38 protein-coding genes and 2 pseudogenes are annotated in these 51,707 nt (G+C 66.6%); 12 read left to right on the top strand and 28 right to left on the bottom strand.

The window, feature by feature from the left end; translation table 11 throughout:
• Positions 1-572: pseudogene (locus DXK21_RS11540) on the top strand (M56 family metallopeptidase); the annotation flags it as partial.
• A gap of 98 nt (positions 573-670) precedes the next feature.
• Here DXK21_RS11540 and DXK21_RS11535 read toward each other — a convergent pair.
• Positions 671-1,183: a DUF3617 domain-containing protein gene (locus tag DXK21_RS11535; RefSeq protein WP_245945197.1), complete on the bottom strand. Its 513-nt coding sequence runs from the start codon at positions 1,181-1,183 to the stop codon at positions 671-673.
• Between the two features lie 216 nt (positions 1,184-1,399).
• Between DXK21_RS11535 and rpmB the strand changes: the two genes are divergently transcribed.
• Positions 1,400-1,696, top strand: coding sequence for a 50S ribosomal protein L28 (gene rpmB / locus DXK21_RS11530; RefSeq protein ID WP_114817922.1), 297 nt, complete (start codon positions 1,400-1,402; stop codon positions 1,694-1,696).
• 255 nt (positions 1,697-1,951) lie between these two features.
• Positions 1,952-3,649 carry a M1 family metallopeptidase gene (locus tag DXK21_RS11525; protein ID WP_114817921.1) on the top strand — a complete coding sequence of 566 codons (1,698 nt, stop codon included), beginning with the start codon at positions 1,952-1,954 and terminating at the stop codon, positions 3,647-3,649.
• Positions 3,650-3,798: 149 nt separating this feature from the next.
• Here the strand turns inward: DXK21_RS11525 and DXK21_RS16535 are convergent, their stop codons facing one another.
• From DXK21_RS16535 to DXK21_RS11460, 14 genes are all read right to left on the bottom strand, one after another.
• A complete protein-coding gene (locus DXK21_RS16535) occupies positions 3,799-4,311 on the bottom strand; it encodes a hypothetical protein (protein WP_162790652.1) in 513 nt (170 codons plus the stop codon).
• Positions 4,312-4,404: 93 nt separating this feature from the next.
• Positions 4,405-7,668 carry a TonB-dependent receptor gene (locus tag DXK21_RS11520; protein ID WP_245945196.1) on the bottom strand — a complete coding sequence of 1,088 codons (3,264 nt, stop codon included), beginning with the start codon at positions 7,666-7,668 and terminating at the stop codon, positions 4,405-4,407.
• A gap of 101 nt (positions 7,669-7,769) precedes the next feature.
• Positions 7,770-8,702, bottom strand: coding sequence for a FecR family protein (locus tag DXK21_RS11515; RefSeq protein WP_162790651.1), 933 nt, complete (start codon positions 8,700-8,702; stop codon positions 7,770-7,772).
• Positions 8,703-8,771: 69 nt separating this feature from the next.
• Entirely contained in the window at positions 8,772-9,299 is a 528-nt protein-coding gene (locus tag DXK21_RS11510) for an RNA polymerase sigma factor (RefSeq protein ID WP_162790650.1), read from the bottom strand.
• 132 nt (positions 9,300-9,431) lie between these two features.
• Positions 9,432-13,073, bottom strand: coding sequence for an OmpA family protein (locus DXK21_RS11505; RefSeq protein ID WP_114817918.1), 3,642 nt, complete (start codon positions 13,071-13,073; stop codon positions 9,432-9,434).
• Positions 13,070-21,565 (bottom strand): SdrD B-like domain-containing protein, encoded by an 8,496-nt coding sequence (locus DXK21_RS11500; RefSeq protein WP_162790649.1) that lies wholly within the window; start codon positions 21,563-21,565, stop codon positions 13,070-13,072. Before DXK21_RS11500 ends, DXK21_RS11505 begins: the two co-directional genes overlap by 4 nt.
• Before the next feature lie 372 nt (positions 21,566-21,937).
• Positions 21,938-23,293, bottom strand: coding sequence for a purple acid phosphatase family protein (locus DXK21_RS11495; protein WP_245945195.1), 1,356 nt, complete (start codon positions 23,291-23,293; stop codon positions 21,938-21,940).
• A 14-nt stretch (positions 23,294-23,307) separates the two neighbouring features.
• Complete coding sequence (locus tag DXK21_RS11490; protein WP_245945194.1) at positions 23,308-26,460, bottom strand: TonB-dependent receptor; 3,153 nt, start codon at positions 26,458-26,460, stop codon at positions 23,308-23,310.
• Between the two features lie 95 nt (positions 26,461-26,555).
• Positions 26,556-27,521 (bottom strand): FecR family protein, encoded by a 966-nt coding sequence (locus DXK21_RS11485; protein WP_162790648.1) that lies wholly within the window; start codon positions 27,519-27,521, stop codon positions 26,556-26,558.
• The gene (locus DXK21_RS11480) at positions 27,505-28,020 is read right to left on the bottom strand and encodes an RNA polymerase sigma factor (RefSeq protein WP_162790647.1); all 516 of its coding nucleotides are present in this window, start codon (positions 28,018-28,020) and stop codon (positions 27,505-27,507) included. The genes DXK21_RS11485 and DXK21_RS11480 overlap by 17 nt, the downstream gene beginning before the upstream one ends.
• A gap of 126 nt (positions 28,021-28,146) precedes the next feature.
• A complete protein-coding gene (locus DXK21_RS11475; RefSeq protein ID WP_211306024.1) occupies positions 28,147-28,722 on the bottom strand; it encodes an HNH endonuclease in 576 nt (191 codons plus the stop codon).
• A 137-nt stretch (positions 28,723-28,859) separates the two neighbouring features.
• Complete coding sequence (locus tag DXK21_RS11470; RefSeq protein WP_114817912.1) at positions 28,860-29,258, bottom strand: ASCH domain-containing protein; 399 nt, start codon at positions 29,256-29,258, stop codon at positions 28,860-28,862.
• Between the two features lie 10 nt (positions 29,259-29,268).
• Positions 29,269-29,919, bottom strand: coding sequence for a trimeric intracellular cation channel family protein (locus tag DXK21_RS11465; protein WP_114817911.1), 651 nt, complete (start codon positions 29,917-29,919; stop codon positions 29,269-29,271).
• The gene (locus DXK21_RS11460; RefSeq protein ID WP_114817910.1) at positions 29,916-30,572 is read right to left on the bottom strand and encodes a DNA-3-methyladenine glycosylase family protein; all 657 of its coding nucleotides are present in this window, start codon (positions 30,570-30,572) and stop codon (positions 29,916-29,918) included. The genes DXK21_RS11465 and DXK21_RS11460 overlap by 4 nt, the downstream gene beginning before the upstream one ends.
• 88 nt (positions 30,573-30,660) lie before the next feature.
• Here DXK21_RS11460 and gluQRS point away from each other — a divergent pair, with 88 nt between their 5' ends.
• On the top strand, positions 30,661-31,509 hold the full coding sequence (gluQRS, locus tag DXK21_RS11455; RefSeq protein WP_114817909.1) for a tRNA glutamyl-Q(34) synthetase GluQRS: 849 nt from the start codon (positions 30,661-30,663) through the stop codon (positions 31,507-31,509).
• Positions 31,510-31,663: 154 nt separating this feature from the next.
• Here gluQRS and DXK21_RS11450 read toward each other — a convergent pair whose 3' ends face one another.
• From DXK21_RS11450 to DXK21_RS11440, 3 genes are all read right to left on the bottom strand, one after another.
• Positions 31,664-31,867, bottom strand: a complete 204-nt coding sequence (locus tag DXK21_RS11450) for a cold-shock protein (RefSeq protein WP_114817908.1) — start codon at positions 31,865-31,867, stop codon at positions 31,664-31,666.
• Positions 31,868-32,068: 201 nt separating this feature from the next.
• Positions 32,069-32,803, bottom strand: coding sequence for an extensin-like domain-containing protein (locus tag DXK21_RS11445; RefSeq protein ID WP_245945193.1), 735 nt, complete (start codon positions 32,801-32,803; stop codon positions 32,069-32,071).
• A 60-nt stretch (positions 32,804-32,863) separates the two neighbouring features.
• Complete coding sequence (locus DXK21_RS11440; protein ID WP_114817906.1) at positions 32,864-33,961, bottom strand: serine hydrolase domain-containing protein; 1,098 nt, start codon at positions 33,959-33,961, stop codon at positions 32,864-32,866.
• A 97-nt stretch (positions 33,962-34,058) separates the two neighbouring features.
• On the opposite strand from DXK21_RS11440, the gene ppk2 reads away from it, so the two are divergent.
• Positions 34,059-34,802: a polyphosphate kinase 2 gene (gene ppk2, locus DXK21_RS11435; protein WP_114817905.1), complete on the top strand. Its 744-nt coding sequence runs from the start codon at positions 34,059-34,061 to the stop codon at positions 34,800-34,802.
• A 14-nt stretch (positions 34,803-34,816) separates the two neighbouring features.
• Here the strand turns inward: ppk2 and DXK21_RS11430 are convergent, their stop codons facing one another.
• The 4 genes from DXK21_RS11430 to DXK21_RS11415 all read right to left on the bottom strand — a co-directional run bounded on the left by DXK21_RS11430 (position 34,817) and on the right by DXK21_RS11415 (position 37,819).
• Positions 34,817-35,461 (bottom strand): DUF2238 domain-containing protein, encoded by a 645-nt coding sequence (locus tag DXK21_RS11430; RefSeq protein ID WP_245945192.1) that lies wholly within the window; start codon positions 35,459-35,461, stop codon positions 34,817-34,819.
• A 64-nt stretch (positions 35,462-35,525) separates the two neighbouring features.
• On the bottom strand, positions 35,526-36,623 hold the full coding sequence (locus DXK21_RS11425; RefSeq protein WP_114817904.1) for a serine hydrolase domain-containing protein: 1,098 nt from the start codon (positions 36,621-36,623) through the stop codon (positions 35,526-35,528).
• A gap of 67 nt (positions 36,624-36,690) precedes the next feature.
• Positions 36,691-37,497, bottom strand: coding sequence for an AraC family transcriptional regulator (locus DXK21_RS11420; RefSeq protein ID WP_114817903.1), 807 nt, complete (start codon positions 37,495-37,497; stop codon positions 36,691-36,693).
• Between the two features lie 106 nt (positions 37,498-37,603).
• Positions 37,604-37,819: a DUF4287 domain-containing protein gene (locus DXK21_RS11415; protein WP_114817902.1), complete on the bottom strand. Its 216-nt coding sequence runs from the start codon at positions 37,817-37,819 to the stop codon at positions 37,604-37,606.
• Between the two features lie 125 nt (positions 37,820-37,944).
• On the opposite strand from DXK21_RS11415, the gene DXK21_RS11410 reads away from it, so the two are divergent.
• The gene (locus tag DXK21_RS11410) at positions 37,945-38,964 is read left to right on the top strand and encodes a UbiA family prenyltransferase (protein ID WP_114817901.1); all 1,020 of its coding nucleotides are present in this window, start codon (positions 37,945-37,947) and stop codon (positions 38,962-38,964) included.
• Positions 38,965-38,990: 26 nt separating this feature from the next.
• Positions 38,991-39,824, top strand: coding sequence for an RsiV family protein (locus DXK21_RS11405; RefSeq protein WP_114817900.1), 834 nt, complete (start codon positions 38,991-38,993; stop codon positions 39,822-39,824).
• Between the two features lie 179 nt (positions 39,825-40,003).
• Here DXK21_RS11405 and DXK21_RS11400 read toward each other — a convergent pair whose 3' ends face one another.
• The 3 genes from DXK21_RS11400 to DXK21_RS11390 form a co-directional block, all read right to left on the bottom strand.
• Positions 40,004-40,927, bottom strand: a complete 924-nt coding sequence (locus DXK21_RS11400; protein ID WP_114817899.1) for an alpha/beta fold hydrolase — start codon at positions 40,925-40,927, stop codon at positions 40,004-40,006.
• Positions 40,928-41,064: 137 nt separating this feature from the next.
• Positions 41,065-41,262: a helix-turn-helix transcriptional regulator gene (locus DXK21_RS11395; protein ID WP_114817898.1), complete on the bottom strand. Its 198-nt coding sequence runs from the start codon at positions 41,260-41,262 to the stop codon at positions 41,065-41,067.
• Positions 41,262-41,666, bottom strand: a complete 405-nt coding sequence (locus DXK21_RS11390) for a hypothetical protein (protein ID WP_114817897.1) — start codon at positions 41,664-41,666, stop codon at positions 41,262-41,264. Before DXK21_RS11390 ends, DXK21_RS11395 begins: the two co-directional genes overlap by 1 nt.
• A 238-nt stretch (positions 41,667-41,904) precedes the next feature.
• Between DXK21_RS11390 and DXK21_RS11385 the strand changes: the two are divergent.
• Positions 41,905-42,560: pseudogene (locus DXK21_RS11385) on the top strand (class I SAM-dependent methyltransferase).
• Positions 42,561-42,566: 6 nt separating this feature from the next.
• Here DXK21_RS11385 and DXK21_RS11380 read toward each other — a convergent pair.
• The 3 genes from DXK21_RS11380 to DXK21_RS11370 all read right to left on the bottom strand — a co-directional run bounded on the left by DXK21_RS11380 (position 42,567) and on the right by DXK21_RS11370 (position 46,390).
• The gene (locus DXK21_RS11380) at positions 42,567-43,139 is read right to left on the bottom strand and encodes an NADPH-dependent FMN reductase (protein WP_114817896.1); all 573 of its coding nucleotides are present in this window, start codon (positions 43,137-43,139) and stop codon (positions 42,567-42,569) included.
• A 77-nt stretch (positions 43,140-43,216) separates the two neighbouring features.
• A complete protein-coding gene (locus tag DXK21_RS11375) occupies positions 43,217-44,527 on the bottom strand; it encodes a nicotinate phosphoribosyltransferase (protein WP_114817895.1) in 1,311 nt (436 codons plus the stop codon).
• 6 nt (positions 44,528-44,533) lie between these two features.
• Complete coding sequence (locus tag DXK21_RS11370; protein WP_114817894.1) at positions 44,534-46,390, bottom strand: monovalent cation:proton antiporter-2 (CPA2) family protein; 1,857 nt, start codon at positions 46,388-46,390, stop codon at positions 44,534-44,536.
• A gap of 131 nt (positions 46,391-46,521) precedes the next feature.
• Between DXK21_RS11370 and DXK21_RS11365 the strand changes: the two genes are divergently transcribed.
• The 4 genes from DXK21_RS11365 (at position 46,522) to DXK21_RS11350 (ending at position 51,215) form a co-directional block, all read left to right on the top strand.
• On the top strand, positions 46,522-46,935 hold the full coding sequence (locus DXK21_RS11365) for a CBS domain-containing protein (protein WP_114817893.1): 414 nt from the start codon (positions 46,522-46,524) through the stop codon (positions 46,933-46,935).
• 261 nt (positions 46,936-47,196) lie between these two features.
• Positions 47,197-47,775: a hypothetical protein gene (locus DXK21_RS11360; RefSeq protein WP_114817892.1), complete on the top strand. Its 579-nt coding sequence runs from the start codon at positions 47,197-47,199 to the stop codon at positions 47,773-47,775.
• A gap of 114 nt (positions 47,776-47,889) precedes the next feature.
• Entirely contained in the window at positions 47,890-50,280 is a 2,391-nt protein-coding gene (locus tag DXK21_RS17060; protein WP_114817891.1) for a PAS domain-containing sensor histidine kinase, read from the top strand.
• Positions 50,281-50,486: 206 nt separating this feature from the next.
• Positions 50,487-51,215 (top strand): hypothetical protein, encoded by a 729-nt coding sequence (locus tag DXK21_RS11350; RefSeq protein ID WP_114817890.1) that lies wholly within the window; start codon positions 50,487-50,489, stop codon positions 51,213-51,215.
• Positions 51,216-51,707: the final 492 nt, after the last annotated feature.

Raw genomic sequence — 51,707 nt, 5'->3', positions numbered from 1 at the left:
CGCCCGCCCCGCCAGCACCTCCGGCCCCGGCCATCATGCAGGACGGTCGCTACGTCTACCTGGGATCGCTCAGCGTGGACGAGCAGCGCGAAATCAGGGCCGACGCCGACGCAGCCCGTCGTGACGCCGAACAGGCCCGCCGCGATGCTGAGCAGGCCCGCCAGGACGCCGCCGACGGCCGCCGCGAAGTGCTCGAGGCCGCCCGCGTCAGCCAAGCCGACATCCAGCGCGCCAGCCGCGACGCCGCCATCGCCGCGCGTGAAGCGGCGACCCATGCCAGGGCCGCAGCAGCGGCCGCTCAAGAAGAAATCCGCACCGCCATGATCCAGGCGCGCGCCGACATGCGACGCGGCGCAGACGACATGGATCGGGGCGCGAAGCAGATGCGCGCAGAAGCCCTGCGCCTTCGCGATCCGGCCTATCGCGAGCAGGTCATCGCCGACAACCGCAGCCGCGGCAACGACGTGACCCACGCCGAACTGATCGAGTTGTCGCGCAGCATGCCCGGCCAGGCCGACGACATGGTCCGCTCGGCCCAGCGCATGCGCGAACAGGCCGCCTCCCGCCTCTAGCGACAGGCCCCAGGCCAATCAAAAAACCGCCCGGCTCCTATGAACCGGGCGGTTTCCGCGTTTCGAGAACAGGGCCGACCCGCCCTGTCTGTACGGCCTCAGAAATACTCGGCGCCCGCCGGGCACTGGGCCGCCACGCGTCGCGCGGTGATGCTGGCGGGGATATAGGGGGTGCCGCGCAGCAGCTGGGCGCCGCCGTTGAAGCGGAAGCTTTCGGGCTGATAGGTCCCGTTCAGGCGCACGTTGACGCGACGGCCCTTCTTGTCCTGACAGGTCCCCTCGAAGCGGGCGTTGCCGTTGCCGACCTCACGCGTCGAATAGGTGCACTTCCAGCGGTTGGTCGACAGCCCGCCGAAGAAGCGGTTGATCTCGCTGGGACGGACGCACTTGGTTTCGGTGTCGCGGCTGCCCAGGGCGCTGGTGGTGTATTCCCAATAGCCGGGCAGGACAGGCGGCGCAGCCGCCGTCTGGGCCTGGGGCGCGGCGGCGGGCGCGGCCAGCATGACGGCGCCTGCGACGACGGGCGCGGCCACGGCCAGAACACGGCTCAGCACGGGGGCGAACGAAACAGGCAGCGTCTTCATGGGCGGCAGCTTCCAATGGGTCTTCATGCGATACTCTATATAGCAGGTCGTTGAACGCCGGCTGAACGAAGGCGATCCCTCGGCGGTCATGTGGTTCTATCCCCGGCATGACTCGACTCCAGCCTTGACGGCCCGCGAGTCATTCATCTATACGGCCACCTCTCTCGCAGGGGTCCGCCCGCTGCGAACACCTGTTTCATGCGTCCGCTCACGTATCGCGGATGTGACCTTGAGGATCTTAAGATGTCGCGTCGTTGCGAACTCACGGGTATCGGCCCGATGGTCGGCCACAATGTGAGCCACTCGAACATCAAGACCAAGCGCCGCTTCCTGCCGTCGCTGAAGACGGTCAAGCTGGCCTCGGACTCGCTGGGCCAGACCTTCTCCCTGCGTATCTCGAACGCCGCCCTGCGCACGCTCGACTACAAGGGCGGCCTGGACGTCTTCATCGTCAAGGCTCGCGACGAAAAGCTGTCGACCGCCGCCCTGCGCATCAAGCGTCAGGTCAAGGCCAAGCTGGCTGAGCAAGCCGCTGCCTAATCAGGCGTCGTCTGACCAGATTTGAAGAGGCCGGTGGAAACACCGGCCTTTTTCTTTGCCTGCTTCTTTCCGTCATCCCGGAAACGGCGAAGCCGTTATCCGGGACCCAGTCGTCGGACCAAGCCCTCACGCCGCCCATCCTGTCGTCACCGCCTGGGTCCCGGGTCCCGCACGCGGCCCCGGGATGACGGCCAAGGGTTGCGGCGCAGCTCTCCCTCGCTAGGCTCACGGCTCGTTCTTGCCGGAGCTATAGCCTTGCGCCTGACCGCCGCCCTCTGCCTGACCATAGCCCTGCTCAGCGCCCCTGCTCTGGCGCAAGAGGCGACGCCGGCGCCCGATTCGACGCCCTTTACCCTGTCCAGCGGCACGCCGCGCACGCCGGAACAGCTGGCCCTGCGCTTCGACAAGGCCGATCTCAGCTTCAAGCTCCTGCCCGAAACCCAGTCGATCGAGGGCGTCGCCATCCTCGACCTCACCGCCACCGCCCCCGCATCCGCCTTGGTCGTCGAGCTGGACGCCCTGTTCGCCATCGCCGCCATCAGCGTGGACGGTCAGGCCGTCACCGACTGGTCCAACCCCCAGGGCCGCCTGACCATCCCCCTGGCCCAGCCCCTGTCGCCCGGCCAGACCGCCTCCGTCCGCATCGCCTACTCCGGTCGTCCCCATCAGGCCAAGCGCGCGCCCTGGGACGGCGGCTTCCTCTGGACCACCACGCCCGACGGCCAGCCGTGGATCGCCAGCGCGGTTCAAGGCGAGGGCTGCGACCTGTTCTGGCCCTGCGTCGACCATCCCCAGGGCGAGCCGGACCGGGTCGATCTGCACATCACCATCCCGTCCGACCTATCCGCCCCCGCCAATGGCCGTTTCCTGGGCAAGACCGACAACGGCGACGGCACGACCACCTGGAACTGGACCGCGCGCCAGCCTGACACCTACGCCATCAGCCTGAACGTCGGCCCCTTTGTCGAGATGGCCGCCGACTACCCCAGCCGCTTCGGCAACACCGTGCCCCTGCGCTTCTGGCGCCTGGCCTCGACCGACCCGGCCAAGGCCGCCGCCCTGTTCGCCGAATTCCCCAAACAGCTCGACTTCTACGAGGCGACCATCGGCCCCTTCCCCTTCGGCGACGAGAAGATGGGCGTGGTCGAGACCCCGCACCTGGGCATGGAGCATCAGACGATCAACGCCTACGGCAACGGCTACAAGCTCGACGGCAAGGGCTATGACTGGCTGCTGCAGCACGAACTGGCGCACGAATGGTTCGGCAATCAACTGACCAACGCCGACTGGGACGACATGTGGCTGCACGAGGGCTTCGGCAGCTATATGCAGCCCCTCTACGCCCGCTGGCTGAACGGCGAGCGGGCCATGCAGTCCGAGCTGCAGACCATGCGCCTGACGCTCGCCAACCGCTTCCCCATGGTGTCGGGCCAGCCGCAGGACGCGGGCACGGTCTATAACGGCGAGACCGGGCCGGGGCTGGACCTCTATTACAAGGGCGGCCTGATCGCCCACACCCTGCGCCTCTACATCGGCGACGACGCCTTCTACGAATCCCTGCGCCGGGCGGTCTATGGCCGTCCCGACCCCAAGCCGGGCAACTTCGCGCCGCGCTACGCCACGACGCCGGAGTTCATCGCCATCGTCAACGCCGTGACCGGCCGCGACCTCAGCTGGTTCTTCGACGCCTACCTCTATCAGGCCGCCCTGCCCGATCTGGTCATGACCCGCGACGGCGACCGCGTGACCCTGGAGTGGAAGACCGGCGCCGCCCGCCCCTTCCCCCTGCCCGTCGAGGTCGAGGTGGACGGCCAGACCCGCACCCTGCCCATGACCGACGGCCGCGCGACCTTCATCGCGCCCGCCGGCGCCCACATCCTGCTGGACCCAGGCTCAAAGCTGCTACGGCGGCTGGAATACCTAGAGCGCTGGAAGGCGTCGCAGGCCGGGTGAACGGCTTCAAGAAAAATGGCCGGGCGACATGCGCCCGGCCAAGTCGGAACGTGGAAACGTTCGGGAAGTATACACAAGCGTAGTGGAGAACTACGCCTCACCAGAAATAAGAAACGGGTCCATATAGTAACAGTATGGACCCGCTCATATTAGGTCACATCCAGAGGCGCCGGATCCGTCACCGGGTCAACATAGAGAAGACCGTCAACCTCGCAGGTAGCAGGCGATCCGGGAATATAGGTGATCGCCGGCACGTCGATGGTCTGATTGACGATATCAAACTGAACGCCGCTCAGCACACCCGTGCAATTCCCGCCCACAGCAATGACATCAACATAAATATCAAGAACGGCAGAAACGCCAGGCGTGCTCGACACCACAGTCACCGGCCAGGAGAAATTCTGCGGATAAATAGCCGATCCGCAAAGGAAGAAGCCTGGAGCAAAGGTACCACCAGTAATAGTCCCGGACCCAGCGCCATCAATATCAAGCGTCAATTGCACATCGCAAGGAACTGCCGAAGGCAAAGTCTGACGAAGATTCAATGTACCAGAAAGAGACCACGTACTCGTAGCCGGAGTAAAAGATTGAGCGCTAGCCGCAGAAACGCCCGCGACGGAAATCAATGCAACGGAAGACAGAACGCTAAGTAGCTTTTTCATAACCTTCTCCATTGATCAGACTAAACACAATAGTTTAGCTACATTAAACCGATATCAAATTACGTATTAGTCAAATTTATTTTATGATTAATATCAGAATCTCTTCGTAAGAGAGACACCAAACAACCTTGGGTCAAGCGTGAATACGTTTGTTGTAAGCATAGTATCATCACTATTTGTGAACGCATCAACGATAGGCGAGTCATCAAATACGTTTTTGACGTATGCGCTTAATACAAAATTGCTCTCCATATTTTCTATAGATACAGACAGATTAACGTTATCCCAGGATTCAAGCTTGTCGTATTCCGTGTTGTATATACGGAAATAGCTTTCCGCCTGCCTGTAGTAATCCCCTCTCAGGGTCGCATCAAAACTACCAAGTTGCCATGTGTACTGGGCCCCAAGGCTAGCGGTCCACCGCGGCGCATTCGGCAACTCGTTCCCGCCTAAATCAACATCAAAGCCTCGCCCGCCATTCGGCGCATCCCTCAATGGATTATAGTCGATACCGAACATCTGCCAGTAACGTGGACCTTTACCGAAATTCGGATCGAACGAACCTAGTCTTTCTGTAGCTCCGCATAGCAGCTGCATAGCTTGGAACTTCACGCCCTCAGTTTGGAAGGCGTTCGTCATAATTTTTTCGACATGCTTTACAGGAGCAATGCAGTTCGAAGGAACCTGAAGCCACGGACGAACAAGCATCCAGTCCGCATTGCCTTGCGTCCTATTCATGACATCAATCGACTTTTCCCCGTCATCAATCCTTGTCTTTAAGTACCCGACATTTGCATCAACCCTGAAATTAGGAGTGACATTGTAGGTTAATTCAAACTCGACCCCCATGCTTTTCGCATCGAAGTTCTCATTCAGGGATATGCGATCAACAATTTGCGAAACTTGATAGTCGCTATAGTCATAGTAGAAAGCCGTTGCGTTGAGACGAATTTTTTCTTCAAATAGATTTGTTTTCAAACCAACCTCAAGCGCATCAACATACTCAGGCTCGAATGTCGAGGCGAGCGGTTGATACTGAACTACGCGAGGGTCCAGCCCTGGACGCGGAGGGTTCGACCCACCCCCCTTGTACCCCCGGGCATATGAGGCGTAGGCCATGACATCATCTGATGGCTTCCAGTCCAGGACCAGTCGCCCTGTAACCGCACCCCAGGACTGAACAACATCAGGAGACGCCGGCAATCCTCGAACCACGCTGCCGCCCGTCAGATATCCGTATCCATAAAGATCGCTAGAGCCGAGCAAGAGCTGGGTCGGATATGGGGTAGACGTCTTTTTGTCGTCGGTATACCGAAGCCCCAAGGTCAAACTCAGATCATCGGAAATATCTAAATAGCCCTCGCCAAAAACACCCCATGAACGTGTAGAAACGACATTTTTACTACGAAAATAATTGTGACCATCACCAGCAATAGATTCAATAGAGGAATAATCGACATAGACACATTCAGACTTACTTCCATCTAGACATTTTGTAGTTATTTTGGACCCATTAGAAGCAAAACTTCCGCTATAGTTATATTCGGCTATCAATGAGAATAGATTGTTAAATACATAGTAATCATCTTGGGTATCAAATTTCAGATAATTTGCACCTAGATTAAAATTAAACTTTCCGCCGAAATCGGACTGAATACGTATTTCTTGGTAAAATTGTTCATTTTTGGATTTACTTAAATCAGCAGATATCATTCCCTTGGATGGGCCAAGCTGCGGATCAGTATAGATACCGCTTGGAGAAGCTAATGAGTCGCCAATAGGCCTGCGCCGGCTATCGTACAAATTTCTACTGTCATTAAAAATATCATTTGACGGGTAACGCATATAGTCCTGCGTAGACCAAAAATAATCTTTTGCATAAGCCGTCTGAGACGTGATCTTAATTCTGTCCGTTAAATAAAATACAGCATTCATTTGATAGACATCATTACTTACAACGAACCTCGGATCATAGGCCGTCGCTATCTCTCTCAAATTCTTAGACTGAACCACTCCAGCATAAGGATTCGTACCAATATCAACCGCAAGAACAGTCGCCGTAGTCCTCGGGCCAGTAAGGATTTGACCATAAACGACCGCACCGGCGGCGACGACCTGGGCCATGCCCATCCCGTTCGGCGTGCCATAGGCGGCATCGGTAAAGAGCGAACGCGGCAGGCAGCCCTGGCTCAGCCGCCCCTGCAACTCCGGGTTCGTGATCTTATAGGACCCGATCTGCGTCGGGCCCGGATCGGTCGTGCAGAGCTGCTTTCCCGTGCGAGAACGGTTGTCGTCTTCACCGAAATGCTCCCAGATCAGATTGACATTGAACCGATCGCTGGGCTCCCAGGCCGCTGACAGACGCGTGGAATAGAGATCACGCCCATTCACCCGGGTATCCTTGAAGGTGTTGTGATCAAATCCTTCCCGCTTGGTCAGGCTCGCCGCCGCCCGCACCCAAAAGGTGTCAGCCAAAGGTATGTTGACCATCATCTGGCCGCGCATGGATCCAAAATTGCCCGCTTCGGCTTTCAACATCGCGTCGAAGTCCGGGCCGGGCAGGTTGGGGATCATGTTGACCACGCCCGCCGTGGCGTTTCGGCCATAGAGTGTCCCCTGAGGTCCGCGCAGCACTTCGACGCGGTTCACATCAAGGTATTCCTGCTCGAACAAACGGTTTCGGATCAACGGGGTGTTGTTGAAGCTGACCGCCACGGCCGGATCAGATGAGGCGGAAACCGCCTTGGTCCCGATCCCGCGGATCGAGAAGTTGTACATGCTGAAATTGGCCTTGGAGAAACTGACGTTCGGGATCGCCCGCAGCAGTTCCGAGCCGCCCTCGATCTTCATCGCGTCCAGGGTTTCCGCCGAGAAGGCCGAGACGGCGATGGGCACGTCCTGGATGGATTCCTCACGCTTCTGGGCGGTGACGATGATGTCTCCGACGGTCGTCGCTTCTTGCCCCCCGTCCTGGCCGGACGGTCGAAGGTCGTTTCCCCCGGCGTCCCCCTGTCCCACGCGCACCAGGCGAACGGCGTTGGGGCCGGCGAACTCGGCCTTCAGCCCGGTCCCGGCCAGCAGGCGATCCAGAGCCTCGCCCACAGGCAGTTCGCCAGACACGGCCGCGCCGCGCTGGCCCGCGGTCAGGGATTGGTCGGCGGCGATGGAAATTCCGGCCTGACGTCCGAATTCCAGCAAGCTCTGCGACAGCGAGGCCGAGCGAATATTGAACGACGCCACCGCAGATTGGGACGCCGCGCCCGCAGGCATGGCCGCCGCAATCATCAGGGCGGCGCACCCTGCCCCCGCAAGCATACGCAGACGTGGAAAACGAACATACGAAGACCGCAACATCATCAGCCCCTCCCTCCCAAGAGATTCTTGTTTTGGGGGTTAGACGCGGCGGGATGCGAACACCCTACCTGATCATGAAGAAATTCTTGGAACCGCTGTGATCGTTAGGGTTTCAGCGCGTCTTCTCGCCCCATATTGTGGACCTCGGCGCCCAACAGGGCGGCCAGCCGCTTCACCGTATCGGCCCGATCGTCGATCACCAGTCGAAGGGTCACATGACGGCGGCCCAGGGCCGGGTCGATCGTCAGCGGACGCTCATAGAAGCGATTCACATCCTGCACGACCTGGTTGATAGGCGCATCCTCATAGGTAAGGACGCGCTGGCGCCACTCATCGACGGCGTTCGTCGAGATGGCTGAAACCTTGTACGCGGTCCGTGCGGACGCCCCCGCGTCCTTGACGTACAGCCGCTGTCCCGCCCGCAGCAGCATGGGTTTTTCGTCGCCAGACAGTCGGCGCACCTCGACCACCCCCTCCTTGACCGCGACGTCCAGACTCTGATCCCGGTTGCGGACATTGAAGGCCGTGCCGACGGCCCTGACTTCATATCCGCCCGTCCGCACCAAGAAGGGCCGCTCAGGGTCCTTGCGCACCACGAAGGCCGCCTCGCCCTCGCGCAGATGCACGACGCGCTCGCGAGCATTGATGTCATAGCGTGCGCGGGTCACGACATTCAGAGCGACGATGCTGCCGTCCGCCAGTTCCTGACTGCTCTGTTCGCCAATCCCGGTTTGCGTGCTCTGCTGATCGAACTTCCACCAGACGCCGCCGCCCAGGCTGACCGCCAGACCCAGGACCAGAACCGCCGCAATCGCCGCGCGATGGGGTCGAGCCTTTCGTCTTCTGAGCGCAACGCCCATCTCTCCGACCGCCGAGACCTCGCCCCAGACCTCATGCATCCGGTTGAGCGCCGCCTGGTGCAAGGGATCGGCGCGCCAGGCGTCAAAAGCCTGTCGCTCGTCCAGCGTCATAGGCCCTCTGCGCTGGGCGGCGAACCAGCGGGCCGCCTCTTGCTCGATGTCGTCGGAAATCATCATGAACCAGGAGAGCGGGCGACCGGGGAGGACGGGAAGATACAATCATAGACGTATGAGCTGCGCCACGCCCTAGTCGTCGAACCCTTCCGCCTGCATGCCCCGCAACAACTGCAGCATGGCCGAGGAGATGTGCTTTTCAACGCCCTTGACGCTGACGCCCATGCGACGCGCGATCTGCGGGTAGCTGAGACCTTCGATCCGATGCAGCAGGAAGGCTTCACGGCGCCTGTCCGGCATGGCGTCAATGACCTTCAGCGCCCGGCGCAACCGCTCGGTCGCCAAAAGAACCCGCTCGGGATCCGGCGACGGACATCGATGCTCTTCATAAGCCGTCTGATCCTGAAACAGGCGCGCGGCGCGACCTCGGCCGCGCATGCGGTCGATCACCAGGTTTCTGGCGATGCGGAACAACAGATGGGCAGGAGCGCCGACCGGCTCTCGCTGCGCGGTCTCGACCAGGCGCAGACAGGCGTCCTGAGCCAGGTCCGCCTCGTCTTCGCGCGCCTTGCGGGTGATGGCGCGCAAGGCGTCAGCGTGGACGCGGCAAGCCGTCTCCAGGTCGACCGGAGACGCATCCTGTAATGATCGCTTCCCCATGGTCCCTCCCCGGACCTGCGCAGCTTGACGAACACTGTCATCCAGCATTCGCCGCCCGTCAAGATACAGGGATGTAAACAAGCGCCCGACCAAGCACCGACGCCGCTGCAAGGCGGCGTCGGTGCTGGTGGATCAGAACTTGCCGATCAGGTTCACGAACCAGCCGCGCTCGTCGTAGCTGAGGTCGCCAAGGTCGTCCGAGAAGTCGGTGAAGTTGTAGCCGACGCCCAGTTTCACGTGGTCGCCGAAGTGGCGATAGACGCCGACCAGGGCGCCCAGACGGCTGTCCTGCGCCTCCTTGATCGACAGCTCGCGCACCTCGACCAGGACGTCCCAGCGGCGGACGATCTGATAGTCGGCGCGCACGGCCCAGAACGTCGCCTCGCTGTCGAACCAGGGCGCGCTTTCGTCGCGAGAGGCGCGCAGTTCGCCCAGACGCCAGGCGACCTTGGCCCCGACCGCCAGACGCGGCGTGACCTGATAGGTCCCGTCGATTGCGGCGATGTGGCTGCGCTGGGCATAGTCCAGCGACTGCCCCAGGGCGTCCACCTGGGCCGGCGACGGCAGGTCGGCCAGATAGGTGTACTTGGTCAACAGGTTGAGCCGGTCATTGTCCACCGGGCGATAGGCCCCGGCCAGCGCCAGTTCGTAATAGTCGGCGTTCATCGCCATCGCCTGATCCGAGTTGGACAGGGAGATGTTGGCCTTGGCGAACAGGCGCAGCGACGGCGTGGCCTTGTAGGTGACCTGATTGCGGGTGGCGACCGTGGTGCGTTCGCCGACCGTGTCGCCCTCGTCCTTGCGGTATTCAAGGGCTGACGCCCAGCGCAGGCGGTCGCTGCCATAGTCGGCGGTGGCGCCGATGGCCATGCGGTCGATTTCCTGACCCAGGGCGTCGGCCAGAGAGCCGGTCTCGTAGCGGGCGCCGAAGGTCCAGGCCTCGATGGGGCTGAAGTCGACGCCGTAGGCCTGGGTCCAGCCGGTGGGGCCGTCGCCGTGGTCATAGCGTTGTTCGGCGAAGACGCTGGTCTTCTCGCCCATCTGTTGACGCGCGCCGCCGGTCAGGCGGCCCAGACGACCGCCGGTCATGGCGTCGGGGTTCTCGCCGGCCAGGGCGTAGCCCAGATAGAGGCTGCCCCGATCCGTCATGGCGAAGTCGGCCCGCACGTCGGCGCCGAAGCCCATGTCGCCGTCCGAGACCTCGCCCTTGAACTTGAGCCGGTCGTGGACCTGATATTCGCCGCCGAGGCCGAAACGGTCGTTGGATTCCCGCCCGCCGTCATGGTCCAGCGTCGCCTGGACGAAGGTCCAGACAGCCCAGGGGGCGTCGCGCTGCTCGACGTTGGGCGTCTCGGGATCGGGTGTGTGGCGATAGCCGAGCGAGACCGCCGCGTCGGTCCGCGTGCCCTCGCTGGGCGGCGGCACGTACAGCGGGCTGTAGGGCGTGCGCTGGCCCTGCTGCTTGTCCGAACGGACGCCGATTGAGCCGAACCAGCCCGCCGCCGTCTCGCGACGCAGGCCGACCTCGACCGCATGACGCTCGGTCAGGCGGCCGTCGGTGACGTCGCCCTTGGCCTGCAATCGAACCGTGTCGCTGAGCGCCATGTCGAAGACGCCGCCGTACTGATCCAGGGTCTCGCCAAAGGTCAGTTCGCCGGGGGCCGAGAAGCCGGCCTCGCGCGTCTTCCAGTAGCCGCCGAAGCGCCCGTCGCGCTCCAGTCCCAGTTCGTCCAGCTGACCGGCGAAGGTCAGGCTGACGGCGTTGGCCTGATCGGCGACGGTGTCGACCTTGGTGAAGTCATAGCCGCCGGTGGACGACAGGTAGGAACCGTCGCCCGGCCCGTCCGCCTGGGCGAACTCCAGCTTCACAAAGCTGTTGGGCGCGTGCTGATACAGGACGTCGGCGCCGAACAGATCCTGCGACGCCTGATCCTCGCCCTGATGATAGGCGCTGCCGGCGACGCGCAGACGGTCGGTCAGCCAGTGCTGCGCCCGCCCGCCCGTGGTGAAGGCCTCGGGCCGCGTCAGGCCCGGCGAATACTCATAGGCAGCCACGACCCAGACCGGGTTCCCGGCCAGCGACGACTGGGACACGAAGCTGTTCGCATCCGCCGTCATCGGCGGCGGATTGCGCATGACGACCCGCCCCTGAAGGTAGTTCACCTCATAGTCGCGGGCGGCGATCAGCTCCTGACGCTCCAGCACCAGGCCGGAATCCTTGTCGCGGACTTCCAGGAAGACCCGCTCCGACCCCGGCGCGATGTCGCGGTTGCGGAAGAAGTAGACCGAGCCCCCGGTCGAGGCGAAGTCCTCGCGGCTGGCGATGGTGCCGGGGTCGGCGGCGAAGCCGGTGATCTCGGTGCGGCGTTCGCCGCTCGCGGTCACGGCGTCGCTGCGCCAGTCCAGATTGGCGCCATAGAGGGTCCGCTGGTGACGGATCAGCTCATTGCCGCCCAGACGGCTCTGGAACACGCCCCACAGGGCGTCGGTGTTCTCGTTCTCGGCGCGAAGATAGAAGCGGCCATAGGTCGGGGCGTCCTCGACCGTGACCGAGTCGTCGCCATAGACCGGATAATGCATCTCCGGGTCGATACGGCGCAGCAGCGAGCGCGGGTCCTTCTCCAGGAAGCCGTCGAACAGGCTCTTCAGCGGCTGCTCGCCGGTGTCGGCCGAGGCCGTCAGGCGCCAGTCGTTACGAACCACGCCCTTGAAATAGAAGGCCAGACGACCGTCGACGAAGTCGTCGCGGTGATCGCCTGCATCGCCCAGCAGTTCATGCTTGGCGGCGTCAAAGCTGCGGCTGCCCGCCGTGATGTCGGCGATGCCGACAAAGAAGCGGTCGGTGCGCGGCAGGACGATCTCCCGCACCAGATCAACCGGCGCCTGACCGGGACGCGCCACCTGAACCGCCACGGCGGCGGTGTCGGCGGGGACGATCTGCTGGACCATGAAGCGGCCCGTGCGATCCACCGGAACCGTGGTTCCGAAGGCGGTGACGCGGGTGGCGGGGTCAGCGACCTCGCCGCTCAGGGTGACGGCCGCGCCCTTGACCGAGATGGCGTCGACGACGCGCATGTTCTCGAACAGGGGACCTGCGTGGATGTCCGGCTTGGTGACGTTGACCGCATGGGTCACGTCCAGCGTCAGGGCCGAGGTCTGGTCGTAGCGGCCTTCGGCGTCATAGACGCGCAGCACATAGCGATAGCGATGCTCGCCCGGCTGATCCCGGTCGGTCGTCCACAGGACGGGTTGGCCGAAGCGCGCCGGAATAACCGTCAACGGCGCTTCCTCGGTGCTTTGATCGGCGCGGAAGATGCGAACCTCGGCCCGGTCGATATAGGCGGCGTAGTTGCTAAGGGTGAAGAAGCGCACGGCGTCGCCGGCGCGGATCACCGGCTGCTCCGCCACGATGCTCAGCACCGGGCGCACGTCGAAGGCCGTGGCCTGAACCCGCACGTCGGCCCCGGCCAGGGCCAGATCCTGACGACGCTGGCGGTCGGCGCGCAGATCATCGCCGTCCTCGCCTGCCCCATCGACGCTGACACGGAACGGACGCGCCGCCCCGCGATCAGCGGCTTCCAGGTTGTTCCCGACGCCGCGGCGTTCGACCGCCGCATCGTCCGCCACAGGACCGCAGGGGCGCTCGGTGTCGCGACCGCAATAGACCTGACGGTCATCAGCGGCGGCGTCCTGGGCCTGAACCCCGGTCGCGAGGGCGATGGCCGATCCGCCCATCAGCAGGGCGGTCAGCAGCTTGTTCGACGCGCGGATCATTGCACGCCTCCCTCATGAGGAGTGGACAGGACGACGGTCTCCTCTTCGATGACCAGTCGGTAGCGGCCGCGCTCGTCGTTCCAGCGATCCTGGAGGCGACGACGGACCTGGGCGACGCGGTCCTTGATCAGGTCCGCGCTTTCGCCCTGGGCGGCATAGGCCAGACGCAGGACCGAGGGACGCTCGGCCAGGGTCTCGATCAGGCCCTCGAACTGCTGTTCGAACTCCGGACGCAGAGCCTCGCCGTCGAAGGCCTCGCCGTTCAGGTCCAGACGGACCACGCGGTGCAGGCCGGCGCCGAAGTTCAGGCGGGCGAACTTGCCGCGCGTCAGGCGCACCGTTTCCGGGTTGCCCGAGGTGACGCGGTAGCCCGTCGGCAGGGTCCGGTCGTCCAGCTTCACGATGAAGTTGGAGCCGCGGTCCTCGTTCGGGATCATCGGGCAGGTGATGTGATACCGGCCTTCGGCGTCCGTCGTGATCAGCAGACCGCGCGCGGTCGCCAGACGCACCCCCGGCAGACCCGGCTCGCCGTCGTCCTGAACGCCGTTGCCGTTCCGGTCGTCGAACACCTTGCCCAGGATGTCGGTGCAGTCGAAGTCCGGGTCGGGGATCATCCGCACCGTGGCCTCGGCCAGGTTGGAGATGACCTGATCGACGATCAGGTTCACCGCAAAGGCGACGTTGGTGTGCTCGCCCTCGACCACGCCCGAACCGACCACCAGGATCAGCTCCAACCGCTTGGTCTCGCCCGCCGCGAAGGTCAGGTCGTTCCAGGTCAGCAGACGACCGTTCTGGATCGGCTCGACCGCCACGCCGTCGATACGGGCGCTGCTCTCGCGATAGCGGAAGCCGGCGGGCACGCGGTCCGTCAGGGTCAGGCCCGTCAGCGTCCCGGCCAGGGTGTTGCGGGCCGTGATGACATAGGGGACCAGACCGCCGCGCACGACGTTGACCATCGGGGTCGTCTTCGTGACCTCGATCGCGCCCTCCAGGATCGGGTCCAGGGGGATGTTGTTGTTGACGATGTTGGCCGAAACCCCCGGCGTCATATTGAAGCTCAGCACATAGCCGGTGGTCATCACGCCCGTCAGGCAGCCTTCAGCCGTGCCCAGCGGCGGCGGGCCGTTGCTGGTCGAGACCAGCAGGGGGTCCGGCGTCGCATTGACCGTCAGCGGTCCCGCGCAGGGCGGAATGATCGTCGACGGCTGGTTCGGGTTGTAGGTGCCGTTCGGCGGCGTCACCGACAGGCTGTAGGCGCCGGCCGGGGCCGAGGCCGTCAGCTGGAACTGGTACAGGCCCAGGGCGTCGGTGATCTGACGCGCGTTTCCGGCGCCGCCCAGCAGATGCAGGGCGGGATCGAAGCCGGCCGGTCCGGTGATCTGGACCGTCGCGCCCGGAATGGCCGTGCGGCGGACCGCGTCATAGACCACGCCCCACGGGTCCAGCGGCAGGGACTGCTGGGTCACGCCGGCGCCCGGCGTCAGGGTGATCCCCGTCAGTTCGCGATCCTTCAGGGTCGCGCCGCCCGCATTGGAGGCCGAGGTCACGCCGTCAACGAAGGTCGCGCCGGTCTCGTTCGGACGCGCCCCGCCATAGACGGCGTTGTTGTCCGGGTGACGGAAGCGCACGCCATAGCCCGAGCCGGGCGCCACGCCGGTGAAGGCATAGCCGCCGTCGGCGCCGGTCTGGGTCGTCGAGATCAGGACGTCGCCCAGGAACAGCTCGACGGTCCAGCCCGCTTGCGGGGCCTCGCCGCCGCCGCGTGCGCGGTCGTGGTCAGAGTCCATCCACACCGAGCCCGAGATCTGGGCCTCGTCGCCGCGCTCGCCGAACAGGTAGCCCGTCGCCTTGGCCGCAGGGGCCAGGACGATGCCCGTGATGGCGTCGCCGCCGTCCGATGCGCCTCCCGAGGTTCCAGGCGTGTCCAGACCGTCGTCATAGCCGTCCGGCTGGGTTTCCGTGACCGTGTAGGTCCCGCCCGGCAGGTCGGTGAAGCGGTAGCTTCCGTCCGGTCCGGTCACGACGGTGCGTGTGACCGCCTCGCCGCGCGCATCCGTTCCCGTCAGGACGACGGCGACGCCGCCGATGACCGGCTCGTTGGCGTCGCGGACGCCGTTGTTGTTGGTGTCGTTATAGACCAGGCCCGACAGCGAGCCGGTGCGCTCGCCGAAGTTGATCGGCACGGTCTTCTCATCCGTGACGACGGCGACAGGCACGCGGTTGGTCGGATGCTCCGGCCCCTCGCCATAGCCCGCAGGCTGGGTCTCGATGACCACATAGTCGCCCGCCGGCACGTCGCCGAAGCTGTACGACCCGTCAGGTCCCGTCGTGGTCGTGGCCACCAGGTCGCCCGAGGCGGTGCGCAGTTCCACCACCACGTTCGCCAGCGGACGATCGCCGCCGTCATTCACGCCGTTCAGGTCAACGTCGACATAGACGTTCCCGCTGACGCCCTGACCGCGCTCGCCAAAGGCATAGTCGATCGCGTCGGTCGCTTCGGGCAGGACGATGTCGCTGATCCGGTCGCCGGGCGTCGCCACGACGCCGCCGACCGAACCCGCGCTGTCCAGGCCGTCCGAATAGTTGGCCGGCTGGGTCTCGACGACCCCATAGGTCCCCGCCAGCAGGTCGTCGATGATCCACTCGCCCGAGGCGTTGGTCGTGGCCGTGCGGTTAACCGCACCGCCCGCCGCGTCCGTGCCCGTCAGGGTCACGACCACGCCCGCGATGGGCGCCTCGCCGGCCTGACGCACGCCGTCGTTGTTGCTGTCGACGAAGACGTGGCCTGCGATGCTGCTGACCGTGTCGGCGAAGTCGACCGTCTGGGTCTGACCAGGGGTCAGGTTGACCGAGACCTCGTTCGGCGACGACGAGCCATAGCCGTCAGGCTGGACCTCGCGCACCGTATAGTCGCCGGCGGGCAGGTCGATGAAGATGTAGGTTCCGTCAGCGCCGGTCGTCGTGGTCGCAATGACCACGCCGTTCTGGACCAATTCGATGGTCACGCCGGCCAGAGGCGGCTCGCCGCCCCCGTTCACACCGTCGCGCTGCGGGTCCTTGAAGACCGTGCCGCTGATGACCACGGCGCGCTCGCCGAAGACATAGTCGGTCGCGTCCACGCCGGCGCCCAGGGCGATGCCGCCGATGGTGTTGGCCGCAGCCGTGCCGTCGAAGACGCCGTTGTTGACCGAACCGCCCGCCGAACCGGCGGCTTCACGACCGTCGGCATAGGCGCTGGGCTGGGTTTCCGTCAGGGCATAGGTCCCCTTCGGCAGGTTGTCGAAGACGTAAGAGCCGTCCGCCTTGGTCGTGACCGTGCAGGTCTGGCTCGGGTCCAGGGCCGCGCGCCAGGCGCAGATGTCCTGACCGTCGGCGGTCGTGCCCGACAGGATGATCTCGACGCCGCCCAGGCCGAGTTCGCCGGCCTGACGCACGCCGTCGTCATTGCCGTCGACATAGACCAGACCGGCCAGCGAACCGGCCAGCTCGCCGAAGGCGTAGTTGGAGCCCAGCTCGCCTGTGTTCAGCACGATGCCGCTGATGACGTCGTTGGCCGCCGCGCCGCGCACGACGCCGCCGACCACGCCCGCCGCATCCTTGCCGTCCGTGTAGTTCGACAGAGGCGCAGCGGTCTGCGCCTGCTGCGTCAGGGTATAGCCCGTCGCGTCCGATCCCGGCGCCGACAGGAGGATGAAGGCGCCCGCCGCATCGGTCGTGACCGTGCAGTTGATCAGGTCACAGACGTTCTGGCCGTTGGCCGTGGTGCCCGACAGGGTGACGCTCACGCCCGGAATGCCGGCCTCGCCCGCATCGCGAACGCCCGTGTCGTTGTTGTCGACATAGACATAGCCGCTGAGGCCCTGGCCGCTGGCGCCGAAGTCATAGTTGATCGACGACGAGCCGGCGGTGACGACGATGACGGCCACGATCTTGTTGGCCTCGCCCGGCGCCGCCGTATTGGCGCCGCTCTGGCCGCCGGAATCGCCGCCCGAGGTGCCGATGAAGGCGCCCGTGTGGGTCAGACCGGCCGCAGGCGTGATCTCCAGCGCATAGACGCCGGGACGCAGCACCTGACAGGTCGGCGTGGCCGAAGCCGCGTTCGGGAAGCTGTAGAGGCCGGTCGCCGTCGTGGTGATCAGGCAGTCGATGGTCTCGTTCAGGTCGTTCAGGCCCGTCAGGCGAATACCGGCGCCGGCCAGGCCCGTGGTCTCGCCCGCGCTGCGGATCGCATCGGCGTTCGGGTCCAGGAAGACCATGCCGCTGAGCAGCGAGGTCGGCAGTTCGCCGAAGTTGCGCTCGGTCAGATCGGCGCCCGGCGCCACCGCGCCGATGTCGAAGCCTTCCGGCGCCGTTCGACCGCTGGAGTTGGCGATCACGAGGGCGCCGTTGGCGTCCTTGCCGTCGGAGGCGCCGTTCGGCTGGACCAGTTGCGTCACGGTATAGGCGTCCGCGCCGTTCGACGGCGGCACCGATGCGAACTCATAGAAGCCCGTCGCATTGACGTTGGCCGTCAGGTTCACGGCGCCGCCGGCGTAGTCCGTGCCCGTCAGACGGATGTGCGGCGTCGAGGCGAAGGCGGCGGGCGCAAAGCCCGTCTCGCCGCTGCCGCCTTCACGCACGCCGTTGTTGTTCAGGTCGCGATAGACATAGCCCGACACCTTGGCCGCGCTGACTTCCTGGAAGACATAGCCGGTCGCCTCCGTGGTCGCCGGCAGGACGATGTTGGAGATCGTATTGCTCGACGCGCCGCTGCCATAGGCGGCGTTGTTGACGTCGCCGCCCGCCGTGCCGGCGGTCTCGTTGCGGTCGAACGTGCCCGAGGGCTGGGTCTCGACGATCTGATAGGTCCCGGCCGGCAGGCGGTCGAAGGTGAAGGCGCCGCCAGCGCTCGTCGTCGTCGTGCGGTTGACGATGGCGTTGCCGAACACATCCGTCCCGCTCAGGGTCAGGGTGACTCCGGTCATGCCCTCGTTGGCGTCGATCGCGTCGTTGCGGTTGTCGTCGCGATAGACGGTGCCCTTGATCGACGACGTCGTGACCTGGGTGGTTTCGGTCTTGGTGTTGTTGGCCGGGTTCGTGTCGCGGCTGATTTCCTTGCCCGAGCCGTCCAGACCCGGCTTGATCTCAGCCGTATTGGTCAGGTTCGTGTTCAGCGCGCCCGCAAACGGATGGGCCGCCTTGGCGAACATCGTCAGGGTCACGGTGTCGCCCATCCCGGCGGGGAAGTCGCCGTCCAGCACGCAGGTGATCTTGTTCGCGCCCGAGCAGGTCATGTTCGAGACCGAGGCCGCGCCGGCCACGGTGAAGCTCTCTTCGTACTGACCGGCCACATTAACCCGCGTCCAGCCCGACGGAAGCTGATCCGACACGCGCACCTGGGTGGTCGGCGAGACGCCGTTGTTGCGCACGACGATCCGATACTCGACCGGCTGGTTGATCTGCACCGGCGACGGCGTGACGCGGGTCTTGCTGACGACTTCCAGATCGGTCGCGGGAATGACCGTCGTGGTCTGCACCGCCGTATTGTTGGCCAGCTGGCTGTCCGCCTGACTGACCGTTGTATTGTCCTGTTCCAGCGACACGATCTCTGCGCCGTTGGAGAAGGTCATGGGACCCGTAGGCGGAGCGCCGGTGACAGCCATGAACAGGCGGAAGATCACCTGACGCTCTTCATCCAGGAAGTTCTGGCTCGGATCGCTGTCATGCAGACGGCACTCGATCTGGCCGCCGGCCACAGTGACGCAGCTCGGAGCGGGCGGCGTGTAGAGCGTCAGCCCGCCGTCAGCGCCGACCGGGTTCACCTCGAACTTGGACAGGGCCATCGTATAGCCGGCGGGCGCGGCCGGAATATCGGTGACGACCACATTGCCGGCGCGCGAGGGACCATAGTTGGAGGCGCGCAGGTCATAGACCAGCTCGGACCCGAACGGCATCGGGTCGAATTCGGCGCTCGGCTCTTCCTTGGTGATCGCCAGGTCCATGGTCGGCGCCAACACCGGGTGCGTCAGGGCGACGCTGTTGTTGGTCGCGTTCGTCTCGTTGGTCGAGGTGGTCACGGTCGCGGTGTTGACGTGGTCGATCGGGAAGCCCGAGGTCGCCCCGCCGAACGGGAAGCGGGCCCGGACCTGCTGGCTGATCTGATAGGTCTGACCGCGACTGATCGTGCCCATGGGGCAGGTGATCGCGCCGGTCGCATCATCCTTGACGCAGGTCACGCCGCCCTTGGTGGTGGACGGCTGACCGACCAGTTCGAAGCGCGTCGTGTCGATGGTGTCCTCGACCACCACGTTAGAGGCCGGGTTCGGCCCCAGGCCGCGCACGCTGATGCTGTAGGTCGCCAGCACGCCGACCTTGGCCGGGTTCGGCGAAACCGTCTTGGCGTTCAGCGTGATGTCCGTGATCGGCGCGATGTCGTAGCTGGCGGTCGACTGGTTGTTGGCCAGGGCCGTCGGGTCCTCGGTCGTGTCCGGCGAAGTCACCAGGGCGACGTTGTCGAACAGACCGCTCTCGACCGGACGCGAAATGCGCACGATGGCCGTCTCGCTGTCGCCGACGTCCAGGTCGCTCACCGTCCAGCTGATCCTGCCGTTGCTCGCGCTGTAGGCCGGCGCGCCCTGGCTGGCGCTTTCCAGGTTGAAGCCGGTGACGAAGCCGTTGCCGGCGTCATTGATGAAGTTCGGCAGCACGTCGGTCACGACCACGGTGCGGGCGATCTGGCCGCTCAGGTTGCTGACCGTGAAGCGGATGTAGAAGTCCTGGGTGTTGAAAGGCACCGACAGGGCGGGCGTCTGGGTCCAGGGTCCCGTCGCGTTCAGGCTGACCTCCTTGACGATGGCCAGATCAGCCTCGTTCGGCGTCGAACGCGAAATCGCAGAGGCGCAGTTGTTGCCGCCGTTGAGATCGCCCGGCAAGGCGCCCGCCGCCGTACAGGCGGTGTTGGTCAGGTTCAGGTCCGCGCCCGTACCCGCCAGGGTCTTGAGCGACAGCACCGCATCGGCGCCGACGGCCAGGCTGCCTGGCCCCGACAGTTCGCAGGTGATCTCAAGCCCCGCCTGCGAACAGACCCAGGGAGCCGCCGCCGAGACATAGGTCTCGTCCGCCGTCACCGTGTCGACGATGCGCAGCGGATTGGCCGCGTCATAGTTCAGCACCGACGGTCCCAGGTTGCGGACCGTGATCGTGCTGGTCATCACCTCGCCGGCCTCGACCGGATTGGGTCCCTTGACCTTCCGCGTGCGCAGGTCGGCGTTCGGCGCGACGATGCTGTAGCCGGCGTTGGCCGTGTTGTTGTCCGGGATCGGATCTGTAATCCCGGCCGGCGACGTCACCGTCGCGGAATTGACCGCGCCGCCGCTCGTGACGGCGAGCGAGCGGACAGGAATGACGAAGGTCTGGACCCGCCCGGTCGTCAGGACGCCGGCCGTACAGCTCACCGTCTGCCCCGCGACGCCGCAACCCGCCGGCAAGGGCGTCAGGATTTCAAACTCGGGCGCGATCTGATCGACAATGACGGCGCCGTCGACCGTCGTCGGCCCGACGTTGCGGATCTTCAGGGTGATGTCGGCGCTGTCGCCCAGGACGATGGTGGCCGGCATGGTCTTTTCCGCCGACAGATCGGAACCCGGCTCGATGGTCGTGACCACCGGCGTCGCAACGTCGTTGGTCGTGTTCGGGTCAAGCACCAGCAGGCTGGTCAGCCCGGCAAAGGCGTTGTTGGTGATGGTGCCGCCCGTGGCCAGCACCCGCCCCTTGATCGTGATCGGCGGCAGATCGCCGATCAGGGCCGCTCCATTATAATTACAGGCGACCGTCAGGCCGCTGCGATTGCAGGTCCAGTCGCTGCCCGCCGCCGAAATGAACTCGAAATTGTTGGCGGCCGGCAGGTTGTCCGTCACGCGGATCGCGGCGGTCGCGTCCGGCCCGGCGTTCCTGGCCTGCAAGGTATAGGTCAGGATGCCGCCGGCGGGGATGGAGTCATCGGGCTCTCCGTCGTCCTTGACCACCGACAGGTCCGCGCCCTCGCGAACTGCCGGGGAAACCGTCAGACTGTCGTTGCCTGCGTTGCCGTCGACATTGGTCAGGCTGGAGATGCTGGCCGTCGTCGTCCGCGATCCGGCGCTGGTCGCATCCGCAGAGAAGACGACGGAGGCGTCGCCGCCCGCCATCGGCGGCATGGCGCAGGTCAGGGTCTGGCCGCCGACCGCGCCGCTCAAGCTGCAGTAGGCGGGGAAGGTTCCCGCCGCGACCGAGAAGTGCGACGGCACGGCGATGGTCACGACGGCGTCGTTGACCGGGTCCGGCCCATTGTTGGTGGCTCGCAGGGTGAAGGTCGCACGCGCGCCGTTGGCCACCGGGTTGGGCGCCCAGGTGTAGGCGGAGACTTGAAGATCAGACGCGGCCGCAGCGCCGGCCACGCCGGCGATCGCCAGGGGCGCAGCCATGGCGGCCACACGCAGCGCCACGCGCTTCAAGGTTTTCAGCAGTTTCAACACGTCACGAGCCTCCGGTTCGACCGAAGACTCGGGAGACGGACAAGATGACCACGCAGCTCCGTCCCGGCGCTTCACAGAAGCCCGGACGTCCATCTACGCAGCATCGCCCCCCGATGGGTCGAAGACGGGGCAACTAGCCCGCACGACCGGATATAGCCACGCCTGTAACGTAACTAAGTGTATGATTTTACGTGAGTTTACATTAACCTGGCGTTATCGGGTGTGACCAGACTGGGGCGATGCCTCTCCGCCATGGCCAAGGGCTCGGCGCCCGCAGAGGCGAAGCCGCCGCTAGCCTCCGCGGGGCAAGACCGAACCTCAAAGATGCACCCGTGAGGCCGGCACGACAGCCGGCCTCACGGGTGCGCCGCCCTATTCTTCGTCGGGGTGAGGCGCCAGGGTCTCCACGCGCGCCACGCCGTCCGCACCCTTGGTCAGGCGGAAGGCGTCCAGCTGGCGGCCCGTCGCGGTGAAGGCGCGATAGACCACGGCGTCCGGCGACACATCCAGGGTCTGGAAGGTCTGGGTCCGCGAGGCCGAGCGCGAGGCCCAGCCCAGATCGGCGACCGGATACATCTTGGGCCCGGCGACCGAGACCACATAGGTCGAGCCGTGATCGGACGGACGCGCCGGCCCCGCATTGAGCATGGGGCCGGTTCCGATGGCGCCGCGCGCATAGCCGTGGTCGTGGGCCTGCAGCACCAGATCGACGCCGTACTTGTCGATCAACGGCTTGAGCGCGTCGCGCACCCTGGCGTTGTCGCGATCCGGGTCGATCGAGAACAGGGGGAAGTGCAGGAACAGCGCCGTCCAGCGGTTGGGGTTGTTCGCCAGAAGCCCATCCAGCCAGCGCACCATCTCGGCCCGCATGGCCTCGTCGCCGTGGAACAGGGGCGCGTCGACCGAGATCAGGCGCAGGCCCTGATAGTCGACGGTCCAGGCCGTCTCCTTCAGCTTCTCGACGCCCGCCGGGCCGGTTTCCGGCAGGGTGTACTGACGCCGCCACTGAGGGTTCAGCACGGGGCCGCGCCCGTACTCATGATTGCCCGGCGTCGGCATCTGCGGCGTCTGGGCGTAGAGGAAGCCGCCGGCGGCGAACCATTCGCCCCATTCATTGTCGCTGTCGTGCCGGTTGATCAGGTCCCCGGCATGGATGACGAAGGCGGCGTCCCCGGCCTTGCGGAAGGCCATCCTCATGGTGCGCGACGCCTCGCTGAGGATGTTGTTCTGCATGTCCCCCATATAGAGGAAGGTGAAGGGCTCCGCCGTCGTCGCCGCCGTGCGGAACTGCAGCCACTCCGACCACCGCACGCCGTCGCCGACGCGGTAGGCATAGATCGTCTCCGGCTTCAGCCCCTTCAGCACCGTCGAATGATAGGCCGCCCGGAACTCGGCCGCCTCGCGCACGGCGATGGTCGCATCATCGGTGACAGCGGCTGTACGGACCGCCTGCTGGATGAAGTCGGGGCCGTCCTGGGCCTCGGCGTATTCGACGAAGCCGACGACGCCCGGCGCGGTGCGCCAGGTGATCGCCATCTCGTGCGCCGGGTCGGCGGTCAGGTTCAGGATGATCCGTTCCGGCTGCTCGGTCGGCGGCGCCACGGGCCGGTCCGAAGCCTGGACCGGCGCGGGTTCGGGACGCAGCGGCCGCTCCGCCGTCTGCGCCATCGTCTGTCCGCCCAGGGCCGCCATCGCGGCCCCAAGCATCAGGGCGTGGGTCGTTTTCATGCTCCCCTCCCCGATCAGAAGACGTAGGTCAGGCCGACCGAGATCGACCGCCCGTTCTTGATGTAGGCACGGCTGGAGCTCGTGCTGGCGCCGGCCGTGTACCAGTAGGTGTGGTTGTCGAAGAGGTTCTGCACCTGCAACGACGCCGTCGCCCCGTTCCACAGCTTGCGCCGCACGTTCAGGTCCACGAACTCGTAGTCCTGCTCATAGGGGTTGTTGCCGAAGTCCTGGATGCCTTCGAGGAATTCCGACTGATAGCTGTAGGCGGCGTAGGCCTCCCAGCCCTCGCGCGCCCAGAAGATCTGGACGTTGGCGACCGCCTCGGGCGTCTCCATCAGCGGCAGGGTATAGCCCTGCGGGTGCCAGGAAATGCCGGTCTCGGCCTCCGACTTCTGCAGCGTCAGGTTCACGCTGGCGCCCAGAGCCGACAGCGGACCCGGCAGCCAGTGAAAGACCTGCTGGGCGCTCATCTCGACGCCGTAAACCCGCGCCCACTTGCCGTTGTTGGGCTTGGAGACGGTCACGCCGTCCGGGCCGACGTTCACGCCCGACGTCCCGTCGCGGATGTTCGACGACGAGGAACGGTACAGGAAGTTCTCGATGTCCTTGTAGAACAGACCCAGCGAATAGGCCCCCGTGTCGCCGTTGTAGCGCTCGACCGACAGATCGTAGTTGATCGCCTTCATCGGCTTCAGGTCCGGGTTGCCCTGCTCGATGGCGACCAGCAGCCACTCGTTCTTCGGATTGATCTTGCCGTCGCCGTCCGGATCGCTGTCGTAGCCATATTCGCGCGCCGAGGACATGCGGGCGATGTCGGGACGGGCGAAGCTGGTCCAGATGGCGGCGCGCACCTTGGTCCGGTCGTCCAGATCATAGTTCAGGTGGATCGACGGCAGGACGTTGATGAAGTCGCTCTTGTCCGTCGCGTAACCCGCGCCCTGAACCTCGTCGAGGATATAGGCGTCGATCGTATTGTTGGTGCTCTCGACCCGGACGCCGCCCAGGATCTGCGCCTGACCGAAACGGGCCGTGGCCATCAGGTAGCCGGCGAAGATGTCTTCCTGGAAGGTGAAGCTGTCCTCGCCGCTCAGCTCGGCGTTGCCGGGATCGGTGGCGAAGCCGTCGAAGAAGTCGCTGTTCCCCGCCATGGCGCGCTGCAGTTCGGCCAGCATGGCGTCATTGTCGATCACCGTGCCCAGACGATAGAGGCCCGAATACTCGCCGTCGAACAGGCTGGAGACCTCCTTGCCGTAGAAGCGCGAGAAGTCGGCCAGGGTGCCCGAGGCGTCCAGATCCATGAACTCGCCGCTATAGGTCGAGCGCTTGGAGCTATAGAATTTACCGCCCGTCTTCACCGCTTCCAGCCAGGTCGAGACCGGACGCCATTCGACGTTGAACTGGCCCTGCCACAGCTCTTCCTCGGCCCCGCCGATCTCGCCCGACAGTCCGGCGAAGCCATACTGGCTGTTGTCGTGGATCGCCGCCATGCCGGCGTCGTTCAGCACCCATTTGGGGAAGCGGCTGTCGCCGAAGTTGACGACATCGACGCCCTTGTTGCCCAGCCAGCCGTACTTGTCGCTGCGGAACTCCATCTCATAGGAGTCGTCGGTATTGTCCTCCGACTTGGCGTAGGAGAGGTCATAGTCGACCGTGAAGTCGCCCAGGCGGCTGATGCCCCCGAGGTTCAGCGACATGACCGTGCCGGTCTCGCGCGAGCCTTCCCAGAAGCGACGCAGGCGGAAGCCCTGCGGGTCCCAGGTCCCCGAGGCGCCGTCCAGCGTATAATAGGACCGCGCCGAACGGTCGGCGTCGGTGATCCGGCCGTCCTTGTCACGGTCCACAATCTGGGCCGTGGTGTAGCTGTAGATCCGGCCCAGCTTGGCGTCCGTGCCGATCACCGCGTCCTCGGGCCGCAGCAGACCCGTCATCGTCTTGTCGACCTGGCTCAGGCGGGTCGAGTTCTTGCCCGTGTCGTTGCGGAAGTTCAGGCGGTTGCCGAACTCGTCCTGGGTGTATTCGTTGAACTGACCGCGCAGGTGAAAGTCGTGAGCCACGCCGCGATAATCGAGACTGGCGTTCAGCCCGTGACGCTCCACCTCAGTCTCGCCAAAGCCCAGGTTCATGCCGCGCATGACGAAGCTGGCGGTGTCCCAGCCCATGGTCTCGCTGTCGGCGTACCAGACCGGCGGCTGGTTATCGCCGTCCACGCCGTTCTGCTCGAACTGCGACTTGCGGCGCGACCAGCTGCCGGTGACGAACAGGCCCCAGTTGTCGTTGAACTGACGCCCGAACGAGCCGGAAATCTCGCCCGACTTCTCGTCGTCAAACTTGTCCAGCATCCCGGCAGAGACCGACAGGACGCCATAGACCGGGTCGTGGTCAAAGGCCGTCGGCGTGCGGATGTCGATGGTGCCGCCCAGGGCGTCGCCGTCGCGATCCGGGGTCAGGCTCTTGATGACGGTGATCGAGTCGATGCCTTCCGGCGGCAGAAAGCTGAGACGCACGCCGCGATAGAAGTTGTCGCCCGGCGAACCGGCGCCGCCCATGCGCACGCCGTTCATGGTGTAGTTGTTCAGTTCGGTCGACAGGCCGCGAATGGTGATGCGGTCGCCCTCGCCCGTCGTGTGGTTGCGCACCGCATTGACGCCCGGCAGACGCGACAGGGACTCAGCCACGTTGTTGGCCGGCAGGTCGCCCATGTCGTCGGCGCTGATGACGTCCGAGATGAAGTCGGCCTTGCGCTTGGCGTCCAGCGACCGGCGCAGGCCCGCCGCATAGCCGACCACCTCGACCTCAGCGACCTCAAAGGCGTCGGGCGACGTGGCGCTGGCCTGAGCCGACTGCCGCACCAGGGTCAGGACGCCGCGCACCTCGCGCGCCTCGACGCCCGATCCGGCGATCATGCGACGCAGGGCCTCACGCGGCGTCATGGCCCCCGTGACGGCGTTGGAGGTCCGCCCCCGCGTAAGGCTCGGATCAAAGACGATCTGCAGGCCTGTGTCGCGCGACAAGGCCTGCAACGCCCGGCCCAGGTCCTGGGCCGGAATGGAAATAGCGGCGCGCGTCTCCGCTCCCGGCGTCGCCTGCCAGGCGTAGGCAGGCGCGGCCGCGGACGTCAGAACCGCGATGGCGGCCGCTGTAAGCAGGCCGGTCTTGTGAATAGGCATTCGATAATCCCCTGCGATCATACGGATCGTTATGGGGTTAGACGGCGACTGCAGAGGTCCTGACAGCTGTCATGAAAACTTGCCCTGAAGGTCGCCTAACCTTTGGAAATCTCAAAATGATCCGCCCCCTGACGGGTCAGTTTGAAGCCGTGAATTCCAGCCATGGCGGCCAGGGCGTCTTCCGGTCGATCATAGGCGAAACGCCCGCTGACCAGGACCCGCCCGACGCCCGGGTCCGCCAGCTTGACCTGGACGCCCGTGGCGCGTTCCAGGTCCTCGACCACACTGGCCAGGGTCGCTTCATTGAACTCCAGCCACCCCTTGGCCCAGGACGGAACATCGGTCTTGGCTTCCGGCCTGAACATCGTCTCGCGCTCCACCACGCCGCCCAGGACTGTCGCGCGCTGACCCGCGCGCACCTTCATCCACATGCCCCGGTTCGACATCACCTTCACGACGCCCTCGAACACCACCACCTCGACCACCTTGCCGTCAGGGGTCTGGCGTTGATCCACGTTGAAACGGGTCCCCAAGGCCGTGACGCGCACGCCGTCGACCTCGACCGAGAAAGGTCGTTCCTTGTCAGGCGCGACCTCAAAGAAGCCCTCACCCTTGAGGCGCAACCGGCGTTCCTTGTCGTCCAGTTCGACACGAACTTCGCTCAGACCGTTCAGCAGAACGGCGGAACCGTCCGCCAGTGCGATCGGCTGAGGGACGCCCCTGGAGCCGACGATCAGGTCCCCTCGCGGCATGAGGACCGTCACAAGCGCCAGCGCCCCGCAAACCGCCGCCAGGCCGCCCCCGATGACAAGGGCGCGCGGCGCCGACGGCCTGCCCCGCGGCGTCGGTCGCGCCCGCGCCACCCGCTGCGTCGCCCAGATCACGGCGGCGTCGGAAATCAGGGCGTCATGCCGCCTCAGCAGCTCCGCCCGTTCCGGCCGCCCCTCCAGCCACTGATCAAGCGCCGTCTGTTGCTGTGGCGACCATGTCGCCGCACGTCTGGCGTCAGCCCAAAGCGCAGCCTCCCGATCATCTTTTGATCGGTTAAATCTGGTCGGCATGGCGGCCCTCCGCCGTTCGGCGCAGCGTCTGAGCTGCGCGGCTGTAATGTTTCTGCACGGCCTCGACCGACAATCTCAGATCACGAGCGATCGCTTCATAAGACTCCTCGCCCGCACGACGTCGCACAAAGACCTCTCGCCGCAAGGCCGGCATGGCCTCCAGCGCCCGCTGACATAGTTGTAGTCGTTCACTCATGTCCAGCGCCTCCAACGGCGTCGCCCCGCTGTCGATGAGATGATCCGCCTCTTCCAGATCCTCGATCTGCACACTGACGACGCGGCGGCCGCGATCGATCAGGATATTGCGCGCCGTGCGCATGGCGTAGGATAGCGGGTCGCTGATCAGGGTCTCACGCGCCCGCGCCAGGACGCGCATGATCGCTTCCTGCGCCACGTCCTCGGCGTCGCCCGCTGTCGCCAGCCGGCGCCGCACATAGGCCAGCAGGACCCGGTTCTGCGCCGCCAGCGTCCGCCCCACCTCCTGTTCGTGACCGATCACACGCAACGCCCCCCGCCGGAGCGTGGCTATACGGACCGCTCATGTCAGAGACGATGAAGTTTCGTGTCAGTTTGATCGCAAGGCTGTCGCCGTCCTGGCGGCCCGGCCCTTGCCCCGCCAGGTCGCCTACGGCTCCAGCTCGATGTCCCAGTAGAGGTAGTCCAGCCAGCTTTGATGCAGGAAGTGGGGCGGGAAACGCCGACCGGCTTCCTGCAGCTCCCACGAGTTCGGCTGATGCGCGGCGCGGCGCAGCAGGGGCATTCCCGCCTGTTGTGGCGTGCGTCCGCCCTTCTTCAGGTTGCAGGGGCCGCAGGCGGCGACGATGTTCTGCCAGGTGGTGCGCCCGCCGCGCGAGCGGGGGATGACGTGGTCGAAGGTCAGGTCCTGGGCCAGTCCGCCCTGCCCGCAATACTGGCAGGCGAAACCGTCGCGCAGGAAGACGTTGAAGCGGGTGAAGGCGGGCTTGCGGTCCTGATCGACATAGGACTTCAGCGAGATGACGCTGGGCAGCTGCATCTCCATCGACGGGCTGCGCACCACCTTGTCATAGGTGGCGACCACGTCGACGCGCTCCTGCCAGACGGCCTTGACCACTTCTTCCCAGGGCCAGATCGACAGGGGGTAATAGGACAGAGGCCGAAAATCAGCGTTCAGCACCAGGGCGGGCCAGCCGGACGGCGGACGGGTCAGGACCTGCATCAGGCCCTCCCGCGCATACGGGGGGATCTTGAGGCGACAGGAGTGAGGACACGTCTCCTTCCCTAGTCTTAGCCAGAACAGCCTACGCCCGATTCCCCCTCATCGCCATGACCGACATGCAGCGTTTTCGTGACGCCGCCTCAGAAGATCTCGACCAGTTCGAAGCGTTCGCAGACCACCTTCATGCCCGGCGCCCAGCTGCCTTCGCGGCGATAATAGGCCTCGTGCGCGTCGCGCCACCATTCATAGGTCAGGTCGCCCTCCCCCTCGGCGCGGGCGAAGTCCTCGCTGACCTGCTCGAAGGGCATGATCTCGACCTCGGTCGTGCGGATGGCGCAGCGCGGAACCCCGGCGCCGTCCAGGATGACGCTGACCTCGCCGACCGTCGGCATGATGTCGGCCTCGCACGCCGCCAGTGACGAACAGGTGGCGCGCTTGCCCCCCGCCATCACCAGGGCCAGCAGTTCGTCGGCCAGTTCGGGGCTGTCGCCGAACGGCCAGCGCGGCGCGTCGCGATAGGCGGCAGGCACGTCAGTCATGGATCAATCCTCAGTTTCTTGTTGGAGCACTGGGAAAGGCCGGCAGGCTCCAGCCCCACTTCAGGGCGCCCGCGCGCAGGCCAAAGCCCGCCACGACCGCCACCCCCACCGCCGGCCAGGTCGGCACGGTCAGGGCCTTCAAGGTCACGAACAGACCCGCCGACAGCAGGGCCGCCGTAATGTTCAACTCGCGTCGCAGCAGGATCGACGGCTGGCCCGCCAGGACGTCGCGCACCACCCCGCCGAAGCAGGCCGTCAGCACCCCCATGACGACGCAGATCAGGGGCGCCACGCCATAGGTGGCCGCCTTGGCCGCCCCCATGACGCCATAGGCCGCCAGGCCCGCCGCATCCAGCCACAGCAGGGCCCGGAAACGCCAGGTCCGCGCCCCCAGCATCCATATGGCCGTCGCCGCCAGCACGCAGGCGGCGATATAGCGCCAGTCCTGCACCCAGAAGACCGGCGCCCCGATCAGCAGGTCGCGCAGCGTCCCGCCCCCGACGCCAGTGATGGCGCCGAAGAAGGCGAACGTCACCAGATCATGCTTCTCGCGCGCCGCCGCCAGGGCGCCGGTCGCCGCGAAGACGGCCACGCCGGCGAAGTCCAGCAGCGGCAAGACGGTCTCAGGCCGGGTCAGGTCGGCGTCAGTCAGCGGGTTCACGTCGGCGGGTCCTCCAGCGCGATATCGCCACGCTTGACCCCTCCATACCACCCCCAGAGCAGATGCGCCGCCACCCCGCGATGCGGACGCCAGATTTCCGCCCGGGCACAGGCCTGCTTCTCATTGGGACGCACTTCGCCCGCGTCGGCCCAGCGCATCGCCTCCTGCAAGGCCACGTCGCCGCCAGGAAAGACATCCAGCCGCCCCTCGCAGAACATCAGGAAGGTCTCCGCCGTCCATTTCCCCACGCCCTTGATTGCGGTCAGGGCCGCAATGGCCTCGGCGTCGTCCAGCCGCTCCAGATGGTCGAAGTCGATGCGGCCTTCGACATGCGCCAAGGCGATCTCATGCCCGTACTTGGCCTTCTGTCCCGACAGGCCAAAGGTCCTCAGCGTCTCGACGTCCAGCGCCAGCACCGCGTCCGGCGTCACCGCCCCGCCCAGCCCTTCCACCGTCCGCTTCCAGATCGAGGCGGCGGCGGCGACCGAGACCTGCTGCTCCACGATCATGCGGAACAGGCCCTCATAGCCGCCGGGGCGCAGCCGCCACTCGAACACCGGCGTCGTGGCGTGCGCCCGCGCCAGCGCCGGATCGGCGGCGGCCAGGGCCTCGCGGGCGGCGGCGATGGAGGAGACGGAGGGAGCAATGGCCATGCCTCATGCTAGGCCCGCCAATCACCCTTCGGAAAGAGGGCGCCCGTCCCCCATTCTGACCACGGCCGGAAACCGCTAGGCTGTGCCGATGTTCGCCACCCGCTTCGCCCCCTCGCCCACCGGCCGCCTGCACAAGGGACACGCCTTTTCGGCCCTGACCGCCTGGACCGCGGCGCGCGAGGCCGGCGGGCGCTTCATCCTGCGCATCGAGGACATCGACCCGACCCGCTGCAAGCCCGAGTTCGAAGCCGCCATCTTCGAGGACCTGGCCTGGCTGGGCCTCGACTGGGAGACCCCGGTGCGGCGCCAGTCCGAGCATCTGGCCGACTACGCCGCCGTCATCGAGGCGCTGAAGGCGCGCGGCCTGGTCTATCGCTGCTTCCGCACCCGCAAGGACATACTCGACGCCATCGGCGACGCCCCGCACGGCCCCGCCGAAGCCGTCCGCCCCGGCCCCCACTCGCCCGACGAAGAAGCCCGTCTGCTGGCCGAGGGCCGTCCCTACGCCTGGCGGCTGTCGCTGGACCGCGCGCGTGAAGCCCTGGGCGACACGGCCTGGAACAGCCTGTCCTTCATCGAGGAGGGCGCCGGTCCCGACGGCGAAACCGGGCTCGTCCGCGCCCGTCCCGAAACGGCGGGCGACGTGGTCCTGGCCCGCAAGGACGCCGGGGCCGCCTACCACCTCGCCGTCACCCACGACGACGCCCTGCAAGAGATCACCCATGTCGTGCGCGGCCTGGACCTGTTCGAGGCCGCCCATATCCAGCGCCTGATCCAGACACTGATGGGCTGGCCCGCGCCCGTCTACCGCCACCACCGCCTGCTGACCGGCCCCGACGGCCGCCGCTACGCCAAACGCGACCAGTCGGTGACGCTCGCCGAGCTTCGCGCGGGCGGCCTGACACCCGAGGCGTTAAGGGCCGAGTTGGGGTTCTAGAAAAACTCCTCCCGAGGAGGATCGAGGAGGGTCCGCGCCCTGCACTTCTTCTGCGCTCAAGTCGCGAGGGCCCGCGGCCCGAGCATAGCGCTCTTCTCTTCCAGGCAAAAAGAAAGGCGCGGAACCCGTAGGTTCCGCGCCTTGTCCGTCGGCCTTAGAGAACCTTGAGGTCCACAGCCGAGGTCTTGCCGCGCTGATCTTCCAGCGAGTACTCGACCTTGGCGTTTTCATCGAGGCCCTGCAGGCCAGCCTTCTGAACGGCCGTGACGTGGACGAAAACGTCCGAGCCGCCGCCGTCGGGCTGAATGAAGCCATAGCCCTTGGTGGGGTTGAACCACTTAACCGTGCCGGTCGCCATCTTAGCGTCTCCGTAAACGCGCTTTGCCAGGCGGATTTCCACGCGGGATAATCCGTCAGTCCATCTGGACAAGCTCGTTCAGGCGAAGGAGCGAGACGCGGGTTTGGACCCCACGTGAAATCCGGACTGCCCGACTTTGTCACCCGACTATCCACAGTCCGTCAACTGTAAAGCGAATCCCCAGGCCAAGAGCTCAGGTGACTATCGCGCGCTCAGGCACACCCCGCGGGCGGCGCCGTCCAGATGGAAGTGGTCGCGGTGCGCGGCGTTATAGTCCGGCGTCAGAACATTGCCGAACAGGCGGCAGCCGCCGTCTCGCAAGCGTCGCAGGAAGACGGCCTTCTGCTTCCCCTCCGCCCCCTTCCCCTCCCAGTCCCGCAGCACCGACACCGTCCGGCCGTCGGTCAGCCGCACCCCCGCCACATCGATCGCGTTGGCCCGCGCGTGCTGGCTGGGCCGCGCCGCTTGATCCTGCGAGCCATAGACGCGACGGCAGGCATAGGTCCCCAGGCTGTCGATCCGCGCCGGTTCCGATCCTAGGACCTCACGGGCGGCGGGTTGCAGCACGTGGCGGTCCCACAGGATGTGACGCACCGCGAGCGGGCAGCGCATGGCCAGGCCGCTCGGACTGACCGGGGTCATCTCGCCCCCGGTCAGGCGCACCGCGCCCCGCACCACGCAGAAGCCGCCGTCGTCGCGATCCTGCCCCCGCCGCACCTGAACCCCAGCCTGACGCAGCAGGGTCAGACAGGCGTTCGTGCGAGCCTCGACCTGTTGCGGCGAGGCCCGATCATCCACCTCCAGGCGGGCGACCTTGGCGGCGGTGGCCCAACCCATGGGCTGGCGCAGGTCCAGCGGCTTCCACGGCAGATCCTGCGGCGGCGCCCAGGCGTCGAGCAGAAAGAACAGCCCGCAGGCGACGAGGCCCAGGGTCACGATCCCGCTCCAGACATCGGCCAAAGGTGCAGGCTTTGCTGTCATCCCCAATCCAATGCCCTAGAGCGCGCGCAGGATCCCCATGGCCAGGGCCTGACAGGCGGATCCGCCGCGCCCGCCGTCGTTCGACAACCCGAACAAGGCCCGCCCGCCCGCCGGATCGACGATGGCGATGGCGTGCCACATCGTGTTCGACCCCTCGTGCGCGATCACTGGCCCCCTGGCCCAGGGCTGGGGCGGCAGGACGATCCAGCCGCAGACGTAGGACTGGCCGTCAGCCGGGGTGATCAGCCGTCGCACCGTCTCAGGCTGCAACCAGCCGCCGCCTTCGGTCAGGAAGACCTGCAGGAAACGAGCATAGTCCGCCGCCGTCATGTGCGCCGTTCCCGCCGGACCGAGCGCCAGCGGATTGTCGGAGCCGTCGTCGCTCGGATCCATGGCGATCGCCGTCTCGCCGATACGACGATGGCCCCGGGCGTTCTCCCCTTTCGGCGCGCCGAACCCGGCCGAGGTAAGGCCCAGCGGTGTGAACAGTTCGACCTGCATCGCCGCCTCCCACGACCCGCCGGTGATGGCCTCGATAGCGGCGCCGATCAGGACATAGTTGGCGTTGCCGTATTCAAAGGTCCCGCGCCGGCCCGATGGCGGCGCGACCAAGGCCTTCTCGACGATGGCGCGGCGCTGTTCAGGCAGGGACTTTTGATCGGCCCGCGCCGTCATCAGCCAGGCCATGCCCATGACGGCCTCGTCCTTCAGCCCCGCGCTGTGGCTCATGAAATCGTCCAACGTCGCGCCGTCCCAGCCTGCGTCGATGCTCACGCCGGGAAAGGCCTCGGCCAACGGCATGGCCCAGCGCGCCCGCCCCTGCTCGACCAGCCGCGCGAACACCGCCGCCGTCATCGCCTTGGTGTTGGAGCCCAGGTGCCAGCGGTCGCTGGCCAGAGCCGAAGCGTCCTGCCCGCTGCGGCGAACACCCCGCACGCCCGACCATGCCAGCCCCTGCGCCGTGACCAGTCCGCCCGCCAGGGCGGCCGGCTTCACCCCGTCAAAGGCGGCGCCCAGCGCCGCGTCAAAAGCTGTGACCGGCTCAGCGACGGCGGCGGCGGGCAGGACGCTGGCGACGGCGCTGGCGGCGATGACATGACGACGATTGATCATTTCGGGCTCCGTTGCGTTCCATTCACAACAGCCAGGCTGGCGGCGCCAATGAATTTGCCGCAAGCTTCGTTTATCGCAACAATGGGACGCTTCCTTCATGGCCAAGGACAGCTACGCCGACACCCTCGAAGCCCTGCAGATTCAGCTGGTCGAGAGCCAGGCCTGGGCCATCGAACAGGGGATGAAGATCGTCATCGTCTTCGAGGGTCGCGACGCCGCCGGCAAGGACGGGGCGATCAAGCGGATGACCGAGTTCATGGCCCCGCGCCAGACCCGCGTCGTCGCCCTGCCCAAGCCGAACGATCGCGAACTGTCGCAATGGTATTTCCAGCGCTATACCGCGCACCTGCCGGCGGCGGGCGAAACGGTCTTCTTCAACCGCTCCTGGTACAATCGGGCGGGCGTCGAGGCGGTCATGGGCTTTTGCACCGTGGCCCAGCACGAACGCTTCCTGCACGACGCGCCGCATTTCGAGCGCATGCTGACCCAGTCCGGCACCATTCTCATCAAGCTGTGGCTCGATATTTCGCAAGAAGAGCAGTCGCGGCGTCTGGATGAGCGCACCACCCATCCGCTGAAACGCTTCAAGGTTTCACCGCTGGACGGGGAGGCCCAGGCGCGCTGGAGCGACTATTCCGCCGCCCGCGACCAGATGCTGGAACGCACCCACATGGACTATGCCCCCTGGACGGTGGTCGCCACCGACAACAAGAAGAAGGCGCGGCTGAACATCATTCGTCACGTCCTGCACCAGTTGAACCGCCCGGGGCTGGAGGCCAAGCAGCCGGACCCGGACATCGTCATGAGCGCGGACAAGGCCAAGGGCCTGTTGGCCCCCTGAGGTCTGATGATCTCTCAGTCGTCGCCGAACAGGCGGCGGTTCTTGTCGACAAAGGCGTGGATGGCGTTCGTCAGCGGCCCGTTCTGACGCCCCTTCAGATAGGCCCAGCCCGCCCCTGCCCCGATGATGGCGCCGCCGGTGTCGACGATCAGGTCCCACATGGTGTCGACCAGACCGGACTTCTGGGTGTTCAGCCCGAACAGCTGGTCCAGGGTGAACTCCCAGATCTCCCACACCGCGCCGATCATGACGGCGAAGCAGAAGGCGAAGAAGGCCACGGTAAAGGGCGCCGCCGTCAGCCGGTTCCCCTTCACCAGCATCAGCATCAACAGCGACCCGACCAGCCCGAACGCCACCGCCGACCCGCCGTGCAGCACCACGTCCCACCACCAATAGCGCTCATAGAAGTCCCCGACCTCGCCCAGCACAAGGGTGGCGCACAGGAAGGCGGCGATGGCGCTGACAAAGGCCGTCGGCAGGGCGACCCCGATCTTCTCCCCCACCCAGATCGGAACCAGCGACAGCAGCAAGGTCCCCGCCGCGACAAAGGTGACGCTGAACGCCCCCGTCAGAAACCCGCCCACCGCCGCCCCGATCAGGATGATCCAGGTCAGATACAGGATGATGGGCGGTCGGTTCGATTGTCGAGGCAAGGTCATCGGCTGGCTCCTGCGGACCGCAACAACCTTAAGGATTAGACCTGTCCGCAGCTGTAGTCAGCCCCTACCGCGTGTTGATCGACGCCAGGGCGTGTTCCGCGATCAGCGTGTCGGCCAGGCCGTGGGGATTGCGCACGTTGTAGTTCTCAGTGGTCACGACCACGACGACGTCCAGATCCGGCACGATCACCACCTTGTTGCCGCCGGTCCCCGCCATCGCCCAGGCCGCCTGCGGCTGGCCGTTGACGGTGTAGGTCGGCAGCCAGATCAGATAGCCATAGTCGCCGCGCTGCGGATCGACGCTGGCCTGGGGCGTCGTCATGGCCACGGCGTAGTCCTCGGGGATCACCTGCCGCCCCTCCCACTGGCCCCGGTTCAGAAGCAGTTGGCCCAGCGTCAGCAGGTCGCGGCTGCGCAGCCCCAGACCCCCGCCGCCCTGCGGCAGGCCCGTGGGCGAGATCTGCCATTCCTCGCCCTCTATCCCCAGGGGCGCGAACAGGGCCCGGCGCGCAAAGGCGTCCAGAGGCTCGCCCGTCGCCGACTGGACGACCGCGCCCAGGGTGGTGGACCCGGCGGTGCAATAGCTGAAGGCGCGGCCATAGGGCTGATCGACGGGTTTGGGAATCCAGGCCGGGAAGCCTCGGATCGGCAGGTCGAAGGCGAACTTCACCCAGTCTTCGATCAGGTACATCCGCTCTTCATTGCCGCGCGAAAACTGGTTGTCGTCGTCGCATTCCAGCAAGGAACTCATGGTCAGCAGGTCCTCGACCGTGATCGCCCCCTTGCGCGGGTCGGGATTGTCGAAGGGGCCGTAGGACGCAATGAAGGGCATCACGGGCGCATCGACATTGGCGATGTCGCCTTCGGCGATCGCCGCTCCCACAAGCATGGCGGTCACGGTCTTGGTGGCCGAGCGGGTGTTGCGGCGCGCCTCGGCCCCGCCCTCGTCGAAATAGGTCTCATGAACCAGTCGCCCATGACGGGCGATCAGCACGCTGGTGATCTTCTGGAAGGTCCCGGCGCGCACGGCGGCGTCCATGGCGACGAGCCGCTCGGTAGAGGCCCCCTGACTTTCCGGGGAGCCGGTGCGCCAGGGCGTCTGGGCTGAGACCGGAGTGGCGACGGCGAGCACGGCGCAGGCGGTGATGACGAGGCGATACATGGGGAGGTCTCCTGAAGGCGGCCTGCGTCGCACGCCCCGATCCGGCCGTCTTGAACAGGTGAAACCGCTAGCGAAAAAGCGCCCGGTAGCGCGCCGGGCTCAGGCCGTAGATGCGGGTGAAATCGCGGGTCATATGGCTCTGGTCGGCATAGCCCGTCTCATCGGCCAGGGCGGCCAGATCGACCCCCCGCGCCATCAGGCCTGCGGCGCGGTCAGCGCGGGCCTGGCGGATGGCCGCCGCCGGCGACTGGCCGTAGTGCCGGCGATAGCGCCGCGCCAGCGAGACCGGATGAACCCCCACCTCGGCGGCGATGCTGCGGACCTCCATCCCTGGCTGGGCGGCCCTGTCGGCGATGATCTCGCTCGCCCGCCACAGCCATTCCGGCGCCGGGTCCTCGTCCAGTTCATCCGGCGACAGAACCGCCCCCGCCAGATCAAGCGCCAGCCCTTCGATGATCATCTCATCGCCCGCCAGAAATCGCGCGGTCGCCCCGACCAGCCGCCTGACCACGCCTTCCGCCGCCCCTCGCAGACGCAGCGGATCGCCCAGGCGCGCGCCCGCAGGCGGCATGAAGCTGAGCGACAGAAACCGCCCGCCCGCCTCATCAAAACAATCGCTGTGCTCGACCCCTGCCGGGTTCCAGACCAGGGCGCCAGGACCAAAGGCCTGATGACGCGGCGTCAGGGGATCATGCGCCAGGCTGCGGTAGCCCGCGTCCAGCGCCAGCACGAAATGGGCGTCTTCATGCGAATGAAGGTGAACCTGTTCGGGCGGCAGGGTCGCGATCCTCAGATCGACCTTGTAGCCATGCGCCCGCACGCCGCGCGTCTGCGCGCCCAGGAATTCGCCCGGTGAAAGCGACGGACTGGCCATGACGGAGGGTCACTCTTTTACTGGGCCTTGACCGCCAGAGGTCGGGGACGGGGTTAAGCTTTACAGTGTTCTCTGACGGCTAAGCCCCGGACGCAAGCGCCCGCCCCTACTTCAGCCCGTCTTCCGCCAGGGTGTGCGCCACGATGGCGTTGGCGTGGCCGTGGCCCATGTCGTGCTCGTTCTTGAGCAGAGTGACCAGTTCCATGTGCTTGGCGGGATAGCGGGCGCGGACCTCGGCCTTCCACTCGGCGATGAGCCGTCCGTACTTCTTCTCGATGGAAGGGAAATAGGACTCAGGGCCCTTGATCGGCGCTTCAGTCATCGGCGGCTCCCTCCAGTTTGGCCGACACTAAGCGCAGCCTGACCGCATCCCGCAAGCGTCCTCGCATCACGCGGATCGGACGCAAGGTCTTCACCCGCCACCGCCTCAGGGTCTAAGACCCCTGCATGAGCACAGCCCCGCTTCCCGACGCCGCCCGCCAGAACTGGGTGGACCGCTACGCCCCTGAGGGGCTGAAGCCGTGGCTGAAGCTGGGCCGCTTCGACCGGCCCATCGGCATCTGGCTGCTGCTGCTGCCCGGCTGGCAGGGGATCATGCTGGCTCTGAACCAGTACGATCGGCCCTTCGGCGGCTATGAGCTGTGGCTGATCGCGGGCTTCGCCATCGGCGCCGCCCTGATGCGCGGCGCGGGCTGCGCCGTGAACGACATCGTCGACCGCGACTTCGACGCCCAGGTGGCCCGCACCGCCCTGCGCCCCATTCCGGCGGGTCAGATCAGCGTCAAACAGGCTTGGGCCTTCGTCGCCGGTCTGTGCCTGATCAGCCTGTGCATCCTGCTGACCATGAACCTGACATCCGTCCTGCTCGGCGCCCTGTCGCTGGGACTGGTCGCGGCCTACCCCTTCATGAAGCGCATCACCTGGTGGCCCCAGGCCTGGTTGGGCCTGACCTTCAACTGGGGCGCCCTGCTGGGCTTCGCCGCCGCCACCGGCGGCCTGTTCTCGCTGGGCTGGCTCTATGTGCTGGAGGTCCGCGCCAGCGGCGACGCCTACTGGATGGCCGAGGGCCTGAACCAGATGGGCCACCTCGCCCTGTCAGCCCTGCTTCTGTATGCCGGCGGCGTCTTCTGGACCCTCGGCTACGACACCATCTACGCGCTTCAGGACATCGAGGACGACGTCATGGCCGGGGTCAAGTCCTCGGCCCGGCGTCTGGGCGCCCAGGTCAAGCCGGGCGTGGCGATCTTTTACGTCCTGGCCGTCCTGCTGGCGGGCGCCGCCGGTTTCGTCGCCGGGCTCGGCCCCGTCTTCTATGTCGGTCTGGCCGCCTACGCCCTGCACCTGGCCTGGCAGGTCAAGGCGCTGAAGCCCGAGGACGGCGTCCTGGCCCTGCGTCTGTTCAAATCAAATCGCGAGGCGGGATTGATCCTTCTGGCCGCCATCGCGTTCAACGGCCTAGCTTCCTGATCGCGCCCTCCCAAAAGGAACTCCGCATGACCTCGTACCGCGTCCCGCTCCGCGCCCTCCTCCTGACCGTCGCCGTCGCGGCCTCCCTCGCCGCCTGCCAGCGCAACGAGCAGAAGGCGCCCGAGGCGTCGAAGGCCGCCGCTGCGGTCGCCGCCGACGGCCCGCTGAAGTACGAGAGCGCCACCCCCTACGCCAAGGTCAGCCTGACCCTGCCGGACGCCATCAAAACCCAGCCCGAGCTCTACGCCGCCCTCTATCGTCAGGAGGTCGCCGACCTGGCCAAGTACGCCGAGGGCGCCCAGGCCGACCGCACCGAGGCCGGCGGCGAGAGCGCCATGGGCCCCTATGAGAAGACCATCGCCTATGGCGATCCGGTCCAGACCGGCCGCCTGTTCAGCGCCATGCGCACCGACTTCGACTATTCCGGCGGCGCCCACCCGAACACGGTCGCGACCGCCCTGCTGTGGGACAAGACCGAGAAGCGCCGCATCAGCCCGGCCGACCTCTTCGCCAAGGGCGCCGACCTGTCGTCGCTGGAACGCGCCCTGTGCGACGCCGTCAACACCGCCAAGAAGGCCCGCCCCGGCGCCACGCCCGTCAAGGTCGGCGGCGACACCTGGTCCTGCCCCAGGCTGAAGGACCTGGCCATCGTCCTCGCTCCCGGAGATGCGCCGGGCAAGGCCGGCGGCCTGACCTTCCTGCTCGACGCCTATGCGGTCGGCCCCTACGTTGAAGGCGCCTACTACCTGACCCTGCCCGCCTCGACCTTCCAGAGCCTGCTGGCCCCCGCCTATGCGTCGGAGTTCGGCGGCAAGCCGCTCAAGACCGGCGACGTCACCAACGACCTGCGCCCGAAGTAAAAACTGAGCCTCTCAATCCTCCCCCGTTCACGGGGGAGGGGCACCATGCGCAGCATGGTGGAGGGAGCGGATGCAGACTGTCGCTTAAAGGATTGGGGCGCAGCACGCCTGCGGCTCGCCCCCTCCACCGCCTGCGGCGGTCCCCCTCCCCCGCTCCGCAGGGGAGGATCGCTCAAACCTCAATCCGCCAGAAACTCATCCACCAGCGCGCTCAGCCGCTCGGGCTGATCGGTCATGATGAAGTGGCGGCTGTCGTCCACGCGCACCAGTTTCACCCCCGGCAAGGCCGCGTACTCGCGTCCCCACATCCCGTCCGCCATCGCCGCCGACGCGCCGCCGTTCGCATCGGCGGCATAGACGGCCCAGACCGGCGTGGTCATCGCCGCCAGACCCGGCCGGGCGTCAGTGGTCATGACGTCGCGGATGGCCGAGGCCATGGCCTGACGGTCCGAGGCCATCGACCATTCCACCATGTCCGCCCGCCCAGCCTCGTTTCGCATCATCCCGGCCGCCGTGCGCTCCTGCTGCACGCGATAGCCGGCGGCGTCTGCGTTCAGGATGCCCGCCGCCGCCTGGTCGGCGAAGGGCCGCGCGCTCTCGACGGTCGCGGTCGGGCCATAGAGGGCGCTGAAGAAGGGCAGGCTGTCCACGCTCATCACCCGCCCCACCGCCTCCGGGTGCTGCTGCGCCACCAGAAGCCCCGTCAGTCCGCCCATGGAGTGACCGATGACGGCGGGCCGGTTCAGCGTCGCCGCATAGCGGGCCACCTCATCGACCACCGGCTGGACAAAGGCCCCGTCGCCATGCGTCCACGGCTCGCCTGCAAACCCCGCCAACTGCACCAGATGCACCCGATGCGTCGCCGCCAGCCGCTGCGCCAGCGGCCGCCACACCTCGCGTGAGGAGGCGAAGCCTGGGATCAGGATGACGTCGGGGCCTTGGCCGATCACCTCGACCGACAGCCGGTCCGACGCGAAGGCGGGCGCTTCAACCCGAACCGGCTCGGCTTGGGCGGGCGAGGAGACAGTCCCGGCGGTCCAGCCAATGGCGGCGGCCAGCATGAAGGCGCGAAGGGTCTTTGCGGGTGCAGAGATCTTGGACATGGGATTTCCTTTCAGGTTCAGAAAAGCCTCTCCCCCGCCTTCCATGCCCAGCGCGCAGCCGGGCTCGGTCCTCGGGACGAGCCCGAGGAGGACGGCGGAAAGGAAGCGTGGAAAGTCAGGTTATGCTGACAAAGACGTCAGCCGTGCGGGTTCTCGAACACCTCTTCCACCGGCCGCGCGAACAGGGCGGCGATGCGGTAGGCGAGGTCCAGCGAGGGGTCGTGCTTCTCGGTCTCCAGGGCGTTGACGGCCTGACGCGAGACCCCCAACGCCTGCCCCAGCTGTTCCTGGGTCCAGTTGCGCTCGACGCGCAGCAATTTCAGCTTGTTCTTCATCAGTTCGACGACCGGACCATGGGTGCGACGCAGCCGAAGAGGGCCCAGAACAGCGGATAGATCAGCCAGCCCTCGGCGTGCGGCGCCCCGGCGAAGCTCTCGCCGAACCCCCAGGCGCTGAACAGGGCCATGGCCACGCCCGCCGCGACGATGAACTGCTTGGCCGTCACCGCCCGCACATATTCGTCCGAGTCGCGCATGAAGCTCAGCGTCGCCCAGATCTGGCCGGCGATGGGCGCTGAAACCGCCAGGGCCAGCCCCCAGGCCACGGGCTTGCCCTGGATGGCGTCAAAGGCCCCGAATATGGTCGCCAGCATGACGGCGACATAGCCGCTCATGAAGGCCATGGTGCGGACGAAATAGCGCCGACCGGCAGGGGTGTTCTGTTTGCTCATCGTCAACATGGAAGGCGCTCCTGACTGAATGTAATGCCTACCTTACACGATCATCATGTCACGTTAACCTGACTTTTCGTCAGGCGCGCCTGACGCAACCCCTGACCGTCGTCCCGGCCGAAGCCTCGCGGCGCGAGGCGCAGAGCCGGGACCGCCCAAGACGCCGCCGCCTACGTTTCCTGCGGCCCCGGACAGCCCTCCGGGCTTCCGGGATGACAAACAATTGCCTGCCCCCTAGACACCCACCATGCGTCTGACCCCCGCCAACGCCCCCGACTTCATCGCCGCCAACACCCGGCTGCAGGCCGTGCCGCATGCGCCGGAGATTTCGCTGTGCTGGCGGACGAGATCACGCCCCTGTGGCGGCTGACCGAAGAAGAGCTAGGGGCCATGGGCCTGCCCCCGCCCTTCTGGGCCTTCGCCTGGGCCGGCGGTCAGGCCCTGGCCCGCTGGCTGCTGGACCACCCCGCCGAAGTCGCGGGCAAACGCGTCATTGACCTCGCCACCGGCTCGGGCCTCGTCGCCGTCGCCGCCATGAAGGCGGGCGCCGACAGCGTCCTGGCCGCCGACATCGACCCCTTCTGCGCCGCCGCCGTCGCCGCCAACGCCCGTTCCAACGGCGTCGAGATCGCCTTCACCGACGCCAATCTGCTCGACGCCCCGCCCCCGCCCGTCGACCTGATCTGCGCCGGCGACGTCTTCTATGAAAAGCCGATGGCCGAGGCGGTCCTGGCCTGGCTGAAACAGGCGCAAGCCAACGGAACCCGCGTCATCGTCGGCGACCCCGGCCGCACCTATTTTCCGAAATCCGGCCTGAGCCTGCTGGCCGAATACACCGTCCCCACCACGCGCGAACTAGAGGATCAGGAGGTCAAGCGCTCGCGCGTCTGGTCGCTGGACTGATCGCCCTCACGCGTCTCGCGGCAAGACCGTCAGCACCCGCGCCATGAACTGGTGGAAGGCCTCCATATAGTCCCGCAGGAACTGCTCCGTCTCGGGCACGCTGACGTTGCCTTCGTCGTCGATCAGGTCCTTCTTGAACTGGATATAGGCCTCGACGGCGTTCATCTGGGGCGCCTGCAGGAAGCCCAGGATCGGCCGCAGCACCTGCTGGCCCACCGCCGTGCCGATGGCGCCGGGCGACGTCCCGATCACCGCCGTCGGCTTGTTGGCGAAGCTGTTGGTTCCATAGGGACGGCTGGCCCAGTCGATGGCGTTCTTCAGCCCGCCGGGGATCGAGCGATTATACTCCGGCGTGACGATCAGGATGGCGTCCGAGCCCTTGATCGCCGCCTTGAAGTCATTGGCCACCGCCGGATAGTCGGCGTCGTAGTCATAGGAATAGAGGGGCAGATCCGCGAACGAAATCTCGTGGAACTTCAGCTTCTCGGGCGCGACCCTGATCAGGGCCTTGGCCAGCTTCCGGTTGATCGACGCCTTGGCCAGGCTGCCGACGATATAGCCGACGTTATAGGTGGTCATGACGCGAATCCCGCTGGCTGAGACGACGCCGACCGCCGCCTCAGGCGAAATGCCTCAGCAAGCTTGGCGGTTCCGCCTCAGACCGTGACCGCCTGCCGCCCCCGCCCCGCCTCGCCGAAGACCCGCAGATAGCGATCGATCTCGCCCCGGTCGCCGGTGGCCTTCTCGACATTGTCCGACAGCTTGACCGCCGAGCGCCCGCCCGCCCGCGTCACCTTGCAGACCAGAGAAATCGGCGTCAGCTCCGGCATGGGCGCCGGTGCACAGTCGCGGAAGTCGTTGGTCAGATTGGTGCCCCAACCAAAGCTGGTGCGCACCCGCCCCTTGAAGTGGGCGTGAGTCGTCTCGATCGTATCCACGTCCATGCCGTCAGCGAAGACGAGCAGCCGCTCGCGCGGATCGCGCCCCTGCGCCTTCCACCAGGCCAAGATCTCCTCCCCGCCCTCGATCGGCGGCGCCGAGTCAGGCCGGAAGCCCTTCCAGTCGGCCAGCCAGTCCGGCGCATCGGCCAGAAACGCTCTTGTCCCAAAGGCGTCCGGCAGGGCCACCAGCAGGTTGCCGTCATAGGTCGCCCGCCAGTCCTCCAGCACCTGATAGGGCGCACCGCGCAGCGCCGCGTCGTCGTCCCCCGCCAGCGCCGCCAGCACCATGGGCAGTTCGTGTCCGTTGGTGCCGACCGCCTCCAGGTCGTTGTTCATGGCCAGCAGGACATTGGACGTGCCGATGAAGGCGCTCCCCAGCCCCTCCTTCAGCGCCTCGACGCACCAGCCCTGCCACAGAAAGCCGTGCCGCCGCCGCGTGCCGAAATCCGAGATCGACAGCGGCTCCAGCGCCCGCAACCGCTCGACCTTGCCCCACAGCCTGGTCTTGGCCCGCGCGTAGAGGACGTCCAGCTCGAATCGCCCCAACCGCCGCAAGGCCCGTCGGCTGCGCAGTTCGTTGAGGATGGCCAGGGCCGGAATCTCCCACAGCGTAACCTCGGCCCAGGGGCCCGAGAACGCCAGCCGGAACTGCCCGTCCGCCCCGCGCGACAGGTCGTAGTCCGGCAGGCGATAGTCGGCCAGCCAGGCCAGGAAGTCGGGCGTAAAGATCGACTTCACCCCGTAGAAGGTGTTGCCGCCCAGCCAGATCAGCTCGCGATTGGAAAACCGCAGGGTCCGCGCATGGTCCAGTTGCGCCCGCAGCTCCGCCTCGTCCACCTCCTCGGCCAGCCGCACGCTGGTGGTGCGGTTGATGACCGAAAACGTCACCGGCACGTCGCGATACCTGCGCCAGATCAGCTGCAACATCAGCAGCTTGTAGAAGTCGGTGTCCAGCAGGCTGCGGACGATGGGGTCCAGCCGCCAGCCGTGGTCATAGGCCCGCTTGGCCAGATCGACGCTCGCCATGCCCGGTCAGTCCGCCTCTTGCTCGATCACAGCCTCGGGCGGGGCCTCGCTCTCGTTGACCAGCCGCCCCTCACGCGTCGGCTTGATGTAGGGCTCGGGCTCCGGCGTCACGGCGTTGCCGCGCATCATCGACCGCCCGGCGGTCAGCCCGCCCGTGACCTGCAGATCCAGTCGCGCTGCGTCGCGACGGCGCACGTCGGCGATGGTTTCGGCCGCCTCGTCTTCGGCCACGCCCAGATCGACCAGCACCGCCTCGCCGAACTTCAGCGCCGATTCAAAGGTTTCGCGGATGTGATAATCGACCCCCGCCGCGATCAGGCGCAGCGAATGCCCCCGATCAAAGGCGCGCACGAACAGCTTCACGCCCGGGAATTCAGACTTCATCAGCTGCACGATCTTGTCGGCGGCCTCAGGCTTGTCGACGCAGACCAGCACCGCCTCGGCCTTGCCCGCGCCCGAGGCCCGCAGCGTGTCCAGCCGCGTGCCGTCGCCGTAATAGACCTTGAAGCCGAAGTTGCCCGCCGCCTGGATCATCTCCACGTCGTTCTCGATGATCGACACGTCCACGTCGCGCGCCAGCAGGGGCTGGGACACCACCTGGGCGAAGCGGCCGAAGCCGATGATCAGCACCTGGCCACCCAGGCCCTCGGCGGCGTCGACGCCTTCAGCCTCTTCGGGCGACAGGCCCGCCTCCTTGGGCAGGAACAACTTCAGCGCCAGGGTCGTCAGCGGCGTCAGCGCCATCGACAGGATGACGATGGCCGTCAGGGTCGCCTCGGCCTGGCCGCCGATCACGCCCGCCGTCGCGGCGGCGCTGTAAAGGACGAAGGCGAACTCGCCGCCCTGGGCGAACAGGGCCGCCCGCTCGATCGCCTCATGGTGACGCGCCTTGAACAGCCTCGCCACGACATAGATCACCAGAGCCTTGACCAACATGAAGGCCAGCAGACCCGCGACCACGATGCGCCAGTCGGTGATGACCACCCCGATGTCCAGCGCCATGCCGACCGACAGGAAGAACAGGCCCAGCAGGACGGCGCGGAACGGCTCCACGTCGGCTTCCAGCTGGTGCCGGAAGGTCGAGTCCGACAGCAGGACGCCGGCCAAGAAGGCGCCCATGGCCATCGACAGGCCGACCTCGTCCATGATCCAGGCCGTGCCCGCCACCACCAGAAGGGCGGCCGCCGTCATCACCTCGCGCCCGCCGTTTCGGGCCAGGAAACGGAAGGCCGGATTGATCCCATAGCGCCCGATGACCAGCACCCCGGCCACCGCAGCCAGCGCCAGGCCGATGGTCTGCCACAAGGGCGTGGCGCTCTCGCTCGCGGCGCCGATCGAGGCGGCCAGCACGGCGACGATGGCCAGCAGCGGCACGATGGCCAGGTCCTCGAACAACAGGATGCTGACCGCCCTCTGCCCCTGCGGCGTCGGCAGGTCGCCCCGCTCCTCCAGCATCTGCACGATGACGGCGGTCGAGGACATGACGAAGCCCATGGCCCCGACGAAGGCCACCGGCGCCGACACCCCCGCCGCCATGGCGACCAGCGTCAGGGCCAGGCCCGCCAGCCCGACCTGGGCCGCGCCCAGGCCGAAGATCTCGTTCCTCATCCCCCACAGGCGCTTGGGCCGCATCTCCAGACCGATGATGAACAGGAAGATGACCACGCCGAACTCGGCGACGTGCAGGATGGTTTCCGGCTCGCGGAACAGGGCCAGGCCGAACGGCCCGATGGCCGCCCCCGCCGCCAGATAGCCCAGCACCGAGCCCAGCCCGAGCTTGCGGAAGACCGGCACCGCCACGACCCCCGCCGCCAGCAGAGCCGCCACATGGCCCAGATCCAGTCCCGTCGCTGCGTCGGCCATCGCTCACCCTTATGTTTGAGCCGCCATTGTGGGGGCGAAGCATCGCGATAGCGAGCCTCGATCCGCGCCGCCGGAACCGCTCCCTTCCCAAGGGGTTCCCAAGGCCACGCCTGAACCGCTTGGAGAGACCCATGAAGATCCGCGACGTGATGAGCAAGGACGTGCAGGTGGCCCGTCCCAACGACACCATCCAGGAAGTCGCCGCCCGCATGGCGGCGGGCGATTTCGGCTTCATCCCTGTGGCGGACGGCGAAAACCTGGTCGGCGCCGTCACCGACCGCGACATCACCGTACGCGCCGTGGCGGCGGGCGCCGCGCCGACCGCGCGCGTGGTCGAGTTCCTCAGCCGCGACGCCCTGGTCGTGCGCGCCGACGACGACCTGAAGGTCGCGCTCGACCTGATGAGCTCGCGCCGCATCCGCCGCCTGCCGGTGGTCGACAAGGACGGGCGTCTGGTCGGCGTCGTCTCGCTGGGCGACCTGTCGACACGGGTGAAGGAGAAGTACGCCGGCGAGGCCCTGGAAGAGATTTCCCGGTCCTCCTGAGGTCCCTTTCCTCCCCATCTCATGGGGAGGTGGATCGGCGGCGCAGCCGGCGAGACGGAGGGGGCGGCGCCGACCTTGGTCGCAATTGGCGTCTGAAGGTTCAGACGTCGCGTCGCCCCCTCCACCGCTTCGCGGTCCCCCTCCCCATTCCATGGGGAGGAAAAACCACCGCTGCGACCTTTACCGCGCGCTAACCACGACGCGGAACCGGACGATAACGGCTGGCGCGCCATGCTGCCCCCTCGCAGGGGAGATTTCAGCATGGCGCGCGCACAGTTCCAGAAGGGCCAGAAGGTCTGGGTCGAGAGCGTGGGCGCCTGGGCTCAGATCGAAAAGGTCCTGCCCGTCTGGGCCAAGGGCTTCGACGAACCCGTCCGCATCACCTACGAAGTCGGTCTGGGCCGAGAGTTCCAGGCCGCCGAACTGCAACTGCCGACCGAGGACGCCGCCGCCACCGTCCTGGGCGACTGGCGCGTGCTGCGCGCCCGCAACAAGTGGCAGGAACCGGCCGACTGCGCCCACCACCCCTTCCCCGGCTCCTATCCGGTGGTCGTCACCGACAAGGCCGACTGGGGCGGCTGGCGCGTGCCCGGCGCCGAATATGACCGCGATCCCGAACGCATCGAGTTCCAGTCCCGCCTGATCGCCGCCGCGCCCGACCTGATGGATCTGGCCCGCGAACTGGTCGAGACCGTCTCGGAATCCCCCGACGACGCCCCGCCGGAAAGCCTGCACCTGGCCCGTCGCGCCCGCGACATCCTGCGTCAGATCACCGATGTCCTGGCCGCGCCCGGCGACGCCGCGCGTATGCCGACCGCCGCCGCCGACGAGGCCGCCTGAGTCTTTCCTGCACCTGTTCGCCTCTAAGGTGAAAAGCCTGCCACGCCGGGCCTCGACAGGAATCCGCGACGCAGCCTAGATTCCCGCCTGCTGTTTCAGGATGAGAGGGTCGGCTTGCAGGGCAAGGAGCGCCGCAGCTATCAGCCGGGCCGTCGGGCCACGGACCAGACCACGCGCGGCCATATGCCGTGGGTGCGCGCCCTGCTGCTCGCCGTCGCCCTGCTCATCACCGCCTACGCCCTGCTGGTCATCCGCGACGACAGCCGCCCCCGGCGCGAGGCCGAAGCCGTCCGGGTCGAGGCCCTGGCGCTGGAGGCCCAGCGCGCCGCCGGCCAGATCGCCGCCCGCCTCGCCCTGACCGACCGCGCCCTTGATCTCGTCGCCCGCGACCTGGCGGAACAGCCGGCCCAGGCGGTCGAGGCCCTCGACCGCGCCCGCGTCGTCGCCCCCGACGCCGGCTTCGTCGTCACCGACGCCGCCGGTCAGGTCCTGGCCGCCGTCGGCGGCAAGACCGACGCCGCCTCGGCCCGCTCCGCCGCCTACGCCCTGCACGACGACGCCCTGCTGATCCGCCGCCCGCTCAAGGACGGACGCGCCGTCATCGCCCGCACGCCCCTGCCGCCGCTCAAGACCGAGCTGGGCGGCGCCAGTCTCAGCCTCCTGCCCGCCGGTCAGGCGCCCGCCGCCGCCGGGCGTGCGGTCAAGGGCGCCGACGGCCAGTTGCGCCTGACCGCCTCGGCCCCCATCGGCACCGCCGATCAGGCCGTCGTGGCCTCCATGCCCGCGTCCGGCGGCCTGTCCGCCTGGCTGGACGACGCCTGGATGCTGGCCCTCCCCCTGCTGCTGGTCCTGCTGATGCTGGCGCTCCTGGCCGTTCAGAACTGGCGCCAGACCCGCGCCGGTCGCCAGTGGGCCGACACCGAGCGCCGCTTCCGCGTCGCGGTCGAGGCCGCCCGCTGCGGCGTCTGGGAATGGGATCTGGCGCGCGGCCAGGTCGTCCTGTCCGACTACATGGCCGCCATGCTGGAGGTCGAACCCGGCCAGGCCCTGACCACCCAGGCCCTGATCGAAAAGGTCCACCCCCGCTACCGCGAGACCCTGGTCGACGCCCTCGACCGCGCCGCCGCCGACGGCGTCTTCGACGTCACCTTCCCCGTGCCGCTGAAGGGCGGCGGCATCCGCTGGATCGACGCCCGCGGCCAGTCGCGCCAGCCGCGCCGCGACGCCGGCTTCACCAGCCTGCTGGGCGTGGCCCTCGACATCACCGAGGCCCGCCGCTCCAAGGCCCAGGCCCAGGCCGCCGAGAACCGTCTGCGCGACGGCATCGAAAGCGTTTCCGACGCCTTCGTCCTGTTCGACCGCCAGGGCCGGCTGATCCTGTGGAACCAGGCCTTCCAGGACGCCTTCGCCTTCCCCCCCGGCGTGGTCGTGCGCGGCGCTCAGAAAGACGCCCTCAACCAGATCGCCGCCCAGGCCATCAAGGCCGAACACCCCTCCGCCAGCGGGCGCGCCGGCGTGCGCGAGGTCGAGCTGAAGGACGGCCGCTGGCTGCAGATGGCCGAACGCTTCACCGGCGACGGCGGCACCGTGGTCATCGCCGCCGACATCACCGTCATCCGCCGCCAGGAGGCCGAGCGCCGCCGCGCCGCCGACGAACTGCGCGGCATGGTGGCGGCCCTGGAAGATCGCGAAGCCAAGCTGTCGCTGCTGGCCCGCAAGTACGAGGTCGCCATGACCCGCGCCGAGGCCGCCAACCAGACCAAGTCCGAGTTCTTGGCCAATATGAGCCACGAGCTGCGCACCCCGCTGAACGCCATCAACGGCTTCTCCGAGATCATGGCCGGCGAGATGTTCGGCCCCCTCGGCGACCGCCGCTATAAGGGCTACGCGGCCGACATCCACCAGTCGGGCCAGCACCTGCTCAGCCTGATCAACGACATCCTCGACATGGCCAAGATCGAGGCCGGCAAGCTGACCCTGCACTACGAGACCGTCTCGCTGAACAGCCTGTGCAACGACGCCATCCGCCTGATGCGCGGCAAGGCGATGGAGTCCGGCCTGACCCTCGGCCTCGTCGCCCCCGACGCCGTTCAGGTCGAGGCCGACCATCGCGGCCTGAAACAGGTCATGCTGAACCTGATCTCCAACGCCGTGAAGTTCACGCCCGAGGGCGGCGCCGTCACCGTCACCGTCGCGCCCCACGACGCCGACCATGTCCGCGTCTCCGTCACCGACACCGGCATAGGCATCAACGCCGCCGACCTCGACCGCCTGGCCCAGCCCTTCGAACAGGTCGAGGGTCAGCACTCCAAGACCACCCAAGGCACCGGCCTGGGCCTGGCCCTGACCAAGTCCCTGATCGAACTGCACCGCGGCCAGATGACCATCGAAAGCGAACCCGGCCACGGCACCACCGTCTGGTTCGACCTGCCCCTGCGCGCCCCCGAAGGCGCCATGGCCCCCGCCGGCGCGCCCGTTCAGCGCGTTCAGTCGCAGGCGGCGTGAAGCAACCCTGCCTGAACATCGCCAGGGCCAAGCGCAGATTACCCGCGCTGAGCGTCCGCGTTGCACCTTGAGCCCGAGGTCGCCAATCGACCCAGTTCGGTCGGCAAAGCGAGCCTGCTTGTGCCGGCTATAGCGGCGCCGGATTTCTGACCTGCCTCAGACACCACGGACTAGAATGAGCCGCTTAATCGAGGGGGTGTTCGCCAATGGGTAGTGAGATCATCTTTATCATCCCAGCGGCGCTCGGCTTCGCGGCCATAGCGACGCTCGGCGGCACGCTCGTGGTCTGGCTTGTCTGGATGTTGGCGCGCCGATGGGGACCGCTCTCACGGCGAGGGGGGTCGTCTCACTTCCCGATAGGCGCGACTGCTGCCGTGCTGCTCGCCATCTCATTGCCTGCCGGATGCATAAGAGCCTGCCAGCCTATCCCCCAGCCCGAAAGCCTCAGGACAGTGGCTGCATTCGAGGTGCCCCTGACCTCTGCGGTCGATCGGGCCAACTTCTTGACCATCCTCACCGCTGAGGCGAGAGCCGAGGGTCTCGACCTCAACGTCGAGACGGCAAAGGAAATGGAGCGCTGGGCGGAGATGTTACCCGAACTTCGCAGGTCGATCCATGCCACGGTCTATCGCGGCGGTGATCTCCGCCAAACCGAGGCCTATGTCTCCGACAGGTCTCACCTGGGCCATGCGTGGATATCCTTCACCAAAGGTGAAGACCCTGCGCTGGCGCGGCGCTTCCGTGAACGACTGATGTCACGGACCGTTGAGCGCTGGCCTGAGACACTGAGCGTGCCGGTCGCCCAGACAGGCTCACTTCCGAACAAGGAGGACTTGGTCCTGGGCGACCATGGCTATGAAATCGGCCCCGCCGAAATGGCGGGATACCTTTGCGGGACCGCTCCCGGCAACAGCCCCCATTCGGCTTGCGACTAGGCGGCTTGCCGTTTCCAGAATGCGTCGGTCCCCTCTGAAGTCGGGGGAGTCAGCTTGTCAGCCACGAGGTGAATGTCTGGTTCCCGGCCGGGCGCCTATTTCGCAGAACGACCCGTTGCGGACGTTGCCATGGAGGCTTGAGCGTTTACGCTCAAGCCGATGACAGAGCATCGGGACAGGCAACGCTACGAGAGCCCTGATGGCCAATCAGCCATCACAATCGAGCAGAGAGATCATGGCTTGTGGCGGTTCACCGTCTGGAAGTTGGTGGCGGCGCAAGGCGACGAGGACGAGTTCGACCATGCATACTGGCTGCCCAGCTTTGAATCGGGTTTGTACGCGGCGGCAGCCGAAGCGACGGCAGCTGCCAGGACCCAGGTCGACTGGTTCCGATCCTAGGTCAGCTTTCCACCCTCAAGCGAACTTCGCTTCACGACCGAGGCTGTGTGAAAACGCCTCCAGCTCGAGCGAATTAGGTTAGCCTTCTGAGGT

Source organism: Brevundimonas bullata (assembly GCF_003350205.1).
Classification (GTDB): domain Bacteria; phylum Pseudomonadota; class Alphaproteobacteria; order Caulobacterales; family Caulobacteraceae; genus Brevundimonas; species Brevundimonas bullata.
Note: the sequence above shows the minus strand (reverse complement) of the source record. Positions and strands in the feature narration are given on the sequence as shown.

Excerpts from the sequence above, each read along its gene's own strand:
- DXK21_RS11535 (WP_245945197.1), bottom strand. The coding sequence starts at position 1,183 with ATGAAGACCCATTGGAAGCTGCCGCCCATGAAGACGCTGCCTGTTTCG.
- rpmB (WP_114817922.1), top strand. The coding sequence starts at position 1,400 with ATGTCGCGTCGTTGCGAACTCACGGGTATCGGCCCGATGGTCGGCCAC.
- DXK21_RS16535 (WP_162790652.1), bottom strand. The coding sequence starts at position 4,311 with ATGAAAAAGCTACTTAGCGTTCTGTCTTCCGTTGCATTGATTTCCGTC.
- DXK21_RS11520 (WP_245945196.1), bottom strand. The coding sequence starts at position 7,668 with ATGATGTTGCGGTCTTCGTATGTTCGTTTTCCACGTCTGCGTATGCTT.
- DXK21_RS11515 (WP_162790651.1), bottom strand. The coding sequence starts at position 8,702 with ATGATGATTTCCGACGACATCGAGCAAGAGGCGGCCCGCTGGTTCGCC.
- DXK21_RS11510 (WP_162790650.1), bottom strand. The coding sequence starts at position 9,299 with ATGGGGAAGCGATCATTACAGGATGCGTCTCCGGTCGACCTGGAGACG.
- DXK21_RS11505 (WP_114817918.1), bottom strand. The coding sequence starts at position 13,073 with ATGATCCGCGCGTCGAACAAGCTGCTGACCGCCCTGCTGATGGGCGGA.
- DXK21_RS11495 (WP_245945195.1), bottom strand. The coding sequence starts at position 23,293 with ATGAAAACGACCCACGCCCTGATGCTTGGGGCCGCGATGGCGGCCCTG.
- DXK21_RS11490 (WP_245945194.1), bottom strand. The coding sequence starts at position 26,460 with ATGCCTATTCACAAGACCGGCCTGCTTACAGCGGCCGCCATCGCGGTT.
- DXK21_RS11485 (WP_162790648.1), bottom strand. The coding sequence starts at position 27,521 with ATGCCGACCAGATTTAACCGATCAAAAGATGATCGGGAGGCTGCGCTT.
- DXK21_RS11470 (WP_114817912.1), bottom strand. The coding sequence starts at position 29,258 with ATGACTGACGTGCCTGCCGCCTATCGCGACGCGCCGCGCTGGCCGTTC.
- DXK21_RS11460 (WP_114817910.1), bottom strand. The coding sequence starts at position 30,572 with ATGGCCATTGCTCCCTCCGTCTCCTCCATCGCCGCCGCCCGCGAGGCC.
- gluQRS (WP_114817909.1), top strand. The coding sequence starts at position 30,661 with ATGTTCGCCACCCGCTTCGCCCCCTCGCCCACCGGCCGCCTGCACAAG.
- DXK21_RS11450 (WP_114817908.1), bottom strand. The coding sequence starts at position 31,867 with ATGGCGACCGGCACGGTTAAGTGGTTCAACCCCACCAAGGGCTATGGC.
- DXK21_RS11440 (WP_114817906.1), bottom strand. The coding sequence starts at position 33,961 with ATGATCAATCGTCGTCATGTCATCGCCGCCAGCGCCGTCGCCAGCGTC.
- ppk2 (WP_114817905.1), top strand. The coding sequence starts at position 34,059 with ATGGCCAAGGACAGCTACGCCGACACCCTCGAAGCCCTGCAGATTCAG.
- DXK21_RS11430 (WP_245945192.1), bottom strand. The coding sequence starts at position 35,461 with ATGACCTTGCCTCGACAATCGAACCGACCGCCCATCATCCTGTATCTG.
- DXK21_RS11425 (WP_114817904.1), bottom strand. The coding sequence starts at position 36,623 with ATGTATCGCCTCGTCATCACCGCCTGCGCCGTGCTCGCCGTCGCCACT.
- DXK21_RS11420 (WP_114817903.1), bottom strand. The coding sequence starts at position 37,497 with ATGGCCAGTCCGTCGCTTTCACCGGGCGAATTCCTGGGCGCGCAGACG.
- DXK21_RS11415 (WP_114817902.1), bottom strand. The coding sequence starts at position 37,819 with ATGACTGAAGCGCCGATCAAGGGCCCTGAGTCCTATTTCCCTTCCATC.
- DXK21_RS11410 (WP_114817901.1), top strand. The coding sequence starts at position 37,945 with ATGAGCACAGCCCCGCTTCCCGACGCCGCCCGCCAGAACTGGGTGGAC.
- DXK21_RS11405 (WP_114817900.1), top strand. The coding sequence starts at position 38,991 with ATGACCTCGTACCGCGTCCCGCTCCGCGCCCTCCTCCTGACCGTCGCC.
- DXK21_RS11400 (WP_114817899.1), bottom strand. The coding sequence starts at position 40,927 with ATGTCCAAGATCTCTGCACCCGCAAAGACCCTTCGCGCCTTCATGCTG.
- DXK21_RS11395 (WP_114817898.1), bottom strand. The coding sequence starts at position 41,262 with ATGAAGAACAAGCTGAAATTGCTGCGCGTCGAGCGCAACTGGACCCAG.
- DXK21_RS11390 (WP_114817897.1), bottom strand. The coding sequence starts at position 41,666 with ATGTTGACGATGAGCAAACAGAACACCCCTGCCGGTCGGCGCTATTTC.
- DXK21_RS11380 (WP_114817896.1), bottom strand. The coding sequence starts at position 43,139 with ATGACCACCTATAACGTCGGCTATATCGTCGGCAGCCTGGCCAAGGCG.
- DXK21_RS11375 (WP_114817895.1), bottom strand. The coding sequence starts at position 44,527 with ATGGCGAGCGTCGATCTGGCCAAGCGGGCCTATGACCACGGCTGGCGG.
- DXK21_RS11370 (WP_114817894.1), bottom strand. The coding sequence starts at position 46,390 with ATGGCCGACGCAGCGACGGGACTGGATCTGGGCCATGTGGCGGCTCTG.
- DXK21_RS11365 (WP_114817893.1), top strand. The coding sequence starts at position 46,522 with ATGAAGATCCGCGACGTGATGAGCAAGGACGTGCAGGTGGCCCGTCCC.
- DXK21_RS11360 (WP_114817892.1), top strand. The coding sequence starts at position 47,197 with ATGGCGCGCGCACAGTTCCAGAAGGGCCAGAAGGTCTGGGTCGAGAGC.
- DXK21_RS11350 (WP_114817890.1), top strand. The coding sequence starts at position 50,487 with ATGGGTAGTGAGATCATCTTTATCATCCCAGCGGCGCTCGGCTTCGCG.